Consider the following 55518-nt stretch of genomic DNA (forward strand, 5'->3'; position numbering starts at 1 on the left):
GATGCCGAGCCTGAACGATCTTGAGGGCTACACGGGAGAAACGTCTTCGGCGCTTATCCAGCTTGCGGCGATCGTGCTGGCCAATGGCGAGGATCCGGGCACGAGCGAGGTCGCGGGCCATGCTGGCATAGCCTATGCCGTCACCGGGCTACTGCGCGCGCTGCCGCTTCATGCCGCCCGCCGGCAGATGTTCCTGCCGGCCGACGTGCTTGAGCGTCATGGCGTTGATCCGGAAACGGTCTTCCGCGGCAAGACGTCGCCTCAGCTGAAGTCCGCTGTGGAGGAACTGCGCCTTTACGCAACGGAGCACCTGCTTCGCACCCGCAGCCTTATCGGCTGCGTCGGCTCCGGGATCATCCCGGCCTTTCTGCCGGTTTGCCTGGTGGAGCCGCACCTGGAGCGCATGCGAAAGAAGAGCTACGACCCCTTGCATGATTTTGTCGAGCTTTCGCCCCTGAAACGCCAGTGGGTTCTGTGGCGCGCCTGGAAGAGTGCATGCCGGAGCTGCCGACACCGCAGCGTCTGAAGATTCTATTCCGCCGCTTCCCGTGTCGGGGCGATGCCCGCGACCCAGCGGTCGAAATCCGCAAGCGCTCGGCGGGAAAGCGCAAGGTTGCGCGCCTTCTTTTTCGCCTGGCCGCGAAGCCGCTTTCCGTCCTCGCCCTTGGTCGGCGCTTCGACTGGCGGAAACAGGCCGAAATTCACGTTCATTGGCTGGAAGGAGCGGGGGCCCTCGTCGTCGCGCGAAATGTGACCGCCGGTGATATGCGCGAGGATCGCACCCATCGCCGTCGTCTCCGGCGGGCGTGATATCTCCTGACCCAGCCGTTCGCATGCTGCGAAGATGCCGGTCATGCAGCCGACGGAGGCCGATTCCACATAGCCCTCGCAACCGGTGATCTGGCCGGCGAAGCGCAGCGAAGGCCGTGCTTTAAGCTTCAGCGTTGCGTCAAGCAGCTTCGGCGAGTTCAGGAAGGTGTTGCGATGCAGCCCGCCGAGGCGCGCGAAAGAGGCTTCCTGAAGGCCCGGAATCATCTGGAAGACCTCGACCTGGGCTGAATATTTCAGCTTCGTCTGGAAGCCGACCATGTTGTAAAGCGTCCCAAGGGCGTTGTCCTGGCGCAGCTGGACCACTGCATAGGGCTTGACGGTCGGGTTATGGGCGTTTGTCAGCCCCATCGGCTTCATCGGCCCGTGGCGAAGCGTTTCGCGCCCGCGTTCCGCCATTACCTCGATCGGCAGGCAACCGTCGAAATAGGGTGTGTCTTCCCATTCCTTGAACTCGGTCTTGGGCCCGTCGATCAGCGCGTCGATGAACGCCTCGTATTGTTCCTTGTCGAGCGGGCAATTCACGTAGTCCTTGCCCGTGCCGCCGGGGCCCACCTTGTCGTAGCGCGACTGGAACCAGGCGGTTTCCATGTCGATGCTGTCGAAATGGACGATCGGGGCGATCGCATCGAAGAACGCCAGTTCGTCCTCGCCGGTAACCTTCAGGATCGCGTCGCTGAGCGCGGGCGAGGTGAGGGGGCCGGTGGCGATGATCGCGCTGTCCCAGTCTTCGGGCGGAAGGCCGGCGATTTCGCCGCGTTCGATCTCGATCAGCGGATGAGCCTCCAGCGCCTCGGTGACGGCTCTGGAAAATCCGTCGCGATCGACGGCGAGCGCGCCGCCTGCGGGCACCTGGTTGGCATCGGCTGCGCGCATGACCAGCGATCCGGCGCGGCGCAGTTCCTCATGCAACAGTCCGACGGCGTTGAACTGCGCATCGTCGGAACGGAAGGAATTGGAGCAGACGAGTTCGGCAAGTCCGTCGGTCTTGTGTGCGTCCGTGCCGCGAACGGGCCGCATCTCGTGCAGGACGACAGGCACGCCCCGGTTCGCCATCTGCCATGCGGCTTCCGAACCGGCAAGACCGCCGCCGATCACGTGGACAGGCTTCATCGTCACTCATCCTTCATCGTGCTGTCTGGCGCCCGCGCCGGTCCTGCCGGCGCTTTGCCTGCCCCCGTATATGTGGGAGGTTCAGGGTCTCGCAAGCGATTTCGCCGTGGACGAGATCGCTCTGAACGCAATGCGCCGCAAATCCGTCTTGAGGTAGGACAGCCTGTCGGGGCGGAATTCCACAGCCTCTGCCGGATTGCGGCTCTTGTCCCATTTCCGGTCCTTCCAGCGCTCGTAGAGCGCCTGGTCGAGCGCGTTTTCCTTAAGGATCCTGTTCTTCCACTTTTCCGGCAGGCTTTTCTTGTCGTAAATCCTGAGCGAGGTAACGTTTCGCGGCGTCGGTTCCTGCTCTATGCCGAGTTCGGCTGCCATGCGGCCCAGGAATTCATCGCTGTGCCGGTAGGATCCGACATAATGAAAGTCCCGCAGGTATCTTTCGATGGTTTCCAGCCTTTCGCGTGACGGCATGAATTCGAGCTTCGGGTAGCCGATGCCGAGGTAGCGGAAGAGGAAATGCTGGGCGACGGGGTTTTTCTGGACCGATCTGTACCATAGTCCGAACGGCAATATCTCGCGACCGGCTTCCACGCCTTTCTGCATCGTGAAATTATAGTGCGATACGAAAAAGCCGACCGGGTCGCGCAGGTTCACGCATTCCCTTACTTCCCTGTCCTGAAAGCGATCGATCAGATAGCGGGGCAGTTGATGTCCCGATAGCGCCACTATCCTGCGGAAATCTTCAGGAAAATCGGCTCGCTTCGGGCCGGGTTTGAATATGCTGCGAATGTTTCCGTCCTTGTGGCCGAACTCCGCAATCTGGTCTGGTGAAAGTTCGTCGCGCAAAAATCCACGGACCGTTGAACCGGCGCACTTCGGTATATGCACGATGAAATAGGCGGGGATATCCATCTTCTGCATGTCGGCGGAAGTCTTCACGGGCTGTATTCTTCTTGATCATCTTGTGTGGTGGGGAAATCGACCGCGAGTTCGACCATGCACGGCCTATTGGCCTCAGGTCGGCACCCCGTATGGGGGATTTAAACTGGACCCAGAGGCCAGCTTGCATGGAATTTTGCTGCTCGAAGGGGCATTTAGTGGCCGATATCGGGCGGGAATGCAAACGCTTATGCACACGGGCGTGAAATTCACCTGCATTCGCGGAGAAGGAAATTGAATGTTCCGTAACGGCATGAAATATCTGGCACTATGCGCCGTTACGGGGGCGACGCTCGCGGCCTGCGGGACGGCCCAGATCAGCAGCCATTCGGGCGGCTGGTATCGTCAGCATTCCGGCGTCATGCCGCGCGCCGATGGCAGGCTCTATATCTGTCACGGTTTCGGCTGCGCATATAAAACGCCGGTCGATTTTTCACCCGCCCAATTGTCGAAGCTTCGCAATATTGTCGCGAATGGCGCCGCATCGCCGGTGGCCGAACGGCGGGCGATCGCGAAGGCCGTCGCCTGGAACGAGGCGCGTGTCGCCCCGGTTGTCGGCTCGGCGAATGATGTCGGTGGTTACGATCTCACGAATTCGGGCGAGCGCGGCCAGATGGATTGTATCGACGAGGCGACGAACACGACGAGCCTTTTGCTGGTCATGCAAGGCAAGGGATACTTGCGCTATCACGAAGTTGTGTCGCCGGTTGCGCGCGGCTTTTTCATTGATGGCGAGTATCCACACGCGACGGCGGTCGTGCGGGAGAAGGAGAGCGGTCGGGCCTTTGCGATCGATTCCTGGCCGCGCGGCAATGCGCAAGCACCCGTGGTTCAGGATCTCGGATCGTGGTTTGCGTCGCTTCCAGCATCCTGAAGCCCGCCGCTCGGTTCATATAAGTCTCTGAACCCGTTCCAGAAAAAGACAACGCCCACCGGAGGGAGGAGAACCGGTGGGCGTTGTTCCTGAGAGCCGGCCCCTTGGGGGGAAGTAAGAGCCGGCTTTGTGGGCTGCCTTGGCTTGGGAGGGGGAACGCCTCGGCAACCTCTTCGTGAATTCATATGGTGTTTGTCAGGCGATTTTCCAGATTAATGCAATTGCATAGCAGCCTTGCGAAAATCGCATATCATACCGCGTCAGCGGATAACGTAGCGGGATGGGCAGCCGGCGGCACGGCAGCCGAGGCCGAGGTCTTCCAGCTCCCGCAATGAAAGGCGGGAAAGCTCGTCTCGCGTCTGGCGGTACTTCTTCCAGGTTTGGTAGCTTCGGATAACGGTATCGAGCATGGGTTCACTTTTGTTTTGATCGTCTTTTTAGCCGCTTCGGCGTTGCGAAGCGGCTGTTGTTGTGTGGGGTTTAGCCGGTTCGCCGGCTAAATGGCAGGCCGTCCTCGGCATGACTGTCCTGCGAATGCTGCAGAGCACAATCATGTGAGTGCCGCGTCATGGAAGGGCGGCCGCCGCGGAGCCGATATTCAGAATTTGGGAGATGCCGGGCAATCGCGGAAGGTATCCCTACCCGAAAATGCGAACGCCCGCCGGTGGGAGGAGGTACCGGCGGGCGACGCAATGTCCGGCTAGGGCTGGGAGGAGGATGCCTTCGCCGGGAACGTTCAGGGGTATAGGGAGGAGGAATACCCCTTGAACGCGAAGCTCTGAATTCAGATGATCTGCTGGCGGGCGACGAAGCGAATGTCGCCGCGGCCGATGCCGATGTCGTTGAGTTCGCGGTTGGAAAGACGCGACAGTTCGTTGACTGTCTGCTGATAGGTCTTCCAGCTGCGGTACTTGGTACGGATCGAATCAAACATTTACTGCCTCCATCCATCTGGGAGTGGGGCGGCAGCGGCGTTTCCGTCGTGCCGTCGTGTTGATCCCTATGTATTTAATTCACCCCCTGAAAAAAAGTGCAATTTCTGCACGGCAGCCATGCGCGTTGTGCAATGCAATAAATTGAGCTTCATCAAATGTTTACGTTGCGTAAATAGCAATTGCGAACGGATTGTGCATGTTGCTATGCAAAAAAGCACCTGCCGGTATGGGGCAGGTGCTTTTCAGTGAAATTCGCCTGATTTTTCAGCGATTTCTCATTCCGCCGCCGTCATGCGCCGCTGCGGGCGCCTTTCCAGGAGCTCATGGAGGAATTGGCCGGTATAACTCTCTTTCACGTCGACCACATCTTCCGGGCGGCCTTGCGCGACGATGGTGCCGCCGCCGTCGCCGCCTTCGGGGCCGAGATCGACGATCCAGTCCGCCGTCTTGATGACTTCCAGATTGTGCTCGATCACCAGCACCGAGTTCCCCTGGTCGACGATGTGGTGCAGCACTTCCAGAAGCTTCGCCACATCGTGGAAGTGCAGTCCGGTCGTCGGTTCGTCCAGGATGTAGAGCGTGCGGCCCGTGGAACGCCTTGAAAGCTCCTTGGCGAGCTTCACGCGCTGCGCCTCGCCCCCCGAAAGGGTCGTCGCCTGCTGGCCCACCTTGATGTAGTTGAGCCCGACCTTGGCGAGCGTCTCCATCTTTTCACGCACTGCCGGCACGGCGGAGAAGAAAACGGCCGCCTCTTCCACGGTCATGTCGAGGACGTCGGCAATCGACTTGCCCTTGAACAGCACCTCCAGCGTTTCGCGGTTGTAGCGCTTGCCCTTGCAGACGTCGCAGGTGACATAGACATCCGGCAGGAAGTGCATCTCGATCTTGAGAACGCCGTCGCCCTGGCACGCCTCGCAGCGTCCGCCCTTCACGTTGAAGGAAAAGCGGCCCGGCTGGTAGCCGCGCGCCTTTGCTTCGGGCAGGCCTGCGAACCATTCGCGGATCGGTGTGAAGGCCCCGGTATATGTCGCCGGGTTGGAGCGCGGCGTGCGCCCGATGGGCGACTGGTCGATATCGATGATCTTGTCGAGGAACTGAAGCCCCTCGATCCGGTCATGCGGGGCGGGCGCCTCGCGCGAGCCGTTGAGGTGGCGTGATGCCGCCTTGAAGAGCGTGTCGATCAGAAGCGTAGACTTGCCGCCGCCCGATACGCCTGTGATGCAGGTGAACGTGCCGAGCGGCAGTTCCGCGGTTACGTCCTTCAGGTTGTTGCCGCGCGCGCCGATGATCTTCAGCCGCTTGGTCTTGGAAAGCTTGCGCCGTTCCTGGGGCAGGGGGACCGCCAGGTCGCCGGAGAGATAGCGTCCCGTCAGCGATTGGGAATCGGCCATGATGTCTTCCGGCGTGCCGGCGGCGACGATTTCGCCGCCGTGGATGCCTGCACCCGGCCCGACGTCCACCACATGGTCGGCGGTCAGGATCGCGTCCTCGTCATGCTCAACCACGATCACGGTGTTGCCGAGGTCGCGAAGATGTCTGAGCGTATCGAGAAGCCGCGCGTTGTCGCGCTGGTGCAGGCCGATCGACGGCTCGTCGAGCACATAGAGCACGCCCGTCAGGCCGGAGCCGATCTGCGACGCGAGCCGGATGCGCTGGCTCTCGCCGCCCGATAGCGTGCCGGAAGCGCGCGACAGGGTCAGATATTCGAGCCCGACGTCGTTCAGGAAGCGCAGGCGCTCGCGGATTTCCTTGAGGATACGGCCCGCGATCTCCTTCTGCTTCGTGTTGAGCTTTTCGGGCAGCATGTCGAACCATTCGCGCGCCGCCCGGATAGACAGGCTCGTCACTTCGCCGATATGCCGGCCGGCGATCTTCACGGCGAGCGCTTCCGGCTTCAGCCTGTTGCCGCCACAGGCCTCGCACGGGTGGTCGGACTGAAAGCGCGACAGCTCCTCGCGCACCCATTGCGACTCCGTTTCTCGCCAACGCCGCTCTATGTTGCCGATGACGCCTTCGAACGGCTTCTTCGTCTTGTAGCTGCGCGCGCCGTCGTCATAGACGAACTCGATTTCTTGCTTGCCCGTGCCGAACAGGATCGCATGCCGGAAGTCCGCGCTGAGGTCTTCCCACGGCGTGGTCATCTTTTCCTTGTAGTGGCGGCCAAGCGCTTCCAGCGTCTGCGTATAATAGGGCGAGGTCGCGCCGGTACGCGACCACGGCAGCACCGCGCCGTCGCGCAGGGAGAGCGTGTGGTCGGGCACTACGAGGTCCTGCTCGAAGGCGAGTGTCGTTCCCAGCCCGTCGCATGTCGGGCATGCGCCGAAGGGGTTGTTGAACGAGAAAAGCCGGGGTTCGATTTCCGAAATCGTGAAGCCGGAGACCGGACAGGCGAATTTTTCCGAGAAGATCAGCCGCTTCGGGTTGCCCTGGTCGTCCGTCTGGTCGGCGAACTCGGCAATCGCGATGCCATCGGCAAGCTGCAGCGCGGTTTCGAAGGAATCCGCCAGCCGGTTGCCGATGTCATCGCGCACCACGATGCGGTCCACCACCACGTCGATATCGTGCTTGAATTTCTTGTCGAGGGCCGGCGCATCCGCGATCTCGTGGAACGTTCCGTCGATCTTGACGCGCTGGAAGCCCTTTTTCATGAGTTCGGCCAGTTCCTTGCGGTACTCGCCCTTGCGCCCGCGCACCATCGGCGCGAGCAGGTAAAGCCTTGTGCCTTCCTCCAGATCCAGCACCCGGTCCACCATCTGGCTCACCGTCTGGCTCTCGATGGGAAGGCCCGTTGCCGGCGAATAGGGAATGCCCACGCGCGCGTAAAGAAGGCGCATGTAGTCGTAGATCTCGGTCACCGTGCCCACGGTCGACCGCGGGTTCTTCGACGTGGTCTTCTGCTCGATGGAGATGGCCGGCGAAAGGCCGTCGATCTGGTCGACGTCGGGCTTTTGCGAAAGTTCCAGGAACTGGCGTGCATAGGCCGAAAGGCTTTCCACGTAGCGGCGCTGGCCTTCGGCATAGATCGTGTCGAAGGCCAGCGACGACTTGCCGGATCCAGACAGGCCGGTCATGACGATCAGCTTGTCGCGCGGAAGCTCCAGGTCGACATTCTTCAGATTGTGCTCGCGCGCGCCACGGACGGAAATCGTCTTGGCGTCGGCGCGGTGCCCGGAGTGCATGTCGTGGAACTCTCGCGAAGGGGCCATGAACCGGTATCCTCGGCAGATATCCCCGTTTCGAAGGCAAGACGCACGGGGGATGAACGAATGGTTGACTGTCGTTGGTCTTCAGGGGTCATTCACGCGCTGGATCAGCGATTAGGAAATGGACCATCGATGGGCGGTTGTCGAGGTTCTTGAGCACGCATCCTTGCATCTTTTATTAGTTGACGTTGCGACAATTATTTTCGAGAACATAGCAGGAACAAATTCGGGGTGGCAATGACAAATTTCCGTCCTGGCCGACGGGCACCAATCCAAGGACAAAGTGAAACTGCCGTTTTTGGAATGAAGGCATTCTCATTCACCTTTTTCGCCGCTATAAGGAACAAATGTGGAACTAAATACTTTCTCCTCGATCCTTTGTGGAAAACGGCCGAAAGGCCGGGAGAGGACGACGGTTGGGGTCTAGGCTGATCCCGAAATCTGGTATCGGCACCGCGATCGGTCAATATCGGAACAATGCGAAATCGCAGGAGAGGCGACATGGCGGGAAGCGTTAACAAGGTGATCCTCATCGGCAACCTCGGAGCCGATCCGGAAGTGCGCCGCATGCAGGATGGCCGTCCGGTCGTGAACCTGCGCATCGCGACGTCCGAAAACTGGCGTGACCGCAATACCGGCGAGCGCCGGGAAAAGACGGAATGGCACCGCGTCGTGATCTTCAACGAGGGCCTTGCCAAGGTTGCCGAAAACTACCTGAAAAAAGGCTCCAAGGTTTACATCGAAGGCCAGCTCCAGACCCGCAAGTGGCAGGACCAGTCGGGCCAGGACAAATATTCGACCGAAATCGTCCTCCAGGGCTTCAACTCCACGCTCACCATGCTCGACGGGCGCGGTGAAGGCGGTGGCGGGGGCGACTACGGCGGCGGCTATTCCTCCGGTGGCGGAGGAGGCGGCGGATACGGCGGCCAGAGCGGTGGAGGCTCGGGCGGCGGATACGGCGGAGGCCAGGGCGGCGGTGGCGCTGGCGGCCAAAGTGGCGGCTTTGGCGGCGGAATGGACGACGAAATTCCGTTCTGAGGTTGTCGCAAAGCGAATTTAACTGAATGACGCGATGACGAAACGGGGCCGAAATGGCCCCGTTCTTAATGGTTGGGCGCTTTTTCCGCCGCCAGCATTTCTTCGTGATGCCGGGTCGCCTGCACTTCTATGAAGATGCGCTTGACGATCGGGAAGCGCTCCTTGATGGCGATTTCGAGCGCATAGATCGCCTCTTCCACCTTGCCGACGGTGAGATTGTCCTCAAAGTCGATGGAAAGCGCCAGAAGCACGTCCTGCGGTCCGCGATGTAGCGTGCGGAGTTCGTTCATGCGCGAGACCGTGGGCGTGGCCTCGACGATGGCGCGCACGGCGTTGGTGACGTCCGGATCCGCGGCTTCGCCCACCAGAAGCCCTTTGGTTTCATAGGCAAGAAGCGCCGCGGCGCCGGCAAGGATCAGACCGATGACGATGGATGCCACGCCGTCCATCCATGCAAGACCGAGATACTGGACGCAAAGCAGGCCGGCGAAGGCGACGACAAGGCCGAGCATGGCCGCCGTGTCCTCGAAAAGCACGGTGAAAACGGTCGGATCCTTGGATTCGCGCACGGCCTCCAGCAGGCCGCGCTTGCCGCGAATGACGCTGAATTCCTTGTAGGCGATCCACCAGGCAACCGCTTCGAACATCATGGCAAGCCCAAGAACGATATAGGCGACGTAGGGGCTTTCCACGGGGTGCGGGTGAAGGACCTTTTGGATTCCTTCGTAGATCGACACGCCGGCTCCGACGGCGAAAATCAGGATCGCGACGACGAACGCCCAGAAATAGATCTCAGATCCATAGCCGAAAGGATGTTTGTCATCAGCGGGTTGCTTGGCTTTCTTCATGCCGTGTAGCAGCAGGCCCTGATTGCCGGTATCCACCAGAGAGTGGATGCCTTCCGAAAGCATGGCCGACGAACCCGTATAGGCGGCAGCGGCGAATTTCGTAATCGCAATCAATGCGTTGCCGGCAAGGGCCGCGATGATTACCTTCTTTGAGCCGTGTCCAGCCATGTCCCGCCTTTCAGCTTGTTCGCATCACGATCAGTCTTGCCGATTTCCGCACCGATAACAAAGCTTTGATCCGGCTGGCCTTACTCACGCGCTCTGCCGGTGGAAAATGAAGCCGCAAGACAACGGAGCACGCCAGATGATCTCAACGAGCATAAAGCAGTCTTATCGGATGGGGATATTGCCGGTGCTCGCCGGCCTGATGGCTTTGATCGGCGCGGGTTCAGCCGCCGCGGGCGAGGCGGATATCGTCGATGCGAAGGCAACGCGGACGGGCGAGGGGGTCTGGCGGTTCGATGTCACGGTCAGCCACGCGGACGAGGGATGGGAGCATTACGCAGACCGGTTCGATATCATTGCTCCGGACGGCATAGTGCTTGGCGAGCGCATCCTTCTGCATCCGCATGTCACCGAGCAGCCCTTCACGCGCTCGCTCACCGGCGTTCAAATCCCGGAAGGCGTGACATTCGTGGAAATCCGGGCCAACGACAAGGTGCACGGCCTTGGCGGCAAGACGCTGAAGCTCGACCTGCCGCACGACTGAACACTTGCTGCTAAATGGCGGTTTTCACGAAACTGGCGATGCCGTCGGCGATGAACTGCACGGAAAGGGCCGCCAGCAACACGCCCAGCAGCCGCGTGATCACCATGCTCGCGGTTTCGCCCAGCATCTTGTCGATCCTGGATGCGAGCAGGAAGGAAAGAAGGCAACTTCCGACGATCACCAGCACTACGGCGATGAGACCCGTATAGGCGATCGCGTCATCGGCTTCCGAGCTCAGGAGGATGACGGCGCTGATCGCCGCCGGGCCGGAAATCAGCGGAATTCCGAGGGGAAAGACCGCAACGCCATGCAGGTCTTCCGGGTGTCCGGCCATTGCCTTTTCCGCAGATTCCGATTTCCGCTTTTGCCGCTTTTCGAAGACCATCTCCACGGCGATGATCAGAAGCAGCAGGCCGCCCGCTATCTGAAAGGCGGGGACCGATATGCCAAGCGTCTTCAAGACGCTTTTTCCCGCCACGAGGAAGACCAGAAGTATGCCGCCGCCGATCAGCGTCGCCTGTACCGCGATCTTTCGCCTTTGATGGGTATCGGCACCCGCCGTGACGGCCAGGAACATGGGCGCAAGACCGACCGGATCGATCGTCACGAAGAGCGTGGCGAAGGCGTTCAAAAGGTAGTCGGAAAGCATGAAACGGCCCTCGAATCGTGGTGCGCTGAACAATCTATAACAGGCTCGTGAGCTCAGTTCGCGGTGGCGCGCCGCCAAACTATGCACACATTCTGAGGCTGCATCTGTAAGACCTTGTGTTTGTTGAGAAAATTACGACCGAAACTGTGGCTCAGGATTTGTCGCGAAAAGCGGAATCGGCTATAAATTGCCAACCTTCCATCAGACACGAGAAACTTCCTTGTCAGATCAGGATACAAACCCGCCGTCAGGTGGTCTGCCGTCCGATATCCGCGCGGTGTCGATCACCGACGAGATGAAGCGCAGCTATCTCGATTACGCCATGAGCGTGATCGTCAGCCGTGCGCTGCCGGATGTCCGTGACGGCCTGAAGCCCGTGCACCGCCGTATCCTCTACTCGATGCACGAGAATGGCTACGACTGGAACAAGGCCTACAAGAAATCGTCCCGCGTCGTCGGCGACGTGATGGGTAAATATCACCCGCATGGCGACAGCGCGATCTACGACGCGCTCGTGCGCATGGCGCAGAATTTTTCGCTTCGCCTGCCGCTCGTCGACGGGCAGGGCAACTTCGGTTCCGTGGACGGCGACCCGCCTGCCGCCATGCGTTATACCGAGGTGCGTCTGGCGAAGCCCGCGCACAGCCTGCTGGAGGATATCGACAAGGATACAGTCGATTTCCAGGAAAATTATGATAACTCCGAGAGCGAGCCGGTCGTTCTCCCGGCGCGGTTTCCGAACCTTCTCGTCAATGGCGCCGGCGGCATCGCGGTCGGCATGGCGACGAACATCCCGCCGCATAATCTGGGCGAAGTGATCGACGCAGCCATCGCCGTGATGGAGGACCCCGGGATCACGCTTGAAGATCTCATGCAGATCGTTCCAGGTCCCGATTTCCCGACCGGCGGCATCGTGCTCGGCCGCTCGGGCATCCGTTCCGCCTATGAGATGTCTCGCGGCTCCATCCTGATGCGCGGCCGAGTGCATGTGGAAGAGGTGCGCAAGGATCGCGAAGCGCTGATCATCACCGAGATTCCCTATCAGGTGAACAAGGCGTCGATGATCGAGAAGATCGCCGACCTCGTGCGCGACAAGCGCATCGAGGGTATCGCCGACCTGCGCGACGAGTCCGACCGTGACGGCATGCGTGTCGTGGTGGAACTCAAGCGTGACGCGGTTTCCGACGTCGTTCTCAACCAACTTTACCGCTTCTCGCCCCTGCAGACGAGCTTCGGCGCCAACATGGTGGCGCTGAACGGCGGACGGCCGGAGCAGCTCGGCCTGAAGGACATGCTTCAGGCGTTCATCCACTTTCGCGAGGATGTGGTCCAGAGGCGCACGCGTTTCCTGCTCGCCAAGGCGCGCGACAGGGCGCATGTCCTCGTCGGCCTGGCGATCGCGGTCGCCAATATCGATGAGGTCATTCACCTGATCCGCACCGCGCCCGATCCTGCAACCGCCCGCGCCCAGTTGATGGAGCGGAATTGGCCGGCGAAGGACGTTGCGCCGCTCGTCATGCTGATCGACGATCCGCGCCACCGCGTGGCGGACGACGGCACATACAAGCTCTCCGAAGAGCAGGCTCGCGCGATTCTCGAACTTCGCCTGCAACGCCTCACGGCCCTCGGACGCGACGAAATCGCCGACGAGCTGAACAAGCTCGGCGACGAGATCAAGGAATACCTGGAAACCCTTCGTTCCCGTGCCAAGATCCAGGAAATCGTCCGCAACGAACTCACCGCGGTGCGTGACGAGTTCGCCACCCCGCGCCGAACGGAACTTATGGAAGGCGGGGCGGACCTCGAGGACGAGGACCTGATCCAGCGCGAGGACATGGTCGTCACCGTCAGCCACGCTGGCTACATCAAGCGCGTGCCGCTTGACACCTACCGCGCCCAGCGCCGGGGCGGAAAGGGGCGCTCGGGCATGTCGACGAAGGACGAGGATTTCGTCACACGCCTCTTCGTGGCAAATACCCATACGCCGGTCCTGTTCTTTTCCTCGCGTGGCATTGCCTACAAGCTGAAGGTCTGGCGTTTGCCGATCGGTGGGCCGACGTCGCGTGGCAAGGCGTTGATAAACCTGCTGCCGCTGGAAGCGGGCGAGCAGATCACCTCCATCATGCCGCTGCCGGAGGACGAGGCAAGCTGGGATAACCTGCATGTCATGTTCGCGACGCGCCGTGGCACGGTGCGCAGGAACAAGCTTTCGGACTTCGTGCAGATCAACAAGAACGGCAAGATCGCCATGAAGCTCGAGGATGGCGACGGAATCGTCGGCGTCGAGACATGCACGGAAAACGACGACGTCCTGCTGACGACGGCGGCGGGCCAGTGCATACGCTTCCCCGTGACGGAGGTGCGCGTCTTTGCCGGCCGAAACTCCGTCGGTGTCAGGGGCATCGCGCTCGCGCAGGACGATACCGTAATCTCCATGTCGGTGATCCACCACTTCGATGCGAGCGCTGAGGAGCGTTCCGCCTATCTCAAGCGCCGGCGGTTGATGCGTGGCGAAACGGAAGAAACGGCGGCCGAAGTCGAAGAGGGCGTTTCCAATGGCGAACTTTCCGAAAGCCGTTACGTCGCGATGAGTGCGATCGAGCAGATCATCCTCACGCTTTCGGAAAACGGGTATGGAAAACGCACGTCGTCCTTCGAGTATCGGACGACGGGGCGTGGCGGCAAGGGCATCGTCGCGATGGCCGTCAATCCGCGAAACGGCCCGCTCGTGGCCTCTTTCCCGGTGGAGGACGACAACCAGATCATGCTGGTGACGAACGGTGGCCAGCTTATACGGTGCCCGGTCGATGGAATTCGTATCGCCGGTCGTTCCACGCAAGGCGTGATCGTTTTCAACACGGCTGAGGACGAGAAAGTCGTCGCCGTGGAGCGCGTTTCCGATGTGGACGCCGAGGAAGAAATCGAGCTCAGCGGCGAAGACGGAAGCGTTGACGGTGACGCGCCAACATCCAACGGCGATGATAACGGTGAAGTTGAATAAAACCGATCTGTCAGTGATTTAGAAAAAAGAAAAGGCGCGCCGAACTGAAATTCGGCTGCGCCTTTTTCGTTCTAACCGATTTCTTCCCTGCAGGCCCGGCGCGTTCGGTATCAGCGCGAAGCCACTCGCATCAGTGTGGAAGTAGCCTGCTTGGCATTGCGGGTCTCGATTGTGACGGTGCGGATCGGTGTGCCGGCCGAGTTTCCGGCAAGCGCGCTCAGGCACTCGGGCGACCAGTCGCCCCAAGCCTGGCCATGGCAGGAGCCGGGAAGCTTGCTATCGAGCCTGTCGGCCTTTGCGAGCGTCTTGACCGGTGCTGCCGTAACTGGATTGTCCGAAAAGGCTGTGTCGGCGACGATTGCAGCCCCTGCAACCATCAACAAAGCGGCAGCGGTGGCGATCGTCAGTTCCTTGAGCCGGGGAAAGGTGAAAGTTGCGTAGGACGGAAGCGAGGTCATCAATATTTCTCCCTGCATCGCGATTTGCGATTACCGATGAGCCCACAATCTCCCGTCCCCCGTATTTATTCAGTGACAGACGTCACAGGTTGCGTGATTGCCTATCCTGGTCTGAAGCGACCTTTGGCGAGGAAGTCGACAAGGATCAATCCGACGGTTCGCTCGCCGGTCGATTCGGCCGTTGTTGCGGGCCGTCCGATCGCGAAACAGCCGGGGTCCTCGTCACGGAAAATCACGCCTTCGCATTCGCTCTGGAGCAAAACGGCCTCGGAGGTGTTTTTCGTAATTTCCGGCCTGCCGAACGATGCGGCCATGCCTTCGGCATAGGTTGAGAAGCCGACCATAAGACCGATGAGCATGAATGTGGCGCCGCACCAAGCGACGAAAGCAGCCGGCAAGAGACTTCTGTACAGCGTGCTCATGGAGAGGAATTGGGTAGTTGACGCAACGTTTCAATCGGTATTCGCAGGCGCTCTGGTAATCATTTCGTGAACGTCTTTGGTGTCAACCATGGATCGTTGCGAGGGGGTAGAAATCGATCAAGCTATCCAATTGATTTAAAATGAAGTGCGGCGGTGTGTCGGGGAGCCACACCGCCGCATATCCGTGTAATCCGCGGTCAGGTATACGGATTACTCTTCAAGTTTTGTACGTACCAGAACGGTTGTCTGGCCGAAGGTCTTTGCCTCGGTGACATAGGCCGTGTTCTGTTCCTGCCCGACAGGCTTCGCGATATGGTCGCACCCTTTCGTCGCGTCGGTGACGACAATGTCTTTGCACGCGACATGAACAAGCGGCACGGCACGATCACCCTTCTTCGCGACATTCGTTTCGACGCCTTGATTCGTGCTGACAACAGCCAGAATCAATGCGGCGAAAGCCGAAGCTAGGATCAAACTCCAACGACCGACGGCACTCAGCATTTGTGCCTCCCTTGTTATAGTCGCGAATACTAACAGCTTTGTGTTGCCGTGCAAATAAAAGGTTTGCGCGTTGCGAAATTGCCACAAGCCGCTCATCGCAGCGCTTGTATCGCCTCGCCGCTACGGTTAGACAGAACAACATGAATCGTATCGCGCTTTACCCCGGATCCTTCGATCCCGTCACGAACGGACACCTCGACCTGCTGCGGCACGCGCTCGGGCTTGCGGATACCGTTGTCGTGGCAATTGGCGTTCATCCCGGCAAGAAGCCCCTGTTCTCCTTTGAGGAACGGGTGGAGATGATCAAGGAGGTCGCCAGCGGCGCATTCGGCACCGGGAATGCGGAAAGGATCAAGGTCGTCGCGTTCAACAACCTGGTGATCGATTCTGCGCGAGATCATGGGGCGTCGTTCCTCATTCGCGGGCTGCGGGACGGAACCGACCTTGATTACGAAATGCAGATGGCCGGCATGAACGGCACCATGGCGCCAGAGGTGCAGACCGTATTTCTCCCTGCCTCGCCTGACGTTCGCCATATCACCGCCACGCTGGTCCGGCAGATCGCATTCATGAACGGAGATATAAGCCACTTCGTTCCGCAATCCGTCGCAAGACGCATGGCCGACAAGCTCGCTCAATAGACGGGAATCGCGTTTTCCCGCCTTCGGCCGCGTCACAGATTCAACAGGAGATCCCCCTTGTTACGCTATTTATCCGCATTGGCGGCATTCGGACTGGCTGCCGTTCTTTCGCTCGCCGTTTCCGCGCAGGATCTCGATCCTGAAAACACGATCTACATGGATCTCAAGGATGGGCGCGTGACGATCCGCCTCTTGCCGGAGGTCGCGCCGAAACACGTCGAGCAGATCAAGAAACTGACGCGTGAAGGGTTTTACGACGGTATTGTCTTTCACCGCGTGATCGACGGTTTCATGGCGCAGACGGGTGATCCTACTGGCACAGGAACCGGAGGTTCGGATCTGGCGGATATTCCGGCCGAATTTTCCGACGTGCCGTTCGAACGCGGAACCGTCGGCATGGCCCGGGCACGTGATCCCGATAGCGCGAATTCCCAGTTCTTCATCATGTTCGCACCAGGCGACTTCCTGAACGGCAAATATACGGTCTGGGGCGAAGTGGTCGGTGGAATGGAACATATTGACACGATCAAGCGCGGAGAGCCGCCGCAGGATCCGGACAAGATCATCAAAATGCAGGTTGCCGCCGATGCCGGCTGAAGCATTGCGAGCGCAGTAAACGAAAAAAGAAAGGGAATTCCGATGGCCGAGATCAAGGATCCGGAAAACACGTTGCTGATGGAAACCTCCAAGGGATCCGTCGTTATTGAAATGCGGCCGGATCTTGCGCCTGGCCATGTCGAGCGCATCAAGGAACTGGTGCGCGATGGCTTTTATGACGGTGTCGTCTTTCATCGCGTGATCGATGGGTTCATGGCCCAGACAGGTTGCCCTCACGGGACGGGCACCGGTGGATCGGGCAAGAAACTAAAGGCAGAGTTTTCCCAGGAAAAGCACAAGCGCGGCACCGTCTCCATGGCGCGTGCCATGGACCCGAATTCCGGTGACAGCCAGTTTTTCATCTGTTTTGAGGACGCTCCCTGGCTCGACAGTCAGTACACCGTCTGGGGGCAGGTGATCGAAGGAATGGAAAACGTCGACCAGATCAAGCGCGGCGAACCTGTACGCGATCCCGATACGATCACGTCGCTGAAGGTCGCGGCCGACGCCTGATCGCGACCGACTGCGAAAGATACAGCATTCGAGCCACGGACGGATTGCCGTCCGTGGCTCTTTTCGTTATCAGGCGACACTCCAATTACGGATCAGCCCATGCGTGTCGACCTTTTCGATTTCGAACTGCCACAAGAGCGGATCGCATTGCGCCCGGCGCGGCCGCGCGATTCCGCGCGAATGCTGGTCGTTCGCCCGGGCAACGCGGCTCCATTCTCGGATATGGGCGTGAAGGATCTCCCGAACCTCCTCGAGCCGGGCGATGCGCTTGTCTTCAACGACACGAAAGTCATTCCGGCCCAGCTGGAGGGCGTTCGCGAACGTGAAGGCGTCACGGCGCGCATCGGCGCGACGCTGCATATGCGGGAAGGGGCCGACCGCTGGCGTGCGTTCGTCCGTCCTGCGAAAAAACTCACTGCGGGTGACCGAATTCGCTTCGGTTCCGATCCCGGAGCCTGTCTTCTTGGGTCTCTCGACGCGACAGTCGCGGAAAAGGGAGAAGGTGGGGAGGTGCTCCTCGTTTTCGACCTTGCCGGACCGGATCTAGACGAAGCCATCGCCGCTGTCGGCCATATTCCGTTGCCGCCATATATCGCGGCAAAACGTCCGGACGACGAGCAGGACCGGACCGACTATCAGACCATCTTCGCAGACAAGGACGGTGCTGTCGCAGCCCCGACAGCCGGGTTGCATTTCACGCAGGGGCTGATTGATGCGCTCGATGCGCGGGGGATCGAACGGCATACCGTCACCTTGCACGTCGGTGCCGGTACATTTCTGCCTGTCAAGGCAGATGATACGGATGCACACCGAATGCATGGCGAGTGGGGCGAAGTCTCGCGAGAAACCGCTGAGGCGCTTCGCTCGGTTCGGGCGCGTGGCGGAAAAATCGTTTCCGTGGGGACGACGAGCCTCAGGATCCTCGAAAGTGCTGCACAGGAAACCGGTGCGTTGCAGGAATTTTCCGGTGAAACACGGATTTTCATTACGCCAGGCTACAAATTCCGGGCGATAGACGCGCTCATTACGAACTTTCACCTGCCGAGATCGACGCTCTTCATGCTCGTTTCCGCCTTCAGCGGCCTTGGGACGATGCGCGCAGCCTATGAACATGCAATCGAAACCGGCTATCGCTTCTATTCCTATGGCGATGCTTCGCTTCTCTTTCCCGATGACGGCCAATGACGAACAACGATAACGCTCCCTTTTCCTTTCGCCTGATCGCGACTGACGGCATGGCCCGGCGAGGGGAAATCCGCACGCCTCATGGAACGGTCCGTACGCCCGCCTTCATGCCGGTTGGAACGCAAGCCACCGTAAAGGCGATGTACCCCGATCAGGTCCGGGAATTGGGCTCGGACGTGGTTCTTGGAAACACCTATCATCTCATGCTTCGCCCAACTGCCGAGCGTGTGGCGAGGCTGGGCGGGCTCCATAAATTCATGAACTGGCCGCACACGATCCTGACCGACTCTGGCGGCTTTCAGGTGATGTCGCTCGCTCAACTTCGAAAGCTGAGCGAAAAAGGCGTTACCTTCCAAAGCCATGTAGACGGGCAGAAGATCGAGATGACGCCGGAGCGTTCGATCGAGATCCAGCAGCTTCTGGGATCCGACATCCAGATGCAGCTCGACGAATGCATCGCATTGCCGGCCCCGCGCGAGGAAGCGGAACGTGCGATGCGCCTTAGCCTCCGGTGGGCGGAACGCTCCCGCGTGCAGTTCGAGGCAATGGGGGGGCCTGGAAGGGGCCAGGCACTTTACGGGATCGTGCAGGGCGGCACGGATCCCGAGTTGCGTCTGGAGTCAGCCGGAATGCTTTCTCAAATGCCGTTCGAGGGTTATTCCGTTGGTGGGCTTGCTGTCGGCGAGCCGCAGGAGGTGATGCTGAAGACGCTGGAGATCACCACTCCGGCAATGCCCGCGGACAAGCCGCGCTACCTTATGGGTGTTGGCACGCCTGAAGATATTCTGGAAAGTGTGGCGCGCGGGATAGACCAGTTCGATTGCGTCCTGCCGACGCGAGCCGGCAGGCATGGGCTGGCCTATACGCGATACGGGAAGGTCAATCTGAAGAACGCAAGGCATGCGGATGATCCGCGCCCACTTGACGAAACGTCGCCTTGCGAAGCGAGCAACCGGTATTCCCGTGCCTATCTCCATCACCTCGTAAAGGCGGGCGAAGGGCTGGCCGCGATGCTGCTGACCTGGAACAATCTGGCCTATTATCAGCAGCTTATGCAGGGCATACGCGATGCTATCGAGGCGCAAACCTTCGAAGAATTCAGGGCAAGAACGCGCGCAGACTGGGCGAAGGGGGATATACCGCCTTTCGCATCACGATGATTGAAGCTGGTCGACGTGTACGCCGATCCCGTCAGACCGCTTCGCCCTTATCGCGGGTCAGGTAGCAGCCGGAAATTTTCCAGCTCCCGTCCGGCTGCTGTTCGAAGGTGTATACGGCCCTCCACGCATCGTCATTTCGGTCAATGATCCAGACCTCCTGCGATGGGCCGATCGGTGTTTCCTTCATCCGGCCGAAGCTTACGGATTTGGGACGATAGACAGGACGGTATCCCTGGCGGACCATCTGCAGAAAAACGTCGGGGCGCTGAAAGCGCTGCCGGATGATTGGCGCGGCAAAGGAAAAGGCCAGTTCGCCGTCATCCGCACGAAAAGCCTTTATCTGGCTTGTGATGATCTTCTGGAATTCCGCACTGCGCTCATCCGCGACCGCCGGCGCTGCCAGCATCAACAAGGCAGCGGCGACCATGAGCGACACAAATGCAATCCACCCGGTTCGAAACATCGGCACCCTCCATTTCGAATCCATGGCTGATGATACGCCAAAAAGACGAAATGGATGAATCACTCCAGGCACATTGTTTCGTGACAGCTTGTCCCGCCCTTGCTGTCAATGCTCGCGCTAGCCCGCTATTTCGCCAAAATTCCCTCGAGCAGAGGGCGAACTTCGCCCGCAAGGACTTCATCGTCCATCGCGAACGCGATATTTGCGGAAAGGAATCCGGCTTTGGAGCCGCAGTCGTAGCTTTCTCCCTCGAAACGCAGGCCTTTGAAGGACTGGTTCTGCATCAGTGAAATCATCGCGTCGGTAAGCTGGATTTCGCCTCCGGCTCCCTTTTCCTGCTCCGCGATCAGGTCGAAGATTTCCGGCTGCAGGATGTAGCGCCCGGTGATGATGAGGTTTGACGGCGCTGTTCCCGGAGCGGGCTTTTCCACCATGCCGTTGATATCGACCACGGCAGAGTTGGCATTACCGTTGACTTTCACGATGCCGTAGCTCTGTGTTTGGTCTTCAGGAACTTCTTCCACCGCGATCACGTTGCCGCCGGTTTCGTCGTAAAGGTCGACCATCTGTTTAAGGCAGCCTCGACCCGCCTTGATGAGAACATCCGGCAGCAGAACGGCGAATGGCTCATTGCCGATGAGGTCGCGCGCGCACCAGATCGCGTGGCCGAGGCCCAGCGGTTCCTGCTGGCGGGTGAAGCTCGTGGTTCCCGGTGACGGACGAATCTTGTCCAAAATCTCCAACGCCGCCGTCTTGTTGCGTTCGCGAAGGGTATCTTCGAGTTCGTAGGCGATATCGAAATGATCTTCGATGACGTGCTTGTTGCGCCCGGTGACGAATACGATGTGCTCTATGCCGGCTTCGCGGGCCTCATCCACCACATACTGGATGATGGGCCGGTCCACGATCGTCAGCATTTCCTTCGGCACGGCCTTGGTGGCCGGAAGAAAACGAGTACCAAGACCGGCAACGGGCAGGACCGCCTTGCGAATGCGTTTGAAGGCCATGAACACGCTGCTCCTTAGTGGTATGAATCTCTTATCCCATTTAGCATGGCGCAATTTGATTTAGTCCGCATAAAAATCGGCGACAATAAGGGGATCATTTTGAAATTCAGCTTAATGCGCCGGTTTCGATCGGTTGCAGCGAGATGCCGCTGGCTGTATGCACGCAGGCAGGAATTTCATCGTCTTGGGAGCGCACCATGAGCGAACCGCGAAACTGCAACAAGCGTGTCGAGGTCGGCGGCGTCCCTTTCGATAATCGATTGCCCTTTTCCCTGATCGCCGGACCCTGCCAGATGGAGAGCCGCGAGCATGCGCTTGAAATGGCCGCCGCGGTGAAGGAGATTTGCGCCGGCCTCGGTATTCCGGTCGTTTTCAAGACGTCCTTCGACAAGGCGAACCGCACGAGCCTTGGAGGGCGTCGCGGTCTCGGGCTCGATGCGGCTCTGCCGGTTTTTGCCGAGGTGCGCGAACGGTACTCGATGCCGGTGTTGACGGATGTTCACCTCCCGGAACAATGCGCCAAGGTCGCGGAAACCGTCGACATCCTGCAAATTCCCGCCTTTCTTTGCCGTCAGACGGATCTGCTCGTTGCGGCGGCGCAAACGGGACGCGTCGTGAACGTCAAGAAGGGGCAGTTCCTGGCGCCATGGGACATGAAAAACGTGCTGGCCAAGGTTGTCGACAGCGGCAACCCGAATGTCCTTCTGACGGAACGCGGAGCTTCCTTCGGTTATAACACGCTTGTTTCGGATATGCGTTCCCTGCCGATCATGGCACGCACGGGTGCGCCGGTCGTGTTCGATGCCACCCATTCGGTCCAGCAGCCGGGCGGACAGGGAGGCTCGACAGGGGGCGACCGGGAATTCGTGCCGGTTCTCGCTCGAGCTGCGGTCGCAGTCGGTGTGGCGGGGCTTTTCATCGAAACGCATGACGATCCCGACAACGCGCCTTCCGACGGCCCGAACATGGTGCCGGTAAAACAGCTCGGCGCGCTTCTGAAAGAACTGAAGGCCATAGATGCCGTCGTTAAGGCGCAAACGGCATAAACCTGTAACATAGCACGCGCAAAGCCGTCTTCATCTCAAGACCGGATCAGGCACTGAAGCGAAGTTCCAACCAGGGATGGTAATACCACCATGCGAATAACGATGATCGGCACGGGCTATGTCGGCCTCGTTTCGGGGGTTTGTTTTTCCGAGTTCGGCTTCGACGTCACCTGCGTCGACATTGACGAGGGCAAGATCGAGCGGCTCAACAACCTCGAGGTGCCGATTTTCGAACCCGGCCTCGATACATTGATCGAGAGAAATTTCGCAGAAGGCCGCCTTTCCTTCACGACAGACTTCGAAAGTGCCGTCTCTCGGTCCGATGTTGTCTTCATTGCCGTCGGAACGCCGTCGCGCAGGGGCGACGGAGAGGCGGATCTTACCTATGTTTTCGAGGCGGCTCGCCGCATCGCGAAATCCATGAAGCCCGGTACCACGGTCGTGATCAAGTCGACGGTTGTGGTCGGCACATGCCGAAAGGTCGCCGCGATCATCGCCGAAGAGCGTCCCGATATGGATTTCTCGATCGCATCCAATCCCGAATTCCTGCGTGAAGGTTCGGCGATCGAAGATTTCATGCGCCCGGACCGCGTTGTCGCCGGGGTTAAGGACGAGCGTGGTGCCGATGTGCTTCGCCAGCTCTACCGCCCGCTGTTCCTTCGCGAAACGCCGATCGTGACAACGACGCTGGAAAATGCCGAACTGATAAAATACGCCTCCAACGCATTCCTGGCGATGAAGATTACATTCATCAACGAGATGGCGGATCTTTGCGAGAAAGTTGGCGGTGACGTGCAAAAGGTCGCAAGCGCCATCGGGCTCGACAATCGTATCGGATCCAAGTTCCTTCATGCCGGGCCGGGCTATGGGGGTTCGTGCTTTCCCAAGGACACGTCCGCCCTTGCCGCGACGGCGCGCAAGTATGAGGCGCCCCTTCGCCTGATTGAAACGACAATGTCGGTCAACGAAGAAAGAAAGCGGGCCATGGCGGACCGTGTCCTGAGAGCGCTAGGTCCTGATCCGGTCGGCAAGACAGTCGGCATATTGGGAATCGCGTTCAAGCCGAATACGGACGATGTGCGCGATGCCCCTTCTTTGGCGATCGTTCCCGCCCTGCAGGCTGCGGGCGTCGAAGTGCGCGTGCATGATCCGGAGGCGCGCGAACAGGCCGAGCCTCTTCTCCCCGGCGTAAAATGGTGCGATGCGCCGTATGATGTGGCCGATGGAGCGGACGCCCTTGCCGTTCTCACGGAATGGAATGTCTATCGGGGCCTGTCGCCGCAAACGCTGGCGGATCGCATGCGCGGTAAGGCTGTTATCGATATGAGGAATATCTGGCGGCCGGAGGAATTCAACAAGGCAGGCCTCAACTATTCAGGCATAGGGCGCGCGAGCGAGCCCGAGTGATTTTCAATCACAGTCGCAGCCGCGCTGCGAATGATTTTTGCATCAAAGGAAGACGGTGGCGCCCGCACAAGCGGGCGTCCGGAAAGGGAGACCAAATGACGGCAATCGTCGACATCATCGGCCGCGAAATTCTGGATAGTCGGGGAAACCCCACAGTCGAGGTCGAAGTTCTTCTGGAAGACGGATCGCAGGGAAGGGCGGCCGTTCCTTCCGGCGCGTCGACCGGTGCGCATGAGGCCGTGGAGCTTCGGGACGGAGGCTCGCGCTACCTCGGCAAAGGCGTGGAGCAGGCCGTTCAGGCGGTAAATGGAGAGATATTCGACGCGATTGGCGGGCTTGATGCCGAAGATCAGATCCAGATCGACGAGGCAATGGCGTCTCTCGACGGGACGGAAAATAAATCTCGCCTCGGGGCGAATGCCATTCTGGGCGTTTCGCTTGCGACCGCGAAAGCCGCCGCACAGGCATCTGGACTTCCGCTCTACCGATACGTTGGTGGCACAAACGCACGTGTTCTGCCCGTGCCGATGATGAACATCATCAACGGCGGGGCGCATGCGGACAATCCGATCGACTTTCAGGAGTTCATGATCATGCCGGTCGGAGCGCCCTCGCTCAAAGAAGCCGTGCGGATGGGAGCGGAAGTCTTTCACACGCTAAAGAAAGCGCTGAAGGATGCTGGCCACAATACGAACGTCGGGGACGAAGGCGGTTTCGCGCCGAACCTTGAATCGACAGATGCCGCAATCGGTTTCGTGATGAAGGCGATCGAAAAGGCGGGCTACAAGCCCGGCGAGGATATGTTTCTCGCGCTTGACGCGGCATCCACGGAATTCTTCAAGGATGGCAAGTATCATCTCGACGGTGAGGGCAAGCAGCTCGGGCCGGAAGAGATGGCCAAGTATCTGGACGATCTCGTATCGCGCTATCCCATCATCTCCGTTGAGGATGGGATGGCCGAGGACGACTGGGATGGCTGGAAGGCGGTAACCGATCTTGCCGGAGACAAATGTCAGCTCGTGGGCGACGACCTGTTCGTCACGAACTCCGCGCGCTTGCGCGACGGCATCGCGAAAGGTGTCGCCAATTCCATTCTCGTGAAGGTCAACCAGATAGGGTCGCTCACGGAAACGCTGGATGCTGTGGAGACTGCCCACAAGGCCGGCTACACGGCCGTCATGTCCCACCGTTCCGGCGAAACCGAAGATGCCACGATTGCGGATCTGGCCGTGGCGACGAACTGCGGCCAGATAAAGACCGGCTCGCTTGCCCGCTCGGACAGGCTAGCGAAGTACAATCAGCTTATCCGTATCGAAGAAGAGCTCGGCCCCCAGGCCCGCTATGCGGGACGGTCGATCTTGCGCGGGTAGGAAAAGAGCGCATTGACGCAAAAAAGGCGGCTCCCGGCCGCCTTTTTTATTGATCAGGTTTTGATATTCAGGCGGCGGCGCCCGGTTTCGTTTCCTTCGCATGCTTGATCGCAGCAACGATGGTTTCCGGCGTCTCCGCCCCCATCAGCGCAAAGCGCTCATCTATGATTACGCATGGCACGCCGTTAACACCCATCTGATGCGCGCTTTCGATTTCTGTCTTGATGCGGTCGAGGTCTTCATCGGTGGCAAGCCGCTCGGCAACACGTTCCGCATCCATCCCGATCTCACGTGCCACCGCGACAAGATTCTCTGTTACCGACAGATCCACGCCTTCCAGAAAATACATCTCGAAAAGGCGTTGAACCGCCTTGTCTTCGAGCCCGTCCGCCCGTGCCCATAGTATGAGCCTGTGGCAATCGAGCGTGTTCGGCGATTTGGTGATCTTATCGAATTGAAAATCGATGCCGTCGCCAGCGCCTGCTGATTTGATCCTGCTATATATTTCCGCCGCACGTTCGCGCCCACCGAACTTGTCGTTCAGATAGGCCTGCCGGTCCTTGCCTTCATGCGGCAGAGTGGCATCCAGCTGGAAAGGCCGCCAGCGCACGGCCACGGGAATTTCCGGAATTTCCCTGAGCGCACTCTCCAGGCGTTTCTTGCCGATGAAGCACCATGGACACATCACATCCGATACTACGTCGATGACGATCGTTTGCTCTTCGTTCATTTTATGCCTTCCCGCCACGAGCGTACCGCATCGAGGCGTCCTATTTCCTGATAAAATCGATACCGTCAGCCGAACCGTGTGGTGCGGGCGAAAGCCTTGACCCGCTCACCGACCCGTTCTGCCGCTGCCGCTCCGTGGACAACCGCGACCGGCCCGCGCCCCGTTACCTCCACCACAAGGTCTTCATCGCGTGAAACCAATGTAGCGGCAGACGCCAACCTTGTGGCCAGCGGCTTGTCGGCACTTTGGGCAACCTGCCCGGTTTCCCGGAGTAGACCTTGCGCAAGCTCTTCGAGCCAGATCACTTGCAGCTCTATACCTCGCTTGCGCGCCATCTTCTCCGAACAGTTCAGATAGGTCTCGAAAGTTAAAGGGTCGATAGGAAGCCACTGCTCATCAATCAAGAAACGATCACGAAATGTCGAAAACCACAGGTTGGCAAGCCTCCGACGAACTCCCGTTCGGGCTGCAAAGGCCAGGCGGGCGGCGAGCTCAGCCTCGCCACGAGGTTCAACGATCACGTCAGTCGCGCCGGCAAGATATAAATCCGTAGCGTCATTCGTATCCGATGCAGCCGCTATAACAGGCAATGTCACATGGCGCGGATCGGCGCGCAGCCTGAGGATCTGTTCCTGAGCCGTTTCCACGTCGGAATCGATCATCACCGCCAGGAATGGCGCTTCCGAAAGATAATAGTCAGCCATATCCGAGGTGAATGCGCCGACAAGTTTTATTCGGTCGCGATTTGCGGCCTGGATCGAAGCGAACCTTCGCCCGTTGCCGACAATCAGGAAGCCGGCGTCGGCGAGCAGACCCGGCGGCCTTTCGTACATGTTCCGTAGCGGGCCGAAGACCTTGCGCCGAAGCCGCGCCTCCTCTATCCGCCGGGTCAGTCTCGCGACATCGGCAAGCCTGGTCTGAAGGTTTGGCAGGGGAAATCCGCGCCCCAACACGGCGGCAGGACGAAGTAAGGACGGTAGCATCCCCGATTTCGCGAGCATCACAATCAGCGGAATTTCGATCGACAGGCCGCGAAGCTCCTTTCGGAGGCGCTCGATCAATTCACTCTCACCGGGAGAGCCGGTACTTACGACAAGGGCGGCATCAGGCAGGCGTGAAGATGCAAAAAGAGCCAGAAGCCCTTCAACGTCATCGACGAAGGCCGGTAAAACCTCTTCGCGGAAAGCGCCATAGAGCTTTGGGAGCAGGCCATGATCCGCACAGATAACGCAGTAACGGAAATCGCAAAGTTGCATCTATTTCACGCGACAGCGGCCCTGAGCTTGTGAATGCGCGCAGCCAGAGCGTCCCTGTCCACCTTTCCTCCGTCAGCCCTCGGTATGGCCGGCAGCGAAAGCACCCGATTGGGGATTTCCGCAAGGCCGACACCTTCCGCATCGAGGTAAGCGAAAAAACCTTCGGTATCGAGGAGTGTACCGCGTTCCGGCACAAGCGCGGCGTAGAGACGGGCTCCAAGTATCGCGTCCTCGACGAGAAAGGCGGCGGCATCCGTCAGACCCGGAAAAGATGAATATAGCGAATCAAGAAGCTGTAGCGGTCCCGCACCGGGGGCGGCCTTGCCGGGGATTCCAAGTCCAGTGATGCCGTTTTCAGCTCGCCGGACGGGAACGAGCGTATCTACATATCCGGCCTTGTCGCAAGGAATATGCACCTTGCTCGCCGGCCATGGGCAGCCAGCCACCATGGGACCGCGAACCTTTAGCGTGTTCGGCAAGGTCTCGTCATCAATGCCGACCTCGACGAGGACTGGAGGATTATCCGCGCCGGACGGTGCTCCGACGGGCCCTGAAGGAATGGCGCGCGGAAGCGCACTGGCACCGCGACTGAGCGCGATCATCGCGAATTCATCGGCCACATGAAGATCGTAAAGGGCTCTGTTCGTTGTGAGTGGGGCAGGGTGCGGCGCATTCCCGCTCCAGACCGAAACGATTTTTCCCTCGGCGGTATTAAGCTTGCGCTCCAAAGCCGCCACAAGCGCTCCCGGACACAATATGTAGTCCGCTTCGATCCTGTCCGCATGGTCTGCCAGGGTCCGGAGGGCCGTTGGATGGTGAAGATGAAGCTCACCTCCCGTCATGAGCCAGGGAACGAGACCGGCGCCTATTCCGACCATGCCCGTGAGCGGGTAGGGGGAAAGTATCTTTGCTTCTTCGGCGAGCCCGGTTTCCAGAAATGGCATGAAACCGGCCGCCAACCAGTGGTTGTGACTCCGTGCGACGGGAAGAGGCTCTCCGCTGGTCGATCTGGACCATGTGAGTGTGGCCACGTGATCGGCGGGGTTTTTGTCTCTGCGCAAATCGGGCGGCGGCAAGTCTTCTCCGTTCATCTCGGACAATACCGAGGCAATATCGACCAAACCGTCGGGAACCTCGTTTCCAATTCCGAAAACGAACCGGAGGCTGAAAAGTTCCGCTGCCGTTTCCCGGGCATCATCCGCGATCTTCTGATTTTCGGCACGATCGCCCGCAACGAGCGCCTTTGCGCCCGCTCGCGTCAACGCCTTCACGACATCTCGGCGCCGCCAATGCAGCGGCAAGGGGGCGACAACCAGGCCCGCCCTCAATGCGGCCAGAAAAGTGATGACGCTGTCTGCGGTGTTCGGTGCGTGGAGGCCAACGACATTATCCGCCGATAGTCCGACCGCCGCGAAAAAACCTGCAATACGGGATATTTCCTCATCGGCCTGGCGATAAGTCAGTTGCCGCGGTGCGCCGCCTGTCCATTCCAAACGGTCGGACGCATCGCAAAGCGCAATCCGGTCGGGATGTTTCGACGCTGCCCTTCGAAAAAGCGTATCGAGCGTATTTCTGCCCCATATGCCGCTTTTCGCATTTGCATTCAGGATCTCTTCAGACGTAAGGATCATCGTCTTCAATCCCCTGTCTTTTCGGCCTTGGCCGTATCCGACCACCAGGCTTCCAACTGCGCACCCGTTACAGACGATCGCTCGGGGTGCTCGTAAATATTCCAGCGAGCGATCCATTCTTCGGGGACATGAAACAGGGGAACCACATAGTGGCCGGAAACAAGGGTCCGGTCGAAGGCGCGAACGGCCGCTACGAATTCTTCCTGCGTGCGTGCAGCGAGCAAAGCCGCGATCATCGCGTCGACCGCATCGCTTTCAACGCCTGCGAAGTTGAAGGAGCCATCGGCACTCGCAGCTTTACTGCCCCAGCGATAGTTCTGCTCGTTGCCCGGAGAAAGGGAAGACGGCCAGAAATTCAGCACCATGTCATAATCGAAGACCTGGCGGCGCTGCTGGTATTGCGCTGCATCCACCGTTCTGATGAACGTCCGGATGCCGACAAGCTTCAAAAGGCGTTGATACGCCAATGCAAGGCGCTCCTGATCCTTGGATGCGACCAGGACCTCGAACTCCAGCGGTACACCGCCGCCATCCTCCATCACGCCGTCACGGATCGTGTAGCCGGCCTGCTTCAACAGGCCGACGGCCTTGCGCAATACCGTGCGGTCGCGGCCGGAGCCGTCGGCTTCGGTCGGCCGCCATTCTCCTTCCATGACTTCGGGTTCGATCTGGTCCTGAAACGGCTCCAGAAGGGAGCGTTCGATTGCGTTTGCCGGCCGGCCTATGGATGACAGCACGGAATTGTCGAAGTAGCCCGCCGTTCTCCGGTAAAGGCCGTAGTAGAGATTTCTGTTCACCCATTCGAAATCGAAAAGCATCGCTAGCGCTTTGCGCACCGATTTATCGGTGAAAAGGTTCCGGCGGGTATTGAAAACGAAGCCGTACATTCCCGCCGGGGTGCGCAGATCGAATGCGTCGCGTACGACATCGCCGCGTTGAGCCGCGGGAAAATCGAAGCCGGTCTTCCATCTTGCCGGATCGCTAACCGGAAGAACGGAAACCAACCCCTTCTGAAACGCCTGCTGGAGAGAATTTTCATCCCGATAGTATTCGACTTTGACCTCATCGAAATTATAGAGCCCTTGCTGGGCCGGAACGTCCTTGCCCCAATAATCCGGATCGCGCCGGAAGGTGATTTGCGTTCCAGGCTCCACGGATTCGATTACATATGGTCCCGACCCGACGGGAGGCACGAGCGTGCTCTTGTCGAAACTGTCCCGATCGATCGTGTGACTTGCAAATATCGGAGAAAGCCCGAGCAACAAGGGCAATTCTCGATCATCGCCGTTTTCGAATGTGAAGCGCACCGAGCGGGGGCCCGTCTTCTCGATGGAACGGATACGCTCATAACGGGCGCGAAAATGCGGGCGTCCTTTTTCCTTCAAAATATCGAAGGAAAATATCACATCCTCGACCGTGACAGGCTTCCCGTCGGAAAATCTCGCATCCGGATTTAGCGTGAATTCAATCCATTCGCGTGATTCCGGCAAGCGAACGCTTTCCGCGAGGAGGCCATATAGGGAAAAGGGTTCATCGTTATTCCGTGTCAGCAGGCTTTCGATCACAAGCGCCCCGTATCGCGAATCGCGAACCCCGCGAGCTGACGACGTTCCTCCCTGAACGACGAATTGGTTGAGACTATCGAACGAGCCTTGGACCCCATAGGTGATGCGCCCGCCTTTGGGCGCATTCGGGTCCGCATAGGGAAACGATTCGAAACCCTCTGGCAGGGCCGGATCGCCGTGCATTGCAATCCCGTGCACCGCGGGCACGTCCTGCGACATTGCCGGGGCTGTAATGATCGTGACAGCCGACAGTGCAAGCGCCAAGGCCAAGGACAGCTTTTTCACAGGCGGTCTTGGGCGAAGGGACATAAACCTGACCATCCGGGAAGCCTTACGGGAGAATCATTCTATTAAGGTTACCATACCTGTTGAGGTTTGGCGGGTAAGCCGATTCGGGTAAAGAGGGCACTCGTGAATTCGGCAACGGCAAGCAAAAAAACTGCGTTTCAGGTCCGGTGCACACCGGTTAGGCCCGATCTCCACGGCGCCTGTTTAAACGTGTTGTGAAGCGTTGCTCATTTGCCTCGTTGAAGGATCGTTGATCGGTTCTGGCAGATTGTCTGCTGGAATTTTTCGTATGGTCCTTGTAAAGATGCCGCCAAATACGAGCTTCGAGCCGAAAGGGTCAAGGTCTTGCCGCAATCCGAAATCAAACGGGTGGCGGGGCGACGGTCAGCAGATTGACGATATATACCGCTGCGAGCCAAGGGGCCATTCGGCACAGATGCCAGATGGCAAACAGGAATTGAGGACGACTTCGTATGGCGAGGAAATTCAAGCGCGGACTTGCGATATTGGCTCTGGGTTCTATTGCCAGCCTCAGCATGGTCACCGGTGCCGCGGCTCAGGAAGTTACGCCGGGTGAGGAATCGCCTTGGATCAAGGTTTGCAATACGGATCCGAAGGCGAATAAGGACGTTTGCCTCATCACCCAGGAATTGCGCACCGACACGGGACAATTCCTTGCATCCGTAGCTCTTCGGGAGATTTCGGGCGAAGCACGCAAGACCCTGCTTATCGCAGTGCCGCCGGGAATGCTTATTCAGCCGGGTCTGAGGGTCCAGGTCGACAGCGGTAAGCAGACCGAAGCGAAGTACGGCATTTGCTTCCCGAATGCATGCTATTCGGAGCTGGTCGTCGACGACAATTTTATTGGTTCGATGAAGAAGGGCGGGGCGCTGAAGCTCACGACCCTGAACCAGCAGGCGAAGCCTGTGCCTTTCGAACTTTCGCTGATTGGCTTTACCAAGATCTATGAAGGTGAGCCGATCGACCCTGCAGCGTTGCAGCAGCGCGAGCAGAAGCTTCAGTCGGAATTGCAGAAGCGCGCGGAAGAAGCGCGTCAGAAGCTGATCGAGAAGCAAAAGGAAGTCACCGGGAACTGATTTCGCCGAAATCAAGCTTGTGAAGAAAAGAAACGCCGCGGGATCAATGTTCTCGCGGCGTTTTTTATGTTTGCCGTGGCGCGAAGCCGACCAAGTCTGAATCGGTTTTGGCTATCAGGGCGTGCTCGCAATGTAGCTCCTTGAGCGATTTGCGAACGCGAGAGTGGTCTCGTTTTTGGAGAGAGCGCTCTGGGTTTTGCCGATCAGTGAAGATCGACGTCGCGCGGCCGATAGCTGCCGTCCGGCTGTTCTTCGAAAATCTCCTGCACCTGCGGATGCCGGACAGGTTCGCCCGTATCGTCGGGAACGAGATTTTGTTCGGAGACATAAGCGACGTATTCGGTCTCGGCATTTTCGGCAAGGAGATGGTAAAATGGCTGGTCGCGGCGTGGGCGCACGTCTTCGGGAATGGCCTGCCACCATTCTTCCGTGTTGCTGAAGGTTGGATCCACATCGAAGATCACCCCGCGAAAGGGGTAAATCCGGTGGCGAACCACCTGTCCGATGCTGAACTTCGCCGTACGCACTTTCCGAATCACTCCGCCTGACAGTCTTTCCCGATTTCCCGGATCAATTCCGGTTTGCCGCTGAATTCATTACATGGTTCACTCCAAACACGCCTGTAAAGGTTCGTAATTTGGGCGCTTTAAAGGTCACGATGGCGTCAGCGTGTCAAGTTAACGATTTTACAGCCGCTTCTCGCCTTCCGTTCTGAAGGCCACGCTCAAACGCTGTATTTTTCTGCAAACTCCGGATCCTTGGACGCTACGCGTTCGGCAAGGTCGAGAATAACCTTCGCTTGCTTCCAGGTGGCATCATCCTGCATTTTACCGTCTATCATGACGGCACCGGTACCATCGGGCATCGCGTTGACGATTTTACGAGCAAATGAGACCTCGTTAGGGTCTGGACTGAAGACCCGCTTGGCGATCCCGATCTGGCGTGGATGCAGGGACCAAGCCCCAACGCAGCCCATGAGAAAGGCGTTGCGAAACTGGGATTCGCAAGCCTCGTCATCGGCAAAATCGCCGAACGGGCCGTAAAAAGCCCGAATACCTGCCGACATGCAGGCATCCACCATTTTTGCAACGGTATAGTGCCAAAGATCCTGCTGAACGGTTGTGCGCGCCGCTTCGTGCCCGGCATCGGAAAGGACCGAATAATCGGGGTGTCCACCGCCGACGCGGGTAGTCTTCATGCCACGGGAGGCGGCGAGGTCCGCCGGCCCCAGGCTCATCCCGTGCATACGCGGGCTGGCGGACGCGATGGTGTCGACGTTTTTAACCCCTTCCGCCGTTTCCAGGATCGCATGAATGAGTATCGGCCGCTCAATCCCGCCCCGCGCTTCCAGTTGTGCCAGAAGCTGGTCGAGATAGTGAATGTCCCACGGCCCCTCGACCTTGGGCAGCATGATCACGTCCAGCTTGTTGCCGATGGCTGGTACGATCTCCAGAAGATCGTCCAGAACCCAAGGACTGTTCAGGCAATTGATGCGTGTCCAAAGGCCGGTGGAGCCGAATTCGTTTTCCTGCGCCATTTGTATGAAGCCCTGGCGAGCGGCAACCTTCTGATCCGCGGGGATCGCGTCTTCCAGGTTGCCGAGTATCACATCAACGGATTCGATCAGGTCCGGAACCTTGGCGAGCATTTTTTCGATATGGGGCGGAACGAAATGAATCATCCGTTCCAGCCGGGTCGGCAATTCGCGATAGGGGGCAGGAGCCCCAATAGCGAGCGGTTGGTAGTAGGCGCGCGGTGTCTTCATGGCGGCGGACCTTCCTTATCAACATCATTCGGCTACCGCTACATATAGCAGGCTATGCTGCGGTGCACATATACGCCGAAAAGAGAAAAAGAAGGAATTCCGGACCCCGCTCACACCCACTTTCGGTGAATCCACATCCACTGGCTCGGATATTCGCGGATCCAGTCCTCGAACTGGCGGTGGATCATGGCGGTCGTCTCTTCGACATCGGCCTTTCGGTCACCCGTGATGGGGTAATCGAGCGGCTTCGCTTCGATGCGGAACTTCGCTCCGCCCTCCCGTACGACCCTGGTAACGATAAGGGGAACCTTGTTTCCCCTGGCAATCGTCGCCGGAAAAGCGGTTGCATAGGCAGGGCGCCCAAAAAAGGGAACCTTGGGCCCGCGGAAATCCCTGAGGTCCGCAAGAAATGAAATCATTCCATGATTGCGGACGATTGAAAGAATACGTCTTGCCGTATCGTGGCTCTTGGCAAAAAGCCCGCCCGGATAAAGACCTTGCCGAAGCTCGTGGATTTCGCGGTCCGAGTAGGGGTTTTTGGTCGCCTGATAGACGCCTGCGGGCTTGTGCCCCGCAACGATGCCGCCAAGTGCCGTCACCTCCCAATTCCCGCTATGCATGGAAACGACAACGCATCCGACGCCGTCGATACGCTCGCGCGCCTTTTCAAGATCGAAGGTGAATCGGCTACGGTCCGCGACGATCCGGTCGAGTTGGATTGTTTCCGCGGTAACACGACCCAGGTTTTCCCACATGTCGCCCGCTATTGCTTCGCACTCGGATGAAGATTTTTCGGGGAATGCCGCCTGAAGATTTGCAATAGCCCGCTTGTGCCTGTGGTTGAACGGGGCCAGATGACGCCAGAACCAGCCCATCATTGCCGATGCGGCGTCAATGGGCATGAGGCGGATCAATACCAGCAGGGTTTTGAGACCGAGCCATTCGATCCGGTAGCGAATGATCTTCAGGGGACCGTTACGCCGCGCCAAACCCTTGTTCCGTTCCTTGCAAGCTGAAATACCAGCGAAAATCCGCCAATGCCGCGTGTGTGTGACGTTGACCGCCAACGGCTTACCCGTTAGGCCTGCGGTGATTACTCAAGTGTCGCGGGCTTGGCAACCGCCCGGTGTCAGTTAAGCCCGGGGTGCTTACCGGAAGGACTTCATGGAAAAGGTCATTTCCCTGGCGCTACCGTTTTTCGGGCTGATCTTTCTTGGCGTAGCGGCCGGTAAAATCCGGAAAATTCCGGCATCCGGGCTCGATTGGATGCGATTTTTCGTCATCTACATCGCGTTGCCCGCTCTTTTCTTCCGCCTGCTTGCCAAAACGCCGATAGAGGAATTGACCAACGTTGCCTATGTTTCGGCAACCACTTTTGCAACCTATTGCGCTTTCGCGATAGCTTTTCTCGTCGGGATCCTTGCTTCGCGGGGCAACATCCCGGAGGCGACTATTCAAGCGCTTGTCGGTGCGTATTCCAACATTGGTTACATGGGACCGGGCCTGACGCTGGCCGTGCTCGGGCAGTCGGCGGCAGTGCCGACCGCGCTGATCTTCTGTTTCGACAACATACTGCTGTTCACACTCGCTCCCCTCATGATGGCGATCGGCGGCACGGAGGACGAACCGCCTCTCAAGACCGCGATAACCGTTCTGCAGCGAATATTCACCCATCCTTTCATCATCGCCACCATCGCCGGTGTTCTTGCCGCCGCCGTTGAATTTCAGCCACCGCAAGCGCTGGAAACCCTGCTGACTTTTCTCAGCAATGCCGCAGCGCCTTGCGCCCTGTTCGCCATGGGCGTAACCGTGGCGCTTCAGCCGATGGGCCGCATACCGCTGGAGCTGCCGGTGGTATTGCTTGTCAAGCTTGTCGTGCATCCGATTATCATTCTCACGCTTTTGCTTTGGATCGGCGGGTTCGATCCGGCCTGGGTGGCGACGGCTGTGCTCATGGCCTGCCTGCCTCCTGCCGCAAATGTCTTCGTGATCGCGCAACAATACGGCGTCTACGTTCAGCGTGCTTCAAGCGCGATCCTGATCGGAACGGTGTTGTCCACCGTCACGGTCACCGCATTCATGTATGCGATCACCAACGACATTCTGCCGATGCAGTAGAATGACGCTTCGAGCTCCGGCGAGCAGGAAGCCCGAGCCGCACAGCAGGGAGGCGCCTGATGGAGGCAAGACCGCTAGAGGGAATAAAGGTTCTTGATTTCACGACCCTTTTGCCGGGACCGCTCGCTACGCTAATCCTTGCTGAGGCCGGTGCGGAGGTTGTGAAGATCGAAAGGCCGGGCGGTGAGGATCTGAGACGGTATCCGCCCTTCATCGGCAAGGCGTCCGCTCCTTTCGTTCTTTTGAACCGCGGAAAGATATGCCGCGAAGTGGATCTGAAAGACGAAAAGGCGCATGAGGTTTTGATCCCTCTAATCGAAGAGGCCGATGTTCTCGTCGAACAATTTCGACCTGGCGTGATGGAACGGCTTGGGTTGGGATTTGAAAACGTCCGGAAAATCAATCCTCGCCTGATCTACTGCTCGATCACGGGCTATGGGCAGATTGGCGTTCGCGCCGGTGAAGCCGGGCACGACATAAATTATCTGGCGTTGACCGGGTTGCTGGCGCTTTCACATGGCAGTTCAGAGCATCCGGCGTTACCGCCGACGCAGATTGCGGATATTGGCGGCGGTAGTTTTCCGGCGGTCATGAACATTCTACTTGCTCTGCTCCAGCGGGAACGCACGGGGAAGGGGGTGCGGCTCGATATTGCGATGGCCGACGCCATGTTCACATTTGCGGTTTTTGCGCATGCGGAGCTTGCAGCCACGGGCAAGGCCCCGCAAAACGGCAAGGCGCTTCTTAGCGGCGCATCGCCGCGCTATCAGCTCTACTTCGCAAGCGACGGCGAGGCTATTGCCGTTGGGGCGCTTGAGCAGAAATTCTGGATCGCGTTTTGCGACGCGATCGGGCTGCCGGAACACCTTCGGAACGATTCCGTCAATCCCGCGGCGACCATGGATGCCGTCCGCAATATTATTTCAAGCCGCAGCAGAGCCGAGTGGGAGCCGGTCCTTGCCGAGGCGGACTGTTGCGCGACGCCTGTGAAAACGCTGGCTGAGGCTATGAACGACCCCCACTTCCTCGAACGTGGGTTGTTCGATCACGAGGTCGCCGGATTGACCAAAGCAGTCGCTGCCGCGGTGGTTCCCGTCGAGCCTCAATTTCGCACTAGTCCAGGCAATGCGCGAACACGACGTTCATGACGCTCGCGGGAGCGAGAAGCCTTTCATCAGTCGGGGCCGCGAGAACATCGGCGCTATACCCTCGCGCATGAGAAGGCGGCGCAAGGGGCCGACCTTGCCGGCAAGATAAAGGCCGGCACTTCGGGCAAGCTGTACCGGCAACAAGTCGGTCAGCAGCGAACGGTTCAGAAGATCGACCCCTGTCGTTCTAGAAAGGATGTCCGGGCGGCGCGCACGCTCGTAACGCGACAGCACTTCGCCGGAGCCTATGTCGATGCCTTGCTGGCGGGCGTTCGCAACGATTTCCCCGAGGGCGGCCACATCCCGCAATCCCAGATTAAGGCCTTGCGCGCCAATGGGAGGAAAGACATGGGCGGCCTCGCCCACGAGCGCGCAGCGGTTGCGCGCAACGGTTTTGGCGCTAAGACCGCCGAGCGGGTAGCACTGCCTGCTGCCGGCGACTTTCATTGCTCCATAGGCTGATTGGGCGCGTCTTTCGATTTCCAGCGCAAGCTCTTCATCGGGCAAACGCTTCAGGGTCTCCGCGGTGTCGGGGTCGACCACGCAGACGAGCGAGGATCGACGGCCCGGCAAGGGCACGAGCGTAAAGGGGTCGCTTCTGGTGTGGAATTCCGTTGAGTGATTGTAGTGCGGAACGTGATGCTCGAGATTGAGAACAAGCGCGCTCTGCGGGTATCGCCATTCAGAAACCTCTATGCCGGCCGCATCGCGCACCTTTGAGCGCCGACCATCCGCACCGATCGTCAAAGCCGCTTCAACGATGACACCGTTATCGAGTGAGATACTGACGCTCTGCGCTCCGATGGTTAGAGTGTCCGCAAGCGCGTTGAAGCGTTGCAGGTCTTTTTCCCCCTTGCATGCCTTGGCAAGGATAGCGTTGAGGTCCTTGTTTTCTACATTGTAGCCGAAGGCTTCGAGTTTCAGTTCGCTTGCGTCGAAAACGATTTCCGGTGCGCGGATCAGGCGTTCGGTCGCATCTATAATGCGCATATGGCTCAAGGGTGCCGCATGAGGTCGAATGGCGTCCCAAAGGCCGAGGTTTTTCAGCATTTCGACGGAGGAGTCGAGAAGCGCAGTCGTTCGGCCGTCTTCTGACGGTCCGCTCGGCGCAATGAGAGCGGTGGAAAACCCCTGGCGGGCGAACAGGATTGCGCAGGCCATTCCCGATGGTCCGGCGCCAACGACCGCCACATCCACTTTCGCGGGCGATTTCCCGGCAGATTTCGCGGTCATTGTGATGCTCCGTTCTTGATGTTGTGTACTTGAAATTGAGTTGTTTTTCCGGAAATGCAAGCCGTGCAAACGTGCGTTTCGTCGCATAAGGCTTCTAACGAATGCCGCCTTGTGCAAATCGACTGTATTAGCGCCCCTCTACCTATGGCGCGGTTTCTTGTAAATTGTGCCAGTTGTGGCGAAATGCGAAAAGATTGATCGGGCTTTCATGCGAGTTTCGATGACCGGTAGCCAGGTTCAGGAAATTGAACGGATCGTTTCGCCCGCCACGCAACGGCGGCCGGAAGCGCAAGTTCGCCGTATGCGATTCCTCGTTTTTGTTTCCGTAGGGGCGGCGGCACTTGTCGGCTGGGTGTATCTTGGCGCCATGGTTGCCGCAATGGTGCCGGTGATGGACATGGCCGATCTTGGCCCCGGCATGCAAATACTCAATAGTTTCAATATTTTTCATGATCTGTCTGCGGAGGCACGGGCAGCACTTGCGGTGCTTTGCCTGCCAGCTGGCGCGGAAATATTCGGAATGCCAGCGACAGCCCACTGGACAGCCGTCGATTTCGGACTGGTCTTCGCGATGTGGATGATGATGACACTGGCGATGATGCTGCCAAGCGCTGCACCCATGATCTCCGCATATGCCGAAACCGGTGTCACGGTCGCGCCTGGCGAGCCAAAGCTATCTCCCGTATTCGCGCTTTCGCTTGGATATCTCAGCATTTGGGCGGGATATGCGCTGGTTGCCACGATCGGCCAGTGGCTGCTTGTCGAGGCGCGGTTGTTATCCGAAATGATGGCTCCTGCGACGATGGTGCTCGCCGGCACCACCATGCTTGCGGCAGGGATCTACCAGTTCACGCCTGCGAAACGGGCCTGCCTGATGCGGTGCCAGCGGCCGCTCGAATTTTTCGCCATGCGGTTTTCCAACCGCGTTCCGAGGGCCTATGTGCTTGGAATCGAACAAGGATTATTGTGTCTCGGCTGCTGTTGGGCGCTTATGACGGTCATGTTCGCCGTTGGCGTCATGAATATATTCTGGATCGCCGTTTTGGGTGCATTCATGGCAATTGAAAAATCCATTCTTTCTCTCTGGCCCTCGCGCTTGATCGGCATCCTGCTTCTGGCATGGGGGGGCGCGCTTGTCGCCGCAAGCCCAGCCGGGCAGGCCCTGCTGGCGGGCTGACGACCGGTGGCCGTTTCGTTGCGTGCTCTCCAATCCGCGTACAAAATTGCCGGATTTGAAAATCCGCACTCGCATTCGGCAACGGTCGCGGATATGAGCATTGCCGCAGGGGATCGATTTTTCCTGGATCCACAAAATATTGACGAGGCGTGATATTCTGCGGTTGGATTCGCGCTTGGGGGCGGCCCTGTGTCGCAGGCAGGAGCTGGAAAACGACGAATGGCGGACGGCAAGGCGCAGACAGCGGAACACGGGGCGCCCGGCGCCCTTTTCCTGATCCATGTTCTTACCGCGCTCGGCGCGCCTGTCGCGCTTCTGGCGCTGCTCGCCGGCGCACGTGGCGACTGGGGCGAACTGTTCATCTGGCTCGGTGTCGCACTGCTGATTGACGGGATCGACGGCCCGCTTGCCCGCAGATTCCAGATCGCCACCCGGATGCCGCGCTGGTCGGGTGCCGCGCTCGACTTCGTCATCGATTACGCCACCTATGTTTTCCTGCCCGCTTTCGTTCTTGCCGGAAGCGACATGCTTTCCACCCCCTGGAACTGGATTTGCGGCGGTCTGGTGGTCTTCACCGGGGCGCTTTACTTCGCCGACAACGGCATGAAGATGCCGGACGGATCGTTCAAGGGATTTCCAGTCGGATGGAACATGGTCATCTTCGGATTGATGGCGCTGTCTCCGTCCGAGACCTTCACAATCATTTTCGTCATCGCGTTCTGCGCGCTGACGTTCGCGCCCATACGCTTCGTTCACCCGGTCCGCGTCGCCAGATGGCGGGTTTTGACACTGTCGGTCACCTTCGTCTGGTTTGTCGCGGCGGGGGCGGCTATCGCTCAAGCCATGATGCCCGATCCGCTGGCTGCCTGGGCGCTGGGGCTATCCAGCATCTACCTTCTGACCGTTTGTGCCGTTCAGCAGATACTCGATCGTTACAGCTAAATATCTCCAAGACCGGGATCCTTGAATGTTCAGCTGGCTGACCGACCCTGCGATCTGGGCGAGCCTCCTTACGCTTACCGTGATGGAGATAGTCCTCGGCATCGACAATATCGTCTTCATTTCCGTGATCGTGGGCCGGCTGGAAGCGAATGCGGCGAAACGCGCGCGCCAGATCGGCCTCGCGTTGGCGCTGGTCTTCCGCATCATACTGCTTTCGATGCTGACCTTCCTGATCGGGCTGACCGAGCCGGTCTTCACCGCATTCGGCGAGCCTTTCTCCTGGCGCGATATAATCCTGCTTGCCGGCGGCATATTCCTGCTGGTCAAGGGAACGCACGAGATCCACAAGGGCATCGAAGGCGATGGCGAGGAAGTCGCCGACAAGGCTGCCAAGGGGTTTATGTCGGTCATTGCGCAGATCATCGTCATCGACATGGTGTTTTCGGTCGATTCCATCGTTACGGCAATCGGCATGGCAGAGCATGTCGAGGTGATGATAGCCGCCGTCATCATTTCCATGGCAGTGATGTATGTGGCCTCCGGACCTATCGCGGAATTTATCCACCGCCATCCGACGACAAAAATGCTTGCGCTTGCCTTCCTGCTGCTGATCGGCGTGGCATTGGTGGCGGATGGCCTCGGTTTCCATATACCGCGCGGCTACATCTATTTCGCCATGGCGTTCTCCGCCGGCGTCGAGATGATCAATATCGCGGCGCGCGGAAACAGGAAGCGGGAAGGCAAGACCTCCTCCTGAGCGTTCGGATTTCTTGATGTATCGCAGCCTGGTAGCGGGCATGCCTTGCCCGGCGGCACCAAGCTCGCCATGATCGGGGCAACTCAGAACGACCAACGAGGTGTCTCAAATGGTTCATGCGATCAAGGTTCATGAAACTGGCGGTCCGGAGGTTATGCGGTGGGAAGAAGTCGAGGTTGGCGACCCCGGCGCGGGCGAGGCGCGCATTCGCCATACCGCAATCGGCCTCAACTACATCGATGTCTATTTCCGCTCCGGCCTTTATCCCGCGCCTAACGGCCTTCCCCTTGTTCCCGGTAGCGAGGGTGCGGGCGTCGTCGTGTCGGTGGGCGAGGGCGTCGACAGCCTGAAACCGGGCGACCGCGTCGCCTATGCCGGCCCGCTCGGCTCCTATGCCGAGGAGCGGATCGTGGCGGCCGATCGGCTTGTAAAGATCCCTGATGGCGTGGACGACAAGACCGCGGCGGCCATGATGCTCAAGGGCATGACGGCAAGGTATCTGTTGCGGCGTACGTACAAGGTCACTGCCGAGACAACTTTCCTGTTTCATGCCGCCGCCGGCGGCGTGGGCCTGATCGCCGGCCAGTGGGCGAGGAAGTTGGGCGCGACGGCGATCGGTACGGCGGGATCTCCCGAGAAGGTGAAGCTCGCGCTTGAAAACGGGTATTCCCACGTCATCAACTACCGCAAAGAAAACTTTGTCGAACGTGTGCGGGAAATCACCAACGGGAAGCTGTGCGATGTGGTTTACGATTCGGTCGGAAAGGACACCTATCCCGGATCGCTGGATTGCATAAAGCCGTTAGGTCTTTGGGTTTCCTTCGGACAATCGTCCGGGCCGATCACCGATTTCAACATGGCGATCCTTTCCCAAAAGGGATCTCTTTTCGCGACGCGGCCGACGATATCCACCTATATCGCTGCACGTGCAGACCTGGAGGAGACCGCGAACGACCTGTTCGACGTCGTTCGCTCCGGTGACGTGAAGATCCGGATAAATCAGGAATATGCGCTGAAGGACGCAGTCCGTGCGCATCAGGACCTTCAGGGGCGGAAAACGACGGGCGCAACCGTCTTGATTCCCTGAATGATTTCGGTTGCCGGGCTAAAGGCCCGGCAACCCCCTCAAAAAAGGAGACAGAGGTCTGGATCAGGCGCGACAACTTTACGGGCCTTCATTACGCTATTTTGCAGCGGCGGCCGCAGCGGGGTCGATCCGCGCAGCCGCCCGTGAGCTCAATGTCGCCTCATCGGCCGTCAACAGGCAGATACTCTGGCTTGAGGACACGCTCGACCTGAAGCTCTTCGAGCGCGTTGGCCGTGGCGTGAAACTGACGGAAGCCGGTGAAATCCTCCTGGCGCATATACGCCGCTCCTTTTCGGATTTCGACGCGACACTCGGCGAGTTGCAGGCCCTGAAAGGGCTACGGCGCGGCTCCGTAGCGATCGCCGCGGTGGAAAGCGTGTGCGACAGCCTGCTGCCGGACGTCGTCTCCGCATTCCGGGCGAAGTTTCCGGGCATTCACGTCTCGCTCAAGGTGGGTGGCTCGGAGAGGGTGAATCGCTTCATCGTCTCGGGCGAGGCTGAAGTGGGGTTCACATTCGAGCCGGCGCGGGACCACGGTCTGACCGTCGCGTTCCAGCGTGACCTGTCGATCGGCGTCATCATGCGCCCGGATCATCCGTTGGCGGCCAGAAAACAGCTGCAACTGGCAGATTGTATCGAGTTCCCTTTCTGTCTTCCGAGCGAGGGTCTATCTCTCAGAAAACGGCTCGACGCCGTGCTTGTCACTCTGCCTTCCCATCGCAAGACCTACGTGGAGGCGAATTCCCTGCGTTTCATGCGTTCGCTCGTGAAAAGGGGCGAGGAGGTGATCGCCTTCCAGACCCGTTTCGGTATCGAGGACGAGCGTGCATCGAACACACTGATCTTTCGCGAGCTCGACGATCCACCTTTGAGGCGCGATCGCTTTGCCGTGGTGATTTCCGCAAATCGGGCACTGAGCCTTGCCGCTTCAATGTTTTTTGATCACGCAACAGACGCAATTAGACGCCAGCTATCGGAAAGTGATGCCGATATGGCATCGTTGCGTGCGTGAATCTGTGCTAGTGCGCATACGCTAATTGGTGCAGCATCTTTTGGCGTGCCCAATTCGCAATCGATAATCATGCCTTCCAATCAAAGGGGAATGCGGAATGGGACGTTTGACCACGCATGTGCTCGATACGTCCAAGGGCGTATACCCGCAGCGGGGCTTGCCATAGAGCTTTGGCGTATCGGGGAGGAGGGTGTCCTGATAAAGCGCGCTTTGACAAATGACGACGGCAGGGTCGATGGACCGCCGCTTGAAGGCGCGTCGATGCGAGCCGGCGAAGCCGCATTGCCAGAGCCGGCATTTCTCGACCAGATTCCAATTCGTTTCGGCATATCGGAGCCCGAAGCGCACTATCGTGTGCCGCTGCTCTTGTCGCCTTACGGATATTCAACACATCGGGGGAGTTGATGCGCGATTGCATCCGGTTTCTCCACCGCGGCGAAATCGTCGAGGTGAATGACTTCAAGCCGACCGAAACCGTGCTCGATTATCTGCGTTTGAAGCGTGGATTGACGGGCACGAAAGAAGGTTGCGCGGAAGGCGATTGCGGTGCCTGCACTATTGCGGTCGGCCGGGTGGAGGGCGATCGGATTTCCTATCGCCCGATCAATTCCTGCATTTTGTTCCTCGGGCAGGTCGACGGGGCCGAACTCGTCACGGTGGACGATCTTGCGCGCGATGGAACGCTGCATCCCGTTCAACAGGCGCTGGTGGATTTTCACGGTTCGCAGTGCGGATATTGCACGCCCGGCTTCGTCATGAGCCTCTTCACGCTTTACCACGCCCCCGGCAAGACGGCGGACCGCAAGACCGTCACCGATTGGCTTGCGGGCAACCTGTGCCGCTGCACCGGCTATCGCCCGATCGTCGATGCCGCCCTCAACTCCTGTTTCGATACGGTCGACGACGCATTTTCAAGGCGTGAAACCGAAACGCGCAAGGCGCTGCAGGAGCTTGCGGACGGGCGTGACGCCTTCGTAGGCTCCGAAACGTCATTCTTCGCCGCGCCTGCCACCGTGGATGGTCTCGCATCGCTGTATGAAAAACACGTCGATGCGACAATCGTGGCCGGATCGACGGATGTGGGCCTTTGGGTAACCAAGCAGCTTCGCGAATTGAACAAGATCATCTGGCTTGGCCGCGTCGAAGGGCTGGACCGCATCGAGGAAACGAGCAGCGGTCTGCTGCTGGGTGCCGGCGCGACCTACTTTGATGCAGAGCCTTATTTCAACCGCGTCGATCCGGACCTCGGCGAATTGTTCCGCAGGATCGGATCGAAGCAGGTTCGCGCTTCCGGAACGGTGGGTGGAAACATCGCCAACGGCTCGCCTATCGGCGATACGCCGCCTGCGCTCATAGCGCTCGGCGCCACCCTGGAATTGCGCAAGGGCGATGCGGCGCGCACATTGGCTCTGGAAGACTTCTTCATAGACTACGGCAAGCAGGATCGCGAACCGGGCGAATTCGTCACCGGGCTTTACGTTCCCAAGCTGGATCCGAACCAGACGTTCCGCGCCTACAAGATTTCCAAACGCTTCGATCAGGATATCTCCGCGGTGATGGCGGCATTTCGATTTACCATCGTGCAGGGGCAAATCACCGAGGCGCGGATCGCATACGGAGGAATGGCGGCAACGCCGAAGCGGGCCGCAGGGGCGGAAGCCGCATTGATCGGCGCGCGCATGGACGGCCCCTCAAGCTGGGCGCCCGCGCTAAAGGCAATTCTTGAGGATTTCATGCCGCTGACGGACATGCGCGCGAGCGATGGCTACCGCCGCGAAACGGCCCGCGCCCTGCTTGCCAAGGCGCTGATGGAGGCGGGCGGCACGGACGACACGAAGACCCGTGTGACCGGACACCGAAACGTGGAGAGCGTCCATGCGGCATGAGCATCCGGCACCTAGCGAGTATTCGGTTATCAACAAGCCGTCGCCGCACGACAGCGCAGTAAAGCATGTTTCCGGTACCGCCACCTACATCGACGATATTCGCGAACCGGCCGGTCTTCTACATGTGGTTCCGGGCTGGTCTCGCGACGCCATACGCGGACGTATTGTCAAGATGGACCTTGAGGCCGTGCGAAATGCACCCGGCGTCATTGCGGTGCTGACGGCTAGCGACGTGCCGGGAAAAAACGACTGCTCGCCGTCTATCGGCGACGATCCGGTGTTTGCGGATGGCGAGATCCAGTTCTACGGCCAGGTTATATTCGCGGTGGTGGCGAAAACGCGGGATGAGGCGAGGCGCGCGGCAAGCCTGGCGAAAATCGAAGTGGAGCACCTCACTCCGATCCTCACCGTCGAAGACGCCATAGACGCCGACATCACGGTTTTGCCGGACTACCAGTTCCGCAAGGGTTCGCCCGAGACGGGGATGGTCCAGGCCGGGCGCAAGCTTGCGGGCTCGATGAGGATCGGCGGACAGGAGCACTTTTACCTCGAAGGGCAGGTGGCCATGGCACTGCCCGGCGAAGACGGCGATATGCACGTCTATTCCTCCACCCAGCACCCCACGGAGGTTCAGCACACGGTTGCCAAGGTTCTTGGCCAGCCGGATGCCGCGATCACCATCGAGGTGCGCCGGATGGGTGGCGGCTTCGGGGGCAAGGAAAGCCAGGCCAATCAATGGGCGGCACTCGCCGCGATTGCGGCACATGCAACCGGCGCGCCCTGCAAATGCCGGCTCGACCGTGACGATGACATGATCATGACCGGCAAACGTCACGACTTCCGTGCGGACTGGACGGTCGGTTTCGACGATGGCGGGCAGATCCGCGCGATCGACATGCAATATTTCGCGCGTTGCGGCTATTCGGCCGATCTGTCGCTCGGTGTCGTCGATCGCACGATGTTTCACTCCGACAACAGTTATTATTACCCGGATGCGATCATCAACACCCGGCGAATGAAGACGGACACCGTTTCCAACACGGCGTTTCGGGGTTTCGGCGGGCCTCAGGGCACGCTTGCCGCCGAAAGGGTGATCGATGCGATCGCGATTACGCTCGGCAAGGACCCGCTGGAGATCCGAAAGGCGAATTTCTATCGCGAGGGGCGGGATATCACGCCCTACGGCATGACGGTGGAGGAGTATGAGACGCTGCATTCCGTCGTGGCGCAGCTTGAAGCGTCTTCACGGTACTGGGCGCGCCGGGAAGAGGTGAAAGAGTTCAATGCCGCAAACCACGTGCTCAAGAAGGGGCTTGCGCTTACGCCGGTGAAATTCGGCATCGCCTTCACGCTGAAGCATCTGAACCAGGCCGGCGCATTGGTGCATGTCTATACGGACGGTTCGATCCATCTGAACCACGGCGGCACCGAGATGGGGCAGGGGCTCTATCAGAAGGTGGCGCAGGTGGTCGCGGAAGAATTCGGCGTTTCGCTCGATCGCGTGCGCATAACCGCCACCCACACGGGCAAGGTGCCTAACACCGGCCCGACGGCGGCTTCCAGCGGGTCGGACCTGAACGGCATGGCCGCCAAGCGCGCGGCAGAGGCGATCAAGGCACGGATGGTGGCCTTCGCCGCCGAGGAATTCGGCATCGAGCCGGAGACCATAGAATTCCGAGACAATCAGGTGATCCTCGGAAACGAGGCGATAGACTTCGGTGCGCTGGCAAAGCAGGCGCATCTGAACCGCATTCAGCTTTCCGCAGCAGGCTTCTACGCAACCCCGCATATCACCTGGGACCGCGAGACGGCGAGCGGACAGCCATTCCTCTATTTCGCCTATGGTGCGGCCTGTTCCGAAGTGACGATCGACACCATGACGGGCGAAATGCGCGTCGACCGCGTCGATATCCTCCACGACGTCGGTCATTCGCTCAATCCGGCGCTTGATATCGGCCAGATCGAGGGCGGCTTCGTGCAGGGAATGGGGTGGCTCACAACCGAGGAACTGGTCTGGGACGAAAAGGGACGCCTGCGCACGCATGCGCCGTCGACCTACAAGATCCCGACGGCATCCGACGTGCCAGAAGAATTCAACGTTTCCCTCTATGAATCGAAAGGTAATCCGCAGGATACGATCTATCGGTCAAAGGCCGTCGGCGAGCCGCCGATCATGCTGGCAAACTCCGTGTTCTCGGCGATCGTCGACGCGATTGCGAGCCTGAAGCCCGGGATCATTCCGCCGCTCGATGCGCCTGCAACGCCGGAGGCGATCCTGAAGGCCGTGACGGCGATAAAACGCGCGGAAAGCGCCGAAAAATGAAAGTTTGGCCAACCATATCCGCTGCGCTCGAGCGTTACGGCGCCTCCGCGTTGGTGACGGTATTGACCGCGGAAGGATCAAGCCCGCGGGAGGAAGGCGCGCGGATGGTGGTAAGGCCCGACCGCAGCTTCTCCGGTACCATCGGCGGAGGCCAGTTGGAATTCGATGCGATCGCCATCGCCTGCGAGGCATTGAAACGCGGAGAAGCGGGGCTGTCGCTCAGAAGTTTCTCGCTCGGTCCGGACCTTGGCCAGTGCTGCGGCGGGCGTGTGCGCATCGCCCTGGAGGTGATCGATGCCGAGCGCCGTGACGAGGCGAGCCGGCTGGCCGAGAAGGAACGCGGCGGGCCAGTTTCGACGCGGGCCTTGGTCGGAGGTGATGGAAAGGTCGGGCCGCGTGAGATTGTCGAGCCGGCCGACGCACCGTTCATCCGATTGAACGGGACTGAACTGGTCGAGACGTTCGGCGAGCGGCGCACGCAGCTTTGGCTCTTCGGAGCGGGGCATGTAGGCCGCGCCCTGGTTCTGGCGCTCGCGCCATTGCCGTTCGATGTCACGTGGATCGACAGCCGCTCCGACGCATTCCCGGCGATGGTACCGGCAAACTGCCGCTGCGTTTGTAGCGAGCGGCCGGACGAGGAACTGAACAACGCGCCCGATGGTGCCTGGCTGGTCATCATGACGCACAGCCACGCGCTGGATCGGACGATCGCGGATACAGCACTTCGAATGGAACGCATCCCTTATGTCGGGATGATAGGCAGCAGGACCAAGCGGGGGCGGATGCTGTCCAGGTTCCGGGCAGGGGGAATTGGCGAGGGCGCGCTCGATCGTTTCGTGTGCCCGATCGGCCTCCAATCCATTCGATCCAAGCATCCGGCGGCTATTGCGGCTTCGGTCGCCGCAGATCTGCTTGCGAGACAGGAAACGGCGGCCGGAGCGTCCGATTCTGGCGTGCCTCTTGCATCTTCACTTGCGTCTGCACGGCGGACATCACGGTAACACACCCGACGGGGGAGCAATGGAAACCGATACGCAAACGGCAAAGGATCCGCAGGCGGGCGACTTTGAAAGGTCGGGTGACCTGCTGCTCCAGGCCCAGGGCATTACGAAACGCTTCGGCGAGATACTCGCCAACAACAATGTTTCGATCGATCTCAGGGCAGGGGAAATCCATGCGCTTCTGGGAGAAAACGGCGCCGGCAAATCGACGCTTGTGAAGATCCTCTACGGAGCCCTGGAGCCGAACGACGGTGCCTTGCTGTGGCGCGGGAAACCAGTTGCAATCACCTCACCTGCCGAGGCAAGAAAACTCGGTATCGGTATGGTATTTCAGCATTTTTCCCTGTTTGAGGCGCTGACGGTCGCTGAAAATATCGCTCTCGCCCTTCCGGGAAAACTGTCGATACGCGAGCTTTCGGAGCGCATCCGGAAAGTCTCGACGGACTATGGCCTGGAACTCGACCCAGGTGCGATCGTGGCGGACCTGCCGGTCGGCATACGCCAGCGTGTTGAAATCGTGAGGTGCCTGCTGCAGGAGCCGGACCTCATCATCATGGATGAGCCGACATCGGTGCTGACACCACAGGAGACGGATCAGCTTTTCATTACATTGCAGCGCCTTACGAAGGAAGGCTGCGCGATCCTCTACATCAGCCACCGGCTGGAGGAGGTAAAGCAGATCTGCCATCACGCAACGATCATGCGTCACGGCGAGGTGGTGAGCGAATGCGATCCGTCAAAGGAAACGCCCGCCACGCTCGCAAGCATGATGGTGGGCGCGGAAATCAAGGACGTGCGCAAGCCGAGCGCTGGTGCCCCCGGAGACGAGCGGCTGGTCATCGAGCGGCTTAGCGCGCCAGCCGACGGACCGTTCGGGGTGGCGCTGCGCGACGTCGACCTGACTATTCACGCGGGCGAGGTCGTCGCGATCGCCGGGATCGCCGCGAACGGGCAGGGCGAGCTTTTCGACCTGATATCCGGCGAACGGCTTTCCGCCCTCCCCGAGAGTGTGCGGATCGACGGACAACCTGTCGGCCGCAAGGGCGTTAATGAGAGGCGCCGGGCCGGCGCTGCATTCGTTCCGGAAGAGCGGCTGGGTCATGGCGCTGTGCCAGGGCTCAAGCTTTCCGAAAACATTGTCCTGACGCGCCACGGCGTGAATGACGGGCTCGTGCGCGCAGGCTTCGTGAACCGGTCACGCGCCGCGGAGCTGGAGAAAAAGATCAAGAAGAACTACGACGTGCGTATGTCGCATGACGACCCTGAGGCAAGGTCGCTTTCCGGCGGAAATCTCCAGAAATTCGTCGTCGGGCGCGAACTCGACAGAAATCCGGGCGTGATCGTCATCAATCAGCCGACCTGGGGCGTGGATGCCGGGGCGGCTGCCACGATCCGCCAGGAGTTGATCGACCTGGCGCGGGCGGGAAGCGCCGTTCTCGTGATCAGTCAGGATCTTGACGAGATATTCGAAGTTGCCGACCGCATCGCTGTGATCTCGCGCGGTGAGCTGTCGGACGCCGAGCCCGCGGAAAGCATGACGAGAGAGAGGATTGGCCTGCTGATGGGCGGAATAACCGATGCGCACACGGCTCAAGGCGGAGGAGCGGCGACCCATGCGGCTTGAACTCGAAAAGCGGTCCGAACACTCGACGTTCTATTCGATCGCATCGCCATTTATCGCGATCGGCTTGACGCTGATATTCGGCGCGATCCTGTTTGCCGTCATCGGCAAGGACCCGGCGGAGGCGCTTTACATCTATTTCGTGAGCCCTTTGACCTCCACCTGGTCCCTTCATGAACTTGCGGTCAAATCGGCGCCCCTGATCCTGATCGGCGCCGGCCTGTCGCTTTGCTTCCTGTCATCGAACTGGAACATCGGCGCTGAAGGGCAATTCGTCATGGGCGCGGTATTCGGCTCGATGATGCCGATCGTCTTTCCGGATGTGCAGAACACATTCGTCCTTCCGCTCATGATCATCATGGGCATGGCTGGCGGCGCCGCCTATGCGTTCATACCGGCCTTTCTCAAAACCCGCTTCGGGACGAACGAGATCTTGACAAGCCTGATGCTGGTCTATGTGGCGCAGCTTTTCCTGGATTGGCTGGTGCGCGGACCGTGGCGCAATCCGGAAGGCTTCAACTTCCCCGAGTCCAGGACATTCCACGAATACGCGATCCTGCCGGAAGTGCTGGAATCGGGCAGGGCGCACTACGGGGCGGTTTTCGCGGTCCTCGCGGTTATCGGCCTTGCGGTGCTGCTTTCCAAGACGTTGAAAGGCTTTGAAATCCAGGTTGCGGGTCAGGCACCAAGGGCTGGACGTTTCGGCGGGTTTTCCGCCGCGAAGATGACTTTCTTCGCCTTCCTGCTTTCAGGCGCACTTGCGGGGCTTGCCGGAATTTCGGAGGTATCCGGCGCGGTACAGCAACTCCGGCCGGTGGTCTCCCCAGGTTACGGCTTCACGGCGATCATCGTGGCGTTCCTGGGCAGGCTCAACCCGATCGGTGTTCTTTTCGCCGGCATCCTTCTTGGAATTTCCTATCTGGGCGGTGAGGAAGCGCAGATCGTTCTGGGCCTCTCCGACAAGATCACCCGCGTGTTCCAGGGCATGCTGCTCTTCTTCGTCCTCGCTTGCGACACGCTGATCCTCTACCGCATCCGCTTCGTGTCCACGCGCACGCCTGCGCTTGCGATGGGAGAAAACTGATGGAACTCGCTGTCGCAGTTATCGTCACGATCGTCACGGCGGCGACGCCGCTCCTGATCGCCGCCATCGGCGAACTGGTGGTGGAACGCTCCGGCGTCTTGAACCTTGGCGTGGAAGGCATGATGGTGATCGGCGCCGTAGCCGCTTTCGCCATCGCTCATAACACGGGCAGTCCCTACCTGGGCATCGTCGGCGGCATGGCGGCAGGCGCTTTCCTTGCGCTCCTGTTCGGCCTTTTGACCCTTACGCTTGCAACGAACCAGGTGGCGACCGGCCTTGCGCTGACGCTGCTTGGCCTCGGCCTTTCGGGAGCGATCGGCGAGCCCTACGTCGGCCTTCCGGGCACCAAGCTTCAGCCGATCGAAATTCCGCTGCTTGCCGACATTCCCTTCTTCGGGCCGATCCTCTTCAAGCAGGATATCATCGTCTATGCGTCCTTCGCGCTTGTCGCGGGTGTGGCATGGTTCCTGTTTCGCACGCGAGCCGGACTTACGTTGCGCTCCGTCGGCGACAGTCAGACATCGGCCCATACACTGGGAATATCCGTGATCCGTATTCGTTATCTGGCGGTGTTGTTCGGCGGCGCCTGTGCGGGCCTGGCCGGAGCGCAGCTTTCGCTCGCCTATACGCCGCAGTGGGTGGAAAACATGACGGCGGGCAGGGGCTGGATCGCGCTGGCGCTTGTCGTTTTCGCATCCTGGAGGCCGCTGCGCGTGATTGCGGGAGCCTATCTCTTCGGCGCGGTCACGATAGGCCAGCTGCACGCGCAGGCACTGGGCTTCGGCATTCCCTCCCAGTTGCTATCGTCGCTCCCCTATCTTGCGACGATTGCCGTTCTCGTTATCATCTCGCGCGACCGTCGGTTGACTCTTGTGAATACCCCGGCTTCGCTCGGAAAACCCTTCGTACCGGACAGATAATCGACGTATGGAGAGCGGGAGGACGGGCAAAGCGCGTTCACACCCGCTTGGAATAACCAGAGAGGAAGTTGCAATCATGAAGCTTAGAATTCTGGGACTTACCCTTGCCGCGGCAATTGTCGGATCGGCCAGCGCACAGGCGCAGGATCCGGTCGAAGCCTGTTTCGTCTATGTCGGTTCCAAGACCGACGGCGGCTGGACCCAGGCCCACGACATTGGGCGGCAGGAGGCCGACCACCTGATGGGTGACGCGGTCACCACGAAATTCGTCGAAAACATCCCCGAAGGGGCGGATGCCGAACGCGCGATCGAACGTTTTGCCCGCTCCGGCTGCGACATCGTCTTCACGACGTCGTTCGGCTTCATGGATCCCACGATAAAGGTCGCGAAAAAATATCCAGACGTGAAATTCGAGCACGCAACCGGATATAAAACTGCTGACAACGTCACGAGCTACAATTCCAGATTCTACGAAGGCCGCTATATCATCGGCCAGATCGCGGCGAAGATGTCCAAGACGGGCGTTGCCGGATATATCGCCTCCTTCCCGATTCCCGAGGTCGTTCAAGGCATCAACGCGTTCCTTCTTGGCGCGCAATCGGTCAATCCGGATTTCAAGCTCAAGGTCGTATGGGTGAACAGCTGGTTCGATGCCGGCAAGGAAGCCGACGCAGCCAAGGCGCTGATCGACCAGGGCGTAGACATCCTGACCCAGCATACCGACTCCACGGCCCCGATGCAGGTTGCCGCGGAACGCGGCATTCATGCTTTCGGGCAGGCTTCCGACATGATCAAGGCTGGCCCTGAGACACAGCTTACGGCCATCGTGGATACTTGGGGCGCGTATTATATCAAGCGTATTCAGGCGGTCATCGACGGCACCTGGGAATCCCAGTCGAGCTGGGATGGTCTGAAGGATGGCATCTTGACCATGGCGCCTTACACGAACATGCCCGATGATGTGAAGGCGATGGCCGAGGATACGGAAGCCAAGATCAAATCCGGCGAGCTTCATCCCTTTACCGGCCCGGTCAAGAAGCAGGATGGTACCCAGTGGCTTGCCGATGGTGAAACGGCCGACGACGGCACGCTTCTCGGCATGAATTTCTACGTGGAAGGCGTGGACGACAAGCTGCCGCAATAAGTCAGGACAAACCGTCGGGACGCATGGCGCGTTCCGACGGTTCCTATTGATTTTTTTAAAATATTCGAATTCCACCCCACGAAGTGTTGGCTTCGCCATGAAACTGGCAATAGGATGTCGGGATCATGACGACGCCTATCGAATTCAAAGCCGATTCCGGGGACATCGAGTATCGGATGATGGTAAGCGCGGGAGCGGGCCGTGGTGCCTGACATACCGCTGCAATCCACATATGAGCTGGGCGAGACAGCTTCCAGGCTCATTGATGATCTTTCGCGAATTTCCGCTGACGAAGACAAGCTCACGAGGCTCTACCTGACGCCCGAGCACCGCAAGGCCGCTGACCTTGTCGGCGAATGGATGCGGCAAGCAGGCCTGGAGGTAACCGAGGACAGCCTCGGAACCGTGCGCGGCAGGCTTTCTTCGCCATCCACTGCGAATAGCAAAAAACGCCTGCTTATTGGCTCCCACATCGATACGGTGATCGACGGGGGAAAATTCGACGGTTCACTTGGCGTTATCTGCGCGATCCTTGCTGCGCGCGAAATCCGAAAACGCGGCATGGAACTGCCATTCGATATCGATGTGCTTGCGTTCGGTGACGAGGAGGGGGTCCGTTTCCCGACAACGTTATTGTCCTCTTCGGCGCTTGCAGGAACCGTGCCTCCTGGCGAGTTGGACGCCTGCGACTCGGATGGCATAAGCGTTGCTGCGGCTTTGCGCGAGTTCGGAGGTGATCCGGAAAATATCGGAGGTATCAAGGAGGATCCCGATAAAGTCATCGGATATCTCGAAGTTCACATTGAGCAGGGGCCTGTACTTGAAAACGAGGAATTGCCGATCGGTATCGTCACATCGCTTGCAGGTGCCGAGCGGCACTGGATAACCGTGCAAGGCGAAGCGGGGCATGCCGGAACGGTGCCGATGGATATCCGAAGGGATGCGTTGTCCGTCGCAGCGGACTTGATCGGAGCCATCGAGGTAGCCGCCAAATCCGCAAAACGGGATAGTGTCGTAGCCACGATCGGCTCGCTTGAAGTTTCACCGGGGGCAGTCAACGTCATACCGGCGGAAGTGAAGATGACGCTGGACCTGCGCGCGGCGCGCGAAGAGCCGCGGGCGGCGGCGATAGAGGCGATCAAGGCTGAAGCAGCCCGCATTTCCGAAAAGCGCGGCTGCCGGATCGAATTCGATCAATTTCACGAAGTGAAGACGTCTCCCTGTGCCCAGGTCTTTCAGGATGCCGCGGAACGGGCGATCGCTTCCATGAATATCCGCCCGCACCGGCTGATGTCCGGCGCTGGACACGATGGTCAGGCGATGAAGGCCCTGACGGAAATCGGCATGCTCTTCGTGCGATGCAGGAATGGCATAAGTCACAATCCGGCGGAACACGTATCGGTGGAGGATATGGGCGTGGCAGTCGAGGCGATGGTCCGCTGGGTGGCAGAGATCGCGCAAGAGGGGGCCGGCGCGTGATCAAAACCGCTATCGATGTGCGATGGGCCGACGAGATTGATTTTCTCAAAGCCCTCATACGGATACCGAGCGACAATCCGCCCGGCGACACGGTAACCCATGCCGAGGAGACGGCGAACCGGCTGGAAGCCCTGGGTTTTCAGGTGGAGCGGCACCCGGTGCCCGAACCATTCGTGAAGCAGCACGGAATGCGCAGCGTAACCAATCTCATAGTGAGGGAAAAATTCGGCGAAGGCACGGGACCGACTATCGCGTTGAATGCGCACGGAGATGCGGTTCCGCCAGGTGAGGGGTGGACGAGCGACCCCTACGGCGCAGAGGAAATAGCCGGGGCGATCTACGGTCGCGGCGCGGCGGTTTCCAAGTCCGATTTCGCCACATATGCCTTTGCGCTTCTTGCGTTGAAGGAAGCTCCAGGCAAGCTCAACGGCACTGTGGAGCTGCATTTGACCTATGACGAGGAGGCTGGCGGCTTCGTAGGCCCGAGATGGCTTCTGGAACAGGGACTTACCAGGCCGGACTACGCAATTTCAGCCGGATTTTCCCACGCGGTGACGACGGCACATAACGGCTGTCTTCATCTCGAAATCGTCATCCGGGGCAGACAGGCACATGCGGCCACGCCGGAATTGGGCATCGATGCCCTGGAAGTTGCGACGCCGGTGCTCGCAGCCCTGTATGAAGAGCGCAAACGATTGCTTGGCATCCGCAGCGAAATTCCCGGCATCGGCACACCGCAGCTCACCGTCGGCCTCATTGAAGGCGGCATCAACACCAATGTAGTGCCGGACCGAGTAACGCTGCGCGTCGATCGCCGATTAATCCCGGAGGAAGACGGCAACGTTGCTGAAGAGGCGTTGATTGACCTTGTCGAATCTGCTGCTCCCGAACGCGACGGCCTCGAGGTTGAGTGCCGCCGCATCATGCTCGCCGATCCCATGCGGCCGGTACCCGGAACCGAAAGGCTCGCCGATACGCTCAAGCGCCACGCACGTGAAGTCCTTTCGGAAGATGTGCGCGATACCGGCGTACCGCTTTACACCGATGCGCGCCACTATACACAAGCCGGCATTCCAACGGTGCTTTATGGGGCCGGGCCGCAATCGATTGCCGATGCCAATGCACACGGGGCGGATGAGCATGTCATGCTCTCGGACCTCCGGGCGGCAACGGAAGTCATCGCGCTAGCGGTGAGAGATATACTGACGCAATGATTGTTCAATTACTTGGTGCCATGCGCTGAGTGAAACTAGGCTCAGGACTCATTGAATCCACCATGTGACGATGGCAGCGATGGTGATTGCGGCCATGAAGATATCGGCACGGCGGTCATATCGCGTGGCAATGCGT

General features: G+C 59.4%; 51 protein-coding genes and 1 pseudogene (1 of these 52 only partly in view). 31 read left to right on the plus strand and 21 right to left on the minus strand.

What is annotated here, in order from left to right:
- Positions 1 to 526: the 3' portion of a phytoene/squalene synthase family protein gene (locus tag GR183_RS06635; RefSeq protein WP_160774779.1), read on the plus strand. 341 nt of this gene lie to the left of the window's left edge; the window shows 526 of its 867 coding nt (coding positions 342-867); the start codon falls outside the window, past its left edge; the stop codon is at positions 524 to 526.
- 5 nt (positions 527 to 531) lie between these two features.
- On the opposite strand, the gene trmFO is transcribed toward GR183_RS06635, so the two are convergent.
- Together trmFO and GR183_RS06645 are read right to left on the minus strand one after the other, a co-directional pair.
- On the minus strand, positions 532 to 1941 hold the full coding sequence (gene trmFO / locus GR183_RS06640) for a methylenetetrahydrofolate--tRNA-(uracil(54)-C(5))-methyltransferase (FADH(2)-oxidizing) TrmFO (RefSeq protein WP_160774780.1): 1410 nt from the start codon (positions 1939 to 1941) through the stop codon (positions 532 to 534).
- Positions 1942 to 2022: 81 nt separating this feature from the next.
- The gene (locus GR183_RS06645) at positions 2023 to 2877 is read right to left on the minus strand and encodes a hypothetical protein (protein WP_160774781.1); all 855 of its coding nucleotides are present in this window, start codon (positions 2875 to 2877) and stop codon (positions 2023 to 2025) included.
- Between the two features lie 238 nt (positions 2878 to 3115).
- On the opposite strand from GR183_RS06645, the gene GR183_RS06650 reads away from it, so the two are divergent.
- A complete protein-coding gene (locus GR183_RS06650; protein ID WP_160774782.1) occupies positions 3116 to 3751 on the plus strand; it encodes a hypothetical protein in 636 nt (211 codons plus the stop codon).
- 260 nt (positions 3752 to 4011) lie between these two features.
- Here GR183_RS06650 and GR183_RS06655 read toward each other — a convergent pair whose 3' ends face one another.
- The 3 genes from GR183_RS06655 to uvrA form a co-directional block, all read right to left on the minus strand.
- Positions 4012 to 4161, minus strand: a complete 150-nt coding sequence (locus GR183_RS06655; RefSeq protein WP_160774783.1) for a DUF1127 domain-containing protein — start codon at positions 4159 to 4161, stop codon at positions 4012 to 4014.
- Positions 4162 to 4535: 374 nt separating this feature from the next.
- A complete protein-coding gene (locus GR183_RS06660; protein ID WP_160774784.1) occupies positions 4536 to 4685 on the minus strand; it encodes a DUF1127 domain-containing protein in 150 nt (49 codons plus the stop codon).
- A gap of 276 nt (positions 4686 to 4961) precedes the next feature.
- On the minus strand, positions 4962 to 7865 hold the full coding sequence (uvrA, locus tag GR183_RS06665) for an excinuclease ABC subunit UvrA (RefSeq protein ID WP_160774883.1): 2904 nt from the start codon (positions 7863 to 7865) through the stop codon (positions 4962 to 4964).
- A 525-nt stretch (positions 7866 to 8390) separates the two neighbouring features.
- On the opposite strand from uvrA, the gene GR183_RS06670 reads away from it, so the two are divergent.
- Positions 8391 to 8927, plus strand: coding sequence for a single-stranded DNA-binding protein (locus tag GR183_RS06670; RefSeq protein ID WP_160774785.1), 537 nt, complete (start codon positions 8391 to 8393; stop codon positions 8925 to 8927).
- 65 nt (positions 8928 to 8992) lie between these two features.
- Here the strand turns inward: GR183_RS06670 and GR183_RS06675 are convergent, their stop codons facing one another.
- The gene (locus GR183_RS06675) at positions 8993 to 9943 is read right to left on the minus strand and encodes a cation diffusion facilitator family transporter (RefSeq protein ID WP_160774786.1); all 951 of its coding nucleotides are present in this window, start codon (positions 9941 to 9943) and stop codon (positions 8993 to 8995) included.
- A gap of 136 nt (positions 9944 to 10079) precedes the next feature.
- Here GR183_RS06675 and GR183_RS06680 point away from each other — a divergent pair, with 136 nt between their 5' ends.
- Entirely contained in the window at positions 10080 to 10484 is a 405-nt protein-coding gene (locus GR183_RS06680; protein WP_244313627.1) for a hypothetical protein, read from the plus strand.
- A 10-nt stretch (positions 10485 to 10494) separates the two neighbouring features.
- Here GR183_RS06680 and GR183_RS06685 read toward each other — a convergent pair whose 3' ends face one another.
- The gene (locus tag GR183_RS06685; RefSeq protein WP_160774787.1) at positions 10495 to 11133 is read right to left on the minus strand and encodes a MarC family protein; all 639 of its coding nucleotides are present in this window, start codon (positions 11131 to 11133) and stop codon (positions 10495 to 10497) included.
- A 295-nt stretch (positions 11134 to 11428) separates the two neighbouring features.
- Here GR183_RS06685 and gyrA point away from each other — a divergent pair, with 295 nt between their 5' ends.
- The gene (gene gyrA, locus GR183_RS06690; protein ID WP_376765754.1) at positions 11429 to 14134 is read left to right on the plus strand and encodes a DNA gyrase subunit A; all 2706 of its coding nucleotides are present in this window, start codon (positions 11429 to 11431) and stop codon (positions 14132 to 14134) included.
- A 110-nt stretch (positions 14135 to 14244) separates the two neighbouring features.
- Here the strand turns inward: gyrA and GR183_RS06695 are convergent, their stop codons facing one another.
- From GR183_RS06695 to GR183_RS06705, 3 genes are all read right to left on the minus strand, one after another.
- The gene (locus tag GR183_RS06695; RefSeq protein WP_160774789.1) at positions 14245 to 14592 is read right to left on the minus strand and encodes a hypothetical protein; all 348 of its coding nucleotides are present in this window, start codon (positions 14590 to 14592) and stop codon (positions 14245 to 14247) included.
- A 101-nt stretch (positions 14593 to 14693) separates the two neighbouring features.
- Positions 14694 to 14951 carry a hypothetical protein gene (locus GR183_RS06700; protein ID WP_160774790.1) on the minus strand — a complete coding sequence of 86 codons (258 nt, stop codon included), beginning with the start codon at positions 14949 to 14951 and terminating at the stop codon, positions 14694 to 14696.
- Positions 14952 to 15224: 273 nt separating this feature from the next.
- The gene (locus GR183_RS06705; protein ID WP_160774791.1) at positions 15225 to 15515 is read right to left on the minus strand and encodes a hypothetical protein; all 291 of its coding nucleotides are present in this window, start codon (positions 15513 to 15515) and stop codon (positions 15225 to 15227) included.
- 140 nt (positions 15516 to 15655) lie between these two features.
- Here GR183_RS06705 and coaD point away from each other — a divergent pair, with 140 nt between their 5' ends.
- From coaD to tgt, 5 genes are all read left to right on the plus strand, one after another.
- On the plus strand, positions 15656 to 16156 hold the full coding sequence (coaD, locus tag GR183_RS06710; protein WP_160774792.1) for a pantetheine-phosphate adenylyltransferase: 501 nt from the start codon (positions 15656 to 15658) through the stop codon (positions 16154 to 16156).
- Positions 16157 to 16213: 57 nt separating this feature from the next.
- Entirely contained in the window at positions 16214 to 16753 is a 540-nt protein-coding gene (locus GR183_RS06715) for a peptidylprolyl isomerase (RefSeq protein ID WP_376765752.1), read from the plus strand.
- Positions 16754 to 16804: 51 nt separating this feature from the next.
- Positions 16805 to 17266, plus strand: coding sequence for a peptidylprolyl isomerase (locus GR183_RS06720; RefSeq protein ID WP_446696952.1), 462 nt, complete (start codon positions 16805 to 16807; stop codon positions 17264 to 17266).
- A 99-nt stretch (positions 17267 to 17365) separates the two neighbouring features.
- Positions 17366 to 18451, plus strand: a complete 1086-nt coding sequence (queA, locus tag GR183_RS06725) for a tRNA preQ1(34) S-adenosylmethionine ribosyltransferase-isomerase QueA (protein WP_160774794.1) — start codon at positions 17366 to 17368, stop codon at positions 18449 to 18451.
- Positions 18448 to 19611 carry a tRNA guanosine(34) transglycosylase Tgt gene (gene tgt, locus GR183_RS06730; protein ID WP_160774795.1) on the plus strand — a complete coding sequence of 388 codons (1164 nt, stop codon included), beginning with the start codon at positions 18448 to 18450 and terminating at the stop codon, positions 19609 to 19611. Before queA ends, tgt begins: the two co-directional genes overlap by 4 nt.
- A 31-nt stretch (positions 19612 to 19642) precedes the next feature.
- Here tgt and GR183_RS06735 read toward each other — a convergent pair whose 3' ends face one another.
- Positions 19643 to 20074, minus strand: coding sequence for a DUF4864 domain-containing protein (locus tag GR183_RS06735; protein WP_160774796.1), 432 nt, complete (start codon positions 20072 to 20074; stop codon positions 19643 to 19645).
- A 125-nt stretch (positions 20075 to 20199) separates the two neighbouring features.
- Complete coding sequence (galU, locus tag GR183_RS06740) at positions 20200 to 21081, minus strand: UTP--glucose-1-phosphate uridylyltransferase GalU (protein WP_160774797.1); 882 nt, start codon at positions 21079 to 21081, stop codon at positions 20200 to 20202.
- A 197-nt stretch (positions 21082 to 21278) separates the two neighbouring features.
- Here galU and kdsA point away from each other — a divergent pair, with 197 nt between their 5' ends.
- The 3 genes from kdsA to eno all read left to right on the plus strand — a co-directional run bounded on the left by kdsA (position 21279) and on the right by eno (position 24904).
- On the plus strand, positions 21279 to 22127 hold the full coding sequence (gene kdsA, locus GR183_RS06745; RefSeq protein ID WP_160774798.1) for a 3-deoxy-8-phosphooctulonate synthase: 849 nt from the start codon (positions 21279 to 21281) through the stop codon (positions 22125 to 22127).
- Positions 22128 to 22217: 90 nt separating this feature from the next.
- Positions 22218 to 23534, plus strand: a complete 1317-nt coding sequence (locus tag GR183_RS06750; RefSeq protein WP_160774799.1) for a UDP-glucose dehydrogenase family protein — start codon at positions 22218 to 22220, stop codon at positions 23532 to 23534.
- 95 nt (positions 23535 to 23629) lie between these two features.
- The gene (eno, locus tag GR183_RS06755) at positions 23630 to 24904 is read left to right on the plus strand and encodes a phosphopyruvate hydratase (protein ID WP_160774800.1); all 1275 of its coding nucleotides are present in this window, start codon (positions 23630 to 23632) and stop codon (positions 24902 to 24904) included.
- A gap of 67 nt (positions 24905 to 24971) precedes the next feature.
- Here the strand turns inward: eno and GR183_RS06760 are convergent, their stop codons facing one another.
- From GR183_RS06760 to GR183_RS06775, 4 genes are all read right to left on the minus strand, one after another.
- Entirely contained in the window at positions 24972 to 25634 is a 663-nt protein-coding gene (locus GR183_RS06760) for a DsbA family oxidoreductase (protein ID WP_160774801.1), read from the minus strand.
- A 65-nt stretch (positions 25635 to 25699) separates the two neighbouring features.
- Positions 25700 to 26890, minus strand: a complete 1191-nt coding sequence (locus GR183_RS06765) for a hypothetical protein (RefSeq protein WP_160774802.1) — start codon at positions 26888 to 26890, stop codon at positions 25700 to 25702.
- 5 nt (positions 26891 to 26895) lie between these two features.
- A complete protein-coding gene (locus GR183_RS06770; protein WP_160774803.1) occupies positions 26896 to 28521 on the minus strand; it encodes an AMP-binding protein in 1626 nt (541 codons plus the stop codon).
- A 5-nt stretch (positions 28522 to 28526) separates the two neighbouring features.
- Positions 28527 to 30305 (minus strand): extracellular solute-binding protein, encoded by a 1779-nt coding sequence (locus GR183_RS06775; protein WP_202395896.1) that lies wholly within the window; start codon positions 30303 to 30305, stop codon positions 28527 to 28529.
- Between the two features lie 542 nt (positions 30306 to 30847).
- Between GR183_RS06775 and GR183_RS06780 the strand changes: the two genes are divergently transcribed.
- Complete coding sequence (locus GR183_RS06780; RefSeq protein WP_160774805.1) at positions 30848 to 31471, plus strand: invasion associated locus B family protein; 624 nt, start codon at positions 30848 to 30850, stop codon at positions 31469 to 31471.
- A 203-nt stretch (positions 31472 to 31674) separates the two neighbouring features.
- Here GR183_RS06780 and hspQ read toward each other — a convergent pair whose 3' ends face one another.
- The 3 genes from hspQ to GR183_RS06795 all read right to left on the minus strand — a co-directional run bounded on the left by hspQ (position 31675) and on the right by GR183_RS06795 (position 34225).
- Positions 31675 to 32007: a heat shock protein HspQ gene (gene hspQ, locus GR183_RS06785; protein WP_312846792.1), complete on the minus strand. Its 333-nt coding sequence runs from the start codon at positions 32005 to 32007 to the stop codon at positions 31675 to 31677.
- A gap of 188 nt (positions 32008 to 32195) precedes the next feature.
- A complete protein-coding gene (locus GR183_RS06790; protein WP_160774807.1) occupies positions 32196 to 33236 on the minus strand; it encodes an HpcH/HpaI aldolase/citrate lyase family protein in 1041 nt (346 codons plus the stop codon).
- Between the two features lie 110 nt (positions 33237 to 33346).
- Positions 33347 to 34225 carry a lysophospholipid acyltransferase family protein gene (locus tag GR183_RS06795; protein ID WP_202395868.1) on the minus strand — a complete coding sequence of 293 codons (879 nt, stop codon included), beginning with the start codon at positions 34223 to 34225 and terminating at the stop codon, positions 33347 to 33349.
- A 175-nt stretch (positions 34226 to 34400) separates the two neighbouring features.
- On the opposite strand from GR183_RS06795, the gene GR183_RS06800 reads away from it, so the two are divergent.
- Positions 34401 to 35354 carry an AEC family transporter gene (locus tag GR183_RS06800; RefSeq protein WP_160774808.1) on the plus strand — a complete coding sequence of 318 codons (954 nt, stop codon included), beginning with the start codon at positions 34401 to 34403 and terminating at the stop codon, positions 35352 to 35354.
- A gap of 59 nt (positions 35355 to 35413) precedes the next feature.
- A complete protein-coding gene (locus GR183_RS06805) occupies positions 35414 to 36502 on the plus strand; it encodes a CaiB/BaiF CoA transferase family protein (protein ID WP_160774809.1) in 1089 nt (362 codons plus the stop codon).
- Here the strand turns inward: GR183_RS06805 and GR183_RS06810 are convergent.
- Both GR183_RS06810 and GR183_RS21770 read right to left on the minus strand, forming a co-directional pair.
- Positions 36497 to 37735, minus strand: coding sequence for a UbiH/UbiF family hydroxylase (locus tag GR183_RS06810; RefSeq protein ID WP_160774810.1), 1239 nt, complete (start codon positions 37733 to 37735; stop codon positions 36497 to 36499). The two genes, GR183_RS06805 and GR183_RS06810, sit on opposite strands and share 6 nt — an antisense overlap.
- Before the next feature lie 142 nt (positions 37736 to 37877).
- The gene (locus GR183_RS21770; RefSeq protein WP_208999766.1) at positions 37878 to 38186 is read right to left on the minus strand and encodes a hypothetical protein; all 309 of its coding nucleotides are present in this window, start codon (positions 38184 to 38186) and stop codon (positions 37878 to 37880) included.
- A 69-nt stretch (positions 38187 to 38255) separates the two neighbouring features.
- Between GR183_RS21770 and GR183_RS06815 the strand changes: the two genes are divergently transcribed.
- From GR183_RS06815 to GR183_RS06885, 15 genes and pseudogenes are all read left to right on the plus strand, one after another.
- Positions 38256 to 38912, plus strand: coding sequence for a DUF2182 domain-containing protein (locus GR183_RS06815; RefSeq protein ID WP_208999767.1), 657 nt, complete (start codon positions 38256 to 38258; stop codon positions 38910 to 38912).
- Positions 38913 to 39131: 219 nt separating this feature from the next.
- A complete protein-coding gene (locus GR183_RS06820; RefSeq protein WP_160774811.1) occupies positions 39132 to 39854 on the plus strand; it encodes a CDP-alcohol phosphatidyltransferase family protein in 723 nt (240 codons plus the stop codon).
- A gap of 25 nt (positions 39855 to 39879) precedes the next feature.
- Entirely contained in the window at positions 39880 to 40611 is a 732-nt protein-coding gene (locus tag GR183_RS06825; protein WP_160774812.1) for a TerC family protein, read from the plus strand.
- A 109-nt stretch (positions 40612 to 40720) separates the two neighbouring features.
- Positions 40721 to 41698 (plus strand): quinone oxidoreductase family protein, encoded by a 978-nt coding sequence (locus tag GR183_RS06830; RefSeq protein WP_160774813.1) that lies wholly within the window; start codon positions 40721 to 40723, stop codon positions 41696 to 41698.
- Positions 41699 to 41756: 58 nt separating this feature from the next.
- The gene (locus GR183_RS06835; protein ID WP_160774888.1) at positions 41757 to 42710 is read left to right on the plus strand and encodes a LysR family transcriptional regulator; all 954 of its coding nucleotides are present in this window, start codon (positions 41757 to 41759) and stop codon (positions 42708 to 42710) included.
- A 97-nt stretch (positions 42711 to 42807) separates the two neighbouring features.
- Positions 42808 to 43115 (plus strand): annotated as a pseudogene (locus tag GR183_RS06840) (hydroxyisourate hydrolase).
- Positions 43115 to 44596, plus strand: coding sequence for a xanthine dehydrogenase small subunit (gene xdhA, locus GR183_RS06845; RefSeq protein ID WP_160774814.1), 1482 nt, complete (start codon positions 43115 to 43117; stop codon positions 44594 to 44596). Before GR183_RS06840 ends, xdhA begins: the two are co-directional and overlap by 1 nt.
- Positions 44586 to 46919: a xanthine dehydrogenase molybdopterin binding subunit gene (gene xdhB, locus GR183_RS06850; protein WP_160774815.1), complete on the plus strand. Its 2334-nt coding sequence runs from the start codon at positions 44586 to 44588 to the stop codon at positions 46917 to 46919. Before xdhA ends, xdhB begins: the two co-directional genes overlap by 11 nt.
- On the plus strand, positions 46916 to 47920 hold the full coding sequence (xdhC, locus tag GR183_RS06855) for a xanthine dehydrogenase accessory protein XdhC (protein WP_160774816.1): 1005 nt from the start codon (positions 46916 to 46918) through the stop codon (positions 47918 to 47920). The genes xdhB and xdhC overlap by 4 nt, the downstream gene beginning before the upstream one ends.
- Positions 47921 to 47939: 19 nt before the next feature.
- A complete protein-coding gene (locus GR183_RS06860; protein WP_160774817.1) occupies positions 47940 to 49544 on the plus strand; it encodes an ABC transporter ATP-binding protein in 1605 nt (534 codons plus the stop codon).
- Positions 49534 to 50625: an ABC transporter permease gene (locus GR183_RS06865; protein ID WP_160774818.1), complete on the plus strand. Its 1092-nt coding sequence runs from the start codon at positions 49534 to 49536 to the stop codon at positions 50623 to 50625. Before GR183_RS06860 ends, GR183_RS06865 begins: the two co-directional genes overlap by 11 nt.
- Positions 50625 to 51545 carry an ABC transporter permease gene (locus tag GR183_RS06870; RefSeq protein WP_160774819.1) on the plus strand — a complete coding sequence of 307 codons (921 nt, stop codon included), beginning with the start codon at positions 50625 to 50627 and terminating at the stop codon, positions 51543 to 51545. The genes GR183_RS06865 and GR183_RS06870 overlap by 1 nt, the downstream gene beginning before the upstream one ends.
- A gap of 76 nt (positions 51546 to 51621) precedes the next feature.
- A complete protein-coding gene (locus GR183_RS06875; protein WP_160774820.1) occupies positions 51622 to 52689 on the plus strand; it encodes a BMP family ABC transporter substrate-binding protein in 1068 nt (355 codons plus the stop codon).
- Positions 52690 to 52893: 204 nt separating this feature from the next.
- Positions 52894 to 54168, plus strand: coding sequence for an allantoate amidohydrolase (locus GR183_RS21780; protein WP_312846786.1), 1275 nt, complete (start codon positions 52894 to 52896; stop codon positions 54166 to 54168).
- Entirely contained in the window at positions 54168 to 55382 is a 1215-nt protein-coding gene (locus tag GR183_RS06885) for an ArgE/DapE family deacylase (protein ID WP_312846793.1), read from the plus strand. The genes GR183_RS21780 and GR183_RS06885 overlap by 1 nt, the downstream gene beginning before the upstream one ends.
- Positions 55383 to 55518: the final 136 nt, after the last annotated feature.

Source organism: Stappia sediminis, assembly GCF_009826895.1.
In the GTDB taxonomy this organism is placed as follows: domain Bacteria; phylum Pseudomonadota; class Alphaproteobacteria; order Rhizobiales; family Stappiaceae; genus Hongsoonwoonella; species Hongsoonwoonella sediminis.

Excerpts from the sequence above, each read along its gene's own strand:
- trmFO (WP_160774780.1), bottom strand. The coding sequence starts at position 1,941 with ATGAAGCCTGTCCACGTGATCGGCGGCGGTCTTGCCGGTTCGGAAGCC.
- GR183_RS06650 (WP_160774782.1), top strand. The coding sequence starts at position 3,116 with ATGTTCCGTAACGGCATGAAATATCTGGCACTATGCGCCGTTACGGGG.
- GR183_RS06655 (WP_160774783.1), bottom strand. The coding sequence starts at position 4,161 with ATGCTCGATACCGTTATCCGAAGCTACCAAACCTGGAAGAAGTACCGC.
- GR183_RS06660 (WP_160774784.1), bottom strand. The coding sequence starts at position 4,685 with ATGTTTGATTCGATCCGTACCAAGTACCGCAGCTGGAAGACCTATCAG.
- uvrA (WP_160774883.1), bottom strand. The coding sequence starts at position 7,865 with ATGCACTCCGGGCACCGCGCCGACGCCAAGACGATTTCCGTCCGTGGC.
- GR183_RS06670 (WP_160774785.1), top strand. The coding sequence starts at position 8,391 with ATGGCGGGAAGCGTTAACAAGGTGATCCTCATCGGCAACCTCGGAGCC.
- GR183_RS06675 (WP_160774786.1), bottom strand. The coding sequence starts at position 9,943 with ATGGCTGGACACGGCTCAAAGAAGGTAATCATCGCGGCCCTTGCCGGC.
- GR183_RS06680 (WP_244313627.1), top strand. The coding sequence starts at position 10,080 with ATGATCTCAACGAGCATAAAGCAGTCTTATCGGATGGGGATATTGCCG.
- GR183_RS06685 (WP_160774787.1), bottom strand. The coding sequence starts at position 11,133 with ATGCTTTCCGACTACCTTTTGAACGCCTTCGCCACGCTCTTCGTGACG.
- gyrA (WP_376765754.1), top strand. The coding sequence starts at position 11,429 with ATGAAGCGCAGCTATCTCGATTACGCCATGAGCGTGATCGTCAGCCGT.
- GR183_RS06695 (WP_160774789.1), bottom strand. The coding sequence starts at position 14,592 with ATGACCTCGCTTCCGTCCTACGCAACTTTCACCTTTCCCCGGCTCAAG.
- GR183_RS06700 (WP_160774790.1), bottom strand. The coding sequence starts at position 14,951 with ATGCTCATCGGTCTTATGGTCGGCTTCTCAACCTATGCCGAAGGCATG.
- GR183_RS06705 (WP_160774791.1), bottom strand. The coding sequence starts at position 15,515 with ATGCTGAGTGCCGTCGGTCGTTGGAGTTTGATCCTAGCTTCGGCTTTC.
- coaD (WP_160774792.1), top strand. The coding sequence starts at position 15,656 with ATGAATCGTATCGCGCTTTACCCCGGATCCTTCGATCCCGTCACGAAC.
- queA (WP_160774794.1), top strand. The coding sequence starts at position 17,366 with ATGCGTGTCGACCTTTTCGATTTCGAACTGCCACAAGAGCGGATCGCA.
- tgt (WP_160774795.1), top strand. The coding sequence starts at position 18,448 with ATGACGAACAACGATAACGCTCCCTTTTCCTTTCGCCTGATCGCGACT.
- GR183_RS06735 (WP_160774796.1), bottom strand. The coding sequence starts at position 20,074 with ATGTTTCGAACCGGGTGGATTGCATTTGTGTCGCTCATGGTCGCCGCT.
- galU (WP_160774797.1), bottom strand. The coding sequence starts at position 21,081 with ATGGCCTTCAAACGCATTCGCAAGGCGGTCCTGCCCGTTGCCGGTCTT.
- kdsA (WP_160774798.1), top strand. The coding sequence starts at position 21,279 with ATGAGCGAACCGCGAAACTGCAACAAGCGTGTCGAGGTCGGCGGCGTC.
- GR183_RS06750 (WP_160774799.1), top strand. The coding sequence starts at position 22,218 with ATGCGAATAACGATGATCGGCACGGGCTATGTCGGCCTCGTTTCGGGG.
- eno (WP_160774800.1), top strand. The coding sequence starts at position 23,630 with ATGACGGCAATCGTCGACATCATCGGCCGCGAAATTCTGGATAGTCGG.
- GR183_RS06760 (WP_160774801.1), bottom strand. The coding sequence starts at position 25,634 with ATGAACGAAGAGCAAACGATCGTCATCGACGTAGTATCGGATGTGATG.
- GR183_RS06765 (WP_160774802.1), bottom strand. The coding sequence starts at position 26,890 with ATGCAACTTTGCGATTTCCGTTACTGCGTTATCTGTGCGGATCATGGC.
- GR183_RS06770 (WP_160774803.1), bottom strand. The coding sequence starts at position 28,521 with ATGATCCTTACGTCTGAAGAGATCCTGAATGCAAATGCGAAAAGCGGC.
- GR183_RS06775 (WP_202395896.1), bottom strand. The coding sequence starts at position 30,305 with ATGTCGCAGGACGTGCCCGCGGTGCACGGGATTGCAATGCACGGCGAT.
- GR183_RS06780 (WP_160774805.1), top strand. The coding sequence starts at position 30,848 with ATGGCGAGGAAATTCAAGCGCGGACTTGCGATATTGGCTCTGGGTTCT.
- GR183_RS06790 (WP_160774807.1), bottom strand. The coding sequence starts at position 33,236 with ATGAAGACACCGCGCGCCTACTACCAACCGCTCGCTATTGGGGCTCCT.
- GR183_RS06800 (WP_160774808.1), top strand. The coding sequence starts at position 34,401 with ATGGAAAAGGTCATTTCCCTGGCGCTACCGTTTTTCGGGCTGATCTTT.
- GR183_RS06805 (WP_160774809.1), top strand. The coding sequence starts at position 35,414 with ATGGAGGCAAGACCGCTAGAGGGAATAAAGGTTCTTGATTTCACGACC.
- GR183_RS06810 (WP_160774810.1), bottom strand. The coding sequence starts at position 37,735 with ATGACCGCGAAATCTGCCGGGAAATCGCCCGCGAAAGTGGATGTGGCG.
- GR183_RS21770 (WP_208999766.1), bottom strand. The coding sequence starts at position 38,186 with ATGAAAAATATTGAAACTATTGAGTATTTGCATGCCGGGGCCAAGATC.
- GR183_RS06815 (WP_208999767.1), top strand. The coding sequence starts at position 38,256 with ATGCCAGCGACAGCCCACTGGACAGCCGTCGATTTCGGACTGGTCTTC.
- GR183_RS06820 (WP_160774811.1), top strand. The coding sequence starts at position 39,132 with ATGGCGGACGGCAAGGCGCAGACAGCGGAACACGGGGCGCCCGGCGCC.
- GR183_RS06825 (WP_160774812.1), top strand. The coding sequence starts at position 39,880 with ATGTTCAGCTGGCTGACCGACCCTGCGATCTGGGCGAGCCTCCTTACG.
- GR183_RS06830 (WP_160774813.1), top strand. The coding sequence starts at position 40,721 with ATGGTTCATGCGATCAAGGTTCATGAAACTGGCGGTCCGGAGGTTATG.
- xdhA (WP_160774814.1), top strand. The coding sequence starts at position 43,115 with ATGCGCGATTGCATCCGGTTTCTCCACCGCGGCGAAATCGTCGAGGTG.
- xdhB (WP_160774815.1), top strand. The coding sequence starts at position 44,586 with ATGCGGCATGAGCATCCGGCACCTAGCGAGTATTCGGTTATCAACAAG.
- xdhC (WP_160774816.1), top strand. The coding sequence starts at position 46,916 with ATGAAAGTTTGGCCAACCATATCCGCTGCGCTCGAGCGTTACGGCGCC.
- GR183_RS06860 (WP_160774817.1), top strand. The coding sequence starts at position 47,940 with ATGGAAACCGATACGCAAACGGCAAAGGATCCGCAGGCGGGCGACTTT.
- GR183_RS06865 (WP_160774818.1), top strand. The coding sequence starts at position 49,534 with ATGCGGCTTGAACTCGAAAAGCGGTCCGAACACTCGACGTTCTATTCG.
- GR183_RS06870 (WP_160774819.1), top strand. The coding sequence starts at position 50,625 with ATGGAACTCGCTGTCGCAGTTATCGTCACGATCGTCACGGCGGCGACG.
- GR183_RS06875 (WP_160774820.1), top strand. The coding sequence starts at position 51,622 with ATGAAGCTTAGAATTCTGGGACTTACCCTTGCCGCGGCAATTGTCGGA.